69 protein-coding genes, 5 tRNA genes and 2 pseudogenes (1 of these 76 only partly in view) are annotated in these 56,340 nt (G+C 40.0%); 68 read left to right on the top strand and 8 right to left on the bottom strand.

The annotated features are described in order from the left end of the window. Positions 1-925, top strand: partial view of a magnesium-translocating P-type ATPase gene (gene mgtA / locus WCW66_03625; GenBank protein ID MFA6391812.1) — the 3' portion only. Its footprint begins 1,580 nt before the window's first position; 925 of the gene's 2,505 nt are visible here — the last part of the coding sequence; its start codon lies off the left edge, out of view; it ends in the stop codon at positions 923-925. A gap of 65 nt (positions 926-990) precedes the next feature. Here the strand turns inward: mgtA and WCW66_03620 are convergent, their stop codons facing one another. Further along, positions 991-2,286, bottom strand: coding sequence for a TrpB-like pyridoxal phosphate-dependent enzyme (locus tag WCW66_03620; GenBank protein MFA6391811.1), 1,296 nt, complete (start codon positions 2,284-2,286; stop codon positions 991-993). A 371-nt stretch (positions 2,287-2,657) separates the two neighbouring features. On the opposite strand from WCW66_03620, the gene WCW66_03615 reads away from it, so the two are divergent. The 5 genes from WCW66_03615 (at position 2,658) to WCW66_03595 (ending at position 8,242) form a co-directional block, all read left to right on the top strand. Continuing rightward, positions 2,658-4,172 carry a PAS domain-containing sensor histidine kinase gene (locus tag WCW66_03615; GenBank protein MFA6391810.1) on the top strand — a complete coding sequence of 505 codons (1,515 nt, stop codon included), beginning with the start codon at positions 2,658-2,660 and terminating at the stop codon, positions 4,170-4,172. 124 nt (positions 4,173-4,296) lie between these two features. After that, positions 4,297-4,701, top strand: coding sequence for a response regulator (locus tag WCW66_03610; GenBank protein ID MFA6391809.1), 405 nt, complete (start codon positions 4,297-4,299; stop codon positions 4,699-4,701). 3 nt (positions 4,702-4,704) lie between these two features. Then, a complete protein-coding gene (locus WCW66_03605; GenBank protein MFA6391808.1) occupies positions 4,705-5,085 on the top strand; it encodes a response regulator in 381 nt (126 codons plus the stop codon). Between the two features lie 4 nt (positions 5,086-5,089). Beyond that, complete coding sequence (locus WCW66_03600) at positions 5,090-5,464, top strand: response regulator (GenBank protein ID MFA6391807.1); 375 nt, start codon at positions 5,090-5,092, stop codon at positions 5,462-5,464. A gap of 66 nt (positions 5,465-5,530) precedes the next feature. Continuing rightward, positions 5,531-8,242, top strand: a complete 2,712-nt coding sequence (locus WCW66_03595; protein MFA6391806.1) for an HAD-IC family P-type ATPase — start codon at positions 5,531-5,533, stop codon at positions 8,240-8,242. Positions 8,243-8,298: 56 nt separating this feature from the next. Here WCW66_03595 and WCW66_03590 read toward each other — a convergent pair whose 3' ends face one another. Then, complete coding sequence (locus WCW66_03590; protein ID MFA6391805.1) at positions 8,299-8,475, bottom strand: L28 family ribosomal protein; 177 nt, start codon at positions 8,473-8,475, stop codon at positions 8,299-8,301. 77 nt (positions 8,476-8,552) lie between these two features. Here WCW66_03590 and WCW66_03585 point away from each other — a divergent pair, with 77 nt between their 5' ends. The 32 genes and pseudogenes from WCW66_03585 to rplU all read left to right on the top strand — a co-directional run bounded on the left by WCW66_03585 (position 8,553) and on the right by rplU (position 28,784). Beyond that, a complete protein-coding gene (locus WCW66_03585) occupies positions 8,553-9,194 on the top strand; it encodes a site-2 protease family protein (GenBank protein ID MFA6391804.1) in 642 nt (213 codons plus the stop codon). Positions 9,195-9,337: 143 nt separating this feature from the next. After that, on the top strand, positions 9,338-9,763 hold the full coding sequence (gene rpsL / locus WCW66_03580) for a 30S ribosomal protein S12 (protein ID MFA6391803.1): 426 nt from the start codon (positions 9,338-9,340) through the stop codon (positions 9,761-9,763). A 28-nt stretch (positions 9,764-9,791) separates the two neighbouring features. Beyond that, on the top strand, positions 9,792-10,256 hold the full coding sequence (gene rpsG, locus WCW66_03575) for a 30S ribosomal protein S7 (GenBank protein ID MFA6391802.1): 465 nt from the start codon (positions 9,792-9,794) through the stop codon (positions 10,254-10,256). 91 nt (positions 10,257-10,347) lie between these two features. Beyond that, positions 10,348-12,429, top strand: a complete 2,082-nt coding sequence (gene fusA, locus WCW66_03570) for an elongation factor G (GenBank protein ID MFA6391801.1) — start codon at positions 10,348-10,350, stop codon at positions 12,427-12,429. 36 nt (positions 12,430-12,465) lie between these two features. Continuing rightward, positions 12,466-12,816, top strand: coding sequence for a PEGA domain-containing protein (locus tag WCW66_03565; GenBank protein MFA6391800.1), 351 nt, complete (start codon positions 12,466-12,468; stop codon positions 12,814-12,816). 153 nt (positions 12,817-12,969) lie between these two features. Beyond that, complete coding sequence (gene tuf / locus WCW66_03560) at positions 12,970-14,160, top strand: elongation factor Tu (GenBank protein MFA6391799.1); 1,191 nt, start codon at positions 12,970-12,972, stop codon at positions 14,158-14,160. A gap of 74 nt (positions 14,161-14,234) precedes the next feature. Further along, positions 14,235-14,609, top strand: a complete 375-nt coding sequence (rpsJ, locus tag WCW66_03555; protein ID MFA6391798.1) for a 30S ribosomal protein S10 — start codon at positions 14,235-14,237, stop codon at positions 14,607-14,609. A gap of 219 nt (positions 14,610-14,828) precedes the next feature. Further along, positions 14,829-15,419 (top strand): annotated as a pseudogene (rplC, locus tag WCW66_03550) (50S ribosomal protein L3). A 191-nt stretch (positions 15,420-15,610) separates the two neighbouring features. After that, positions 15,611-16,261: a 50S ribosomal protein L4 gene (gene rplD, locus WCW66_03545; protein MFA6391797.1), complete on the top strand. Its 651-nt coding sequence runs from the start codon at positions 15,611-15,613 to the stop codon at positions 16,259-16,261. Positions 16,262-16,265: 4 nt separating this feature from the next. Next, positions 16,266-16,793: a 50S ribosomal protein L23 gene (gene rplW / locus WCW66_03540; GenBank protein ID MFA6391796.1), complete on the top strand. Its 528-nt coding sequence runs from the start codon at positions 16,266-16,268 to the stop codon at positions 16,791-16,793. A 9-nt stretch (positions 16,794-16,802) separates the two neighbouring features. Then, complete coding sequence (gene rplB / locus WCW66_03535; protein ID MFA6391795.1) at positions 16,803-17,636, top strand: 50S ribosomal protein L2; 834 nt, start codon at positions 16,803-16,805, stop codon at positions 17,634-17,636. Further along, on the top strand, positions 17,637-17,972 hold the full coding sequence (rpsS, locus tag WCW66_03530) for a 30S ribosomal protein S19 (GenBank protein ID MFA6391794.1): 336 nt from the start codon (positions 17,637-17,639) through the stop codon (positions 17,970-17,972). It begins immediately after the preceding gene. Between the two features lie 24 nt (positions 17,973-17,996). After that, positions 17,997-18,329, top strand: a pseudogene (rplV, locus tag WCW66_03525) (50S ribosomal protein L22). Positions 18,330-18,535: 206 nt separating this feature from the next. Next, a complete protein-coding gene (rpsC, locus tag WCW66_03520) occupies positions 18,536-19,204 on the top strand; it encodes a 30S ribosomal protein S3 (GenBank protein ID MFA6391793.1) in 669 nt (222 codons plus the stop codon). Between the two features lie 15 nt (positions 19,205-19,219). Next, entirely contained in the window at positions 19,220-19,633 is a 414-nt protein-coding gene (gene rplP / locus WCW66_03515) for a 50S ribosomal protein L16 (protein MFA6391792.1), read from the top strand. Positions 19,634-19,635: 2 nt separating this feature from the next. Further along, complete coding sequence (gene rpmC / locus WCW66_03510; protein ID MFA6391791.1) at positions 19,636-19,845, top strand: 50S ribosomal protein L29; 210 nt, start codon at positions 19,636-19,638, stop codon at positions 19,843-19,845. An 8-nt stretch (positions 19,846-19,853) separates the two neighbouring features. Beyond that, positions 19,854-20,141 (top strand): 30S ribosomal protein S17, encoded by a 288-nt coding sequence (rpsQ, locus tag WCW66_03505; protein MFA6391790.1) that lies wholly within the window; start codon positions 19,854-19,856, stop codon positions 20,139-20,141. A 73-nt stretch (positions 20,142-20,214) separates the two neighbouring features. After that, positions 20,215-20,586: a 50S ribosomal protein L14 gene (rplN, locus tag WCW66_03500; GenBank protein MFA6391789.1), complete on the top strand. Its 372-nt coding sequence runs from the start codon at positions 20,215-20,217 to the stop codon at positions 20,584-20,586. A 9-nt stretch (positions 20,587-20,595) separates the two neighbouring features. Then, a complete protein-coding gene (gene rplX / locus WCW66_03495) occupies positions 20,596-20,901 on the top strand; it encodes a 50S ribosomal protein L24 (protein MFA6391788.1) in 306 nt (101 codons plus the stop codon). Positions 20,902-20,908: 7 nt separating this feature from the next. After that, positions 20,909-21,451, top strand: coding sequence for a 50S ribosomal protein L5 (gene rplE, locus WCW66_03490; protein MFA6391787.1), 543 nt, complete (start codon positions 20,909-20,911; stop codon positions 21,449-21,451). Between the two features lie 2 nt (positions 21,452-21,453). Then, a complete protein-coding gene (locus WCW66_03485) occupies positions 21,454-21,648 on the top strand; it encodes a type Z 30S ribosomal protein S14 (GenBank protein MFA6391786.1) in 195 nt (64 codons plus the stop codon). 36 nt (positions 21,649-21,684) lie between these two features. Then, a complete protein-coding gene (gene rpsH, locus WCW66_03480) occupies positions 21,685-22,080 on the top strand; it encodes a 30S ribosomal protein S8 (GenBank protein MFA6391785.1) in 396 nt (131 codons plus the stop codon). A gap of 8 nt (positions 22,081-22,088) precedes the next feature. Continuing rightward, the gene (gene rplF, locus WCW66_03475; GenBank protein MFA6391784.1) at positions 22,089-22,637 is read left to right on the top strand and encodes a 50S ribosomal protein L6; all 549 of its coding nucleotides are present in this window, start codon (positions 22,089-22,091) and stop codon (positions 22,635-22,637) included. Between the two features lie 39 nt (positions 22,638-22,676). Beyond that, a complete protein-coding gene (gene rplR / locus WCW66_03470; protein ID MFA6391783.1) occupies positions 22,677-23,033 on the top strand; it encodes a 50S ribosomal protein L18 in 357 nt (118 codons plus the stop codon). Between the two features lie 14 nt (positions 23,034-23,047). Then, the gene (gene rpsE / locus WCW66_03465; protein MFA6391782.1) at positions 23,048-23,554 is read left to right on the top strand and encodes a 30S ribosomal protein S5; all 507 of its coding nucleotides are present in this window, start codon (positions 23,048-23,050) and stop codon (positions 23,552-23,554) included. Between the two features lie 6 nt (positions 23,555-23,560). Beyond that, positions 23,561-24,073 carry a 50S ribosomal protein L15 gene (gene rplO, locus WCW66_03460; protein MFA6391781.1) on the top strand — a complete coding sequence of 171 codons (513 nt, stop codon included), beginning with the start codon at positions 23,561-23,563 and terminating at the stop codon, positions 24,071-24,073. A gap of 3 nt (positions 24,074-24,076) precedes the next feature. Continuing rightward, positions 24,077-25,381: a preprotein translocase subunit SecY gene (gene secY / locus WCW66_03455; GenBank protein ID MFA6391780.1), complete on the top strand. Its 1,305-nt coding sequence runs from the start codon at positions 24,077-24,079 to the stop codon at positions 25,379-25,381. An 82-nt stretch (positions 25,382-25,463) separates the two neighbouring features. Then, entirely contained in the window at positions 25,464-26,132 is a 669-nt protein-coding gene (locus tag WCW66_03450) for a nucleoside monophosphate kinase (protein ID MFA6391779.1), read from the top strand. Further along, positions 26,129-26,899: a type I methionyl aminopeptidase gene (map, locus tag WCW66_03445; GenBank protein ID MFA6391778.1), complete on the top strand. Its 771-nt coding sequence runs from the start codon at positions 26,129-26,131 to the stop codon at positions 26,897-26,899. The genes WCW66_03450 and map overlap by 4 nt, the downstream gene beginning before the upstream one ends. Positions 26,900-26,901: 2 nt before the next feature. Beyond that, positions 26,902-27,309: a Holliday junction resolvase RuvX gene (gene ruvX / locus WCW66_03440; protein MFA6391777.1), complete on the top strand. Its 408-nt coding sequence runs from the start codon at positions 26,902-26,904 to the stop codon at positions 27,307-27,309. Beyond that, positions 27,306-28,412 carry an MraY family glycosyltransferase gene (locus WCW66_03435; protein ID MFA6391776.1) on the top strand — a complete coding sequence of 369 codons (1,107 nt, stop codon included), beginning with the start codon at positions 27,306-27,308 and terminating at the stop codon, positions 28,410-28,412. The genes ruvX and WCW66_03435 overlap by 4 nt, the downstream gene beginning before the upstream one ends. A 54-nt stretch (positions 28,413-28,466) precedes the next feature. After that, positions 28,467-28,784, top strand: a complete 318-nt coding sequence (gene rplU, locus WCW66_03430; GenBank protein MFA6391775.1) for a 50S ribosomal protein L21 — start codon at positions 28,467-28,469, stop codon at positions 28,782-28,784. A 52-nt stretch (positions 28,785-28,836) separates the two neighbouring features. Here rplU and recR read toward each other — a convergent pair whose 3' ends face one another. The 3 genes from recR to dnaB are packed head-to-tail and all read right to left on the bottom strand — an operon-like array spanning position 28,837 to position 31,179. Beyond that, positions 28,837-29,439 carry a recombination mediator RecR gene (gene recR / locus WCW66_03425; protein ID MFA6391774.1) on the bottom strand — a complete coding sequence of 201 codons (603 nt, stop codon included), beginning with the start codon at positions 29,437-29,439 and terminating at the stop codon, positions 28,837-28,839. A gap of 3 nt (positions 29,440-29,442) precedes the next feature. Further along, positions 29,443-29,739, bottom strand: coding sequence for a YbaB/EbfC family nucleoid-associated protein (locus WCW66_03420; protein ID MFA6391773.1), 297 nt, complete (start codon positions 29,737-29,739; stop codon positions 29,443-29,445). A gap of 24 nt (positions 29,740-29,763) precedes the next feature. Further along, entirely contained in the window at positions 29,764-31,179 is a 1,416-nt protein-coding gene (gene dnaB / locus WCW66_03415) for a replicative DNA helicase (protein ID MFA6391772.1), read from the bottom strand. A gap of 253 nt (positions 31,180-31,432) precedes the next feature. Between dnaB and WCW66_03410 the strand changes: the two genes are divergently transcribed. From WCW66_03410 to WCW66_03295, 24 genes are all read left to right on the top strand, one after another. Next, positions 31,433-31,508, top strand: a tRNA-Lys gene (locus WCW66_03410). A 61-nt stretch (positions 31,509-31,569) separates the two neighbouring features. Further along, entirely contained in the window at positions 31,570-31,869 is a 300-nt protein-coding gene (locus WCW66_03405) for a hypothetical protein (GenBank protein MFA6391771.1), read from the top strand. A 133-nt stretch (positions 31,870-32,002) separates the two neighbouring features. Continuing rightward, the gene (locus WCW66_03400; protein MFA6391770.1) at positions 32,003-34,015 is read left to right on the top strand and encodes a hypothetical protein; all 2,013 of its coding nucleotides are present in this window, start codon (positions 32,003-32,005) and stop codon (positions 34,013-34,015) included. A gap of 97 nt (positions 34,016-34,112) precedes the next feature. Beyond that, on the top strand, positions 34,113-34,751 hold the full coding sequence (locus WCW66_03395) for a DUF5667 domain-containing protein (GenBank protein ID MFA6391769.1): 639 nt from the start codon (positions 34,113-34,115) through the stop codon (positions 34,749-34,751). 17 nt (positions 34,752-34,768) lie between these two features. Beyond that, a complete protein-coding gene (locus WCW66_03390; GenBank protein ID MFA6391768.1) occupies positions 34,769-35,350 on the top strand; it encodes a hypothetical protein in 582 nt (193 codons plus the stop codon). Between the two features lie 98 nt (positions 35,351-35,448). After that, positions 35,449-36,741 carry an asparagine--tRNA ligase gene (gene asnS / locus WCW66_03385; protein MFA6391767.1) on the top strand — a complete coding sequence of 431 codons (1,293 nt, stop codon included), beginning with the start codon at positions 35,449-35,451 and terminating at the stop codon, positions 36,739-36,741. A 3-nt stretch (positions 36,742-36,744) separates the two neighbouring features. After that, the gene (gene aspS, locus WCW66_03380; protein MFA6391766.1) at positions 36,745-38,145 is read left to right on the top strand and encodes an aspartate--tRNA ligase; all 1,401 of its coding nucleotides are present in this window, start codon (positions 36,745-36,747) and stop codon (positions 38,143-38,145) included. A 3-nt stretch (positions 38,146-38,148) separates the two neighbouring features. Next, a complete protein-coding gene (locus WCW66_03375) occupies positions 38,149-38,454 on the top strand; it encodes a hypothetical protein (protein ID MFA6391765.1) in 306 nt (101 codons plus the stop codon). A gap of 77 nt (positions 38,455-38,531) precedes the next feature. Continuing rightward, positions 38,532-40,214, top strand: coding sequence for a DUF2330 domain-containing protein (locus WCW66_03370; GenBank protein MFA6391764.1), 1,683 nt, complete (start codon positions 38,532-38,534; stop codon positions 40,212-40,214). Positions 40,215-40,235: 21 nt separating this feature from the next. Next, complete coding sequence (locus tag WCW66_03365; GenBank protein ID MFA6391763.1) at positions 40,236-40,829, top strand: hypothetical protein; 594 nt, start codon at positions 40,236-40,238, stop codon at positions 40,827-40,829. An 11-nt stretch (positions 40,830-40,840) separates the two neighbouring features. Beyond that, on the top strand, positions 40,841-41,152 hold the full coding sequence (locus WCW66_03360) for a hypothetical protein (protein MFA6391762.1): 312 nt from the start codon (positions 40,841-40,843) through the stop codon (positions 41,150-41,152). A gap of 15 nt (positions 41,153-41,167) precedes the next feature. Further along, entirely contained in the window at positions 41,168-41,740 is a 573-nt protein-coding gene (locus WCW66_03355; protein MFA6391761.1) for a YbaK/EbsC family protein, read from the top strand. 51 nt (positions 41,741-41,791) lie between these two features. Beyond that, positions 41,792-42,508: a ScpA family protein gene (locus tag WCW66_03350; protein ID MFA6391760.1), complete on the top strand. Its 717-nt coding sequence runs from the start codon at positions 41,792-41,794 to the stop codon at positions 42,506-42,508. A gap of 18 nt (positions 42,509-42,526) precedes the next feature. After that, positions 42,527-43,105, top strand: coding sequence for an SMC-Scp complex subunit ScpB (scpB, locus tag WCW66_03345; protein ID MFA6391759.1), 579 nt, complete (start codon positions 42,527-42,529; stop codon positions 43,103-43,105). A 2-nt stretch (positions 43,106-43,107) separates the two neighbouring features. Next, positions 43,108-44,037, top strand: a complete 930-nt coding sequence (locus WCW66_03340) for a serine hydrolase (GenBank protein MFA6391758.1) — start codon at positions 43,108-43,110, stop codon at positions 44,035-44,037. Positions 44,038-44,061: 24 nt separating this feature from the next. Next, positions 44,062-44,556 carry a small multi-drug export protein gene (locus WCW66_03335; GenBank protein MFA6391757.1) on the top strand — a complete coding sequence of 165 codons (495 nt, stop codon included), beginning with the start codon at positions 44,062-44,064 and terminating at the stop codon, positions 44,554-44,556. 10 nt (positions 44,557-44,566) lie between these two features. After that, positions 44,567-45,361: a triose-phosphate isomerase gene (tpiA, locus tag WCW66_03330; protein MFA6391756.1), complete on the top strand. Its 795-nt coding sequence runs from the start codon at positions 44,567-44,569 to the stop codon at positions 45,359-45,361. An 11-nt stretch (positions 45,362-45,372) separates the two neighbouring features. Further along, a complete protein-coding gene (gene gap, locus WCW66_03325; protein MFA6391755.1) occupies positions 45,373-46,380 on the top strand; it encodes a type I glyceraldehyde-3-phosphate dehydrogenase in 1,008 nt (335 codons plus the stop codon). Between the two features lie 307 nt (positions 46,381-46,687). After that, positions 46,688-46,762 (top strand) — tRNA-Glu (locus tag WCW66_03320). A gap of 83 nt (positions 46,763-46,845) precedes the next feature. Beyond that, positions 46,846-47,196 carry a hypothetical protein gene (locus tag WCW66_03315; protein ID MFA6391754.1) on the top strand — a complete coding sequence of 117 codons (351 nt, stop codon included), beginning with the start codon at positions 46,846-46,848 and terminating at the stop codon, positions 47,194-47,196. 30 nt (positions 47,197-47,226) lie between these two features. Further along, a complete protein-coding gene (locus tag WCW66_03310) occupies positions 47,227-47,928 on the top strand; it encodes a 50S ribosomal protein L25 (protein ID MFA6391753.1) in 702 nt (233 codons plus the stop codon). Beyond that, complete coding sequence (locus WCW66_03305; GenBank protein MFA6391752.1) at positions 47,876-49,021, top strand: DUF3048 domain-containing protein; 1,146 nt, start codon at positions 47,876-47,878, stop codon at positions 49,019-49,021. The genes WCW66_03310 and WCW66_03305 overlap by 53 nt, the downstream gene beginning before the upstream one ends. A gap of 15 nt (positions 49,022-49,036) precedes the next feature. Next, positions 49,037-49,579, top strand: a complete 543-nt coding sequence (locus WCW66_03300) for a type II secretion system protein (GenBank protein ID MFA6391751.1) — start codon at positions 49,037-49,039, stop codon at positions 49,577-49,579. A 105-nt stretch (positions 49,580-49,684) separates the two neighbouring features. Beyond that, on the top strand, positions 49,685-50,956 hold the full coding sequence (locus WCW66_03295; protein MFA6391750.1) for a DUF3048 domain-containing protein: 1,272 nt from the start codon (positions 49,685-49,687) through the stop codon (positions 50,954-50,956). 28 nt (positions 50,957-50,984) lie between these two features. Here the strand turns inward: WCW66_03295 and prmC are convergent, their stop codons facing one another. From prmC to rpmE, 3 genes are read right to left on the bottom strand one after another with little or no spacing between them, the layout of a single operon-like run. After that, positions 50,985-51,815, bottom strand: a complete 831-nt coding sequence (gene prmC / locus WCW66_03290) for a peptide chain release factor N(5)-glutamine methyltransferase (protein MFA6391749.1) — start codon at positions 51,813-51,815, stop codon at positions 50,985-50,987. Continuing rightward, positions 51,802-52,872 carry a peptide chain release factor 1 gene (gene prfA / locus WCW66_03285; GenBank protein ID MFA6391748.1) on the bottom strand — a complete coding sequence of 357 codons (1,071 nt, stop codon included), beginning with the start codon at positions 52,870-52,872 and terminating at the stop codon, positions 51,802-51,804. The genes prmC and prfA overlap by 14 nt, the downstream gene beginning before the upstream one ends. 56 nt (positions 52,873-52,928) lie before the next feature. Next, on the bottom strand, positions 52,929-53,210 hold the full coding sequence (gene rpmE / locus WCW66_03280; protein MFA6391747.1) for a 50S ribosomal protein L31: 282 nt from the start codon (positions 53,208-53,210) through the stop codon (positions 52,929-52,931). A 291-nt stretch (positions 53,211-53,501) separates the two neighbouring features. Here rpmE and rpsB point away from each other — a divergent pair, with 291 nt between their 5' ends. From rpsB to WCW66_03250, 6 genes are all read left to right on the top strand, one after another. Beyond that, positions 53,502-54,242, top strand: coding sequence for a 30S ribosomal protein S2 (gene rpsB / locus WCW66_03275; protein ID MFA6391746.1), 741 nt, complete (start codon positions 53,502-53,504; stop codon positions 54,240-54,242). 29 nt (positions 54,243-54,271) lie between these two features. Then, the gene (gene tsf / locus WCW66_03270) at positions 54,272-55,072 is read left to right on the top strand and encodes a translation elongation factor Ts (GenBank protein ID MFA6391745.1); all 801 of its coding nucleotides are present in this window, start codon (positions 54,272-54,274) and stop codon (positions 55,070-55,072) included. A gap of 18 nt (positions 55,073-55,090) precedes the next feature. Continuing rightward, complete coding sequence (locus WCW66_03265) at positions 55,091-55,879, top strand: tetratricopeptide repeat protein (protein ID MFA6391744.1); 789 nt, start codon at positions 55,091-55,093, stop codon at positions 55,877-55,879. Positions 55,880-55,888: 9 nt separating this feature from the next. Beyond that, positions 55,889-55,964 (top strand) — tRNA-Thr (locus WCW66_03260). 191 nt (positions 55,965-56,155) lie between these two features. Continuing rightward, positions 56,156-56,241: transfer RNA gene (locus WCW66_03255), tRNA-Tyr, on the top strand. Position 56,242: 1 nt separating this feature from the next. Beyond that, a tRNA-Thr gene (locus WCW66_03250) sits at positions 56,243-56,317 on the top strand. Positions 56,318-56,340: the final 23 nt, after the last annotated feature.

Below are 56,340 nucleotides of genomic sequence, written 5' to 3'. Positions count from 1 at the left end.
CACACTGATTGGCAGTCAGATCGCCGGGATGTCCGACGGTCAGTTGCGGGCTGTAGTAAAGCAAACGACAATTTTTGGGCGCATAACTCCGGAGCAGAAAGAGAGGATAATTTCTTCATTAAGAAAATCTGGTAACGCAGTCGGATATTTAGGTGACGGTATTAATGACGCTCCGGCACTGAAGGCGGCGGATGTCGGTATTTCCGTAAATAATGCGGTTGAGGTCGCTAAAGATACGGCTGATATTATTCTGATGGATAAAAAACTGGAAGTGCTTCATGATGGTGTAATTGAAGGGAGAAAAACATTTCAAAATACCTTAAAATATGTGACCATGGGTCTTTCTTCAAATTTTGGTAACATGTTTTCTATGATGGGCGCATCCGCCTTTTTACCTTTTCTGCCGATGCTACCCAAACAGATACTATTGAACAACTTTATCTATGATATGTCGCAGATTTCTTTACCAACAGATAATGTTGATGCTGAGGATGTAAAAAAACCACCACGCTGGAATATCAAACTATTGAGAAAATATATATTAATTTTTGGTCCGATCAGTTCTATTTTTGATTTTGCTACTTTTGGTATTTTATATTTTGGCTTTAGTTTAACTGAGCATCAGTTCCAGACCGGCTGGTTTCTGGAATCATTGGCAACGCAAATTTTGGTGATATATTTAATCCGGACAAAGAAAACCCCATTTTTCAAAAGCAAGCCATCGAAAATTCTTATTATTAATACGCTTTTGTTACTTACTGTTGCCTGGATTATTCCATTTTCTCCAATTGGCAAATTCTTTGATTTTGTTCCGATCAGTTTCCCAATATTTACATCTATTTTTGCAATTTTGCTTGGCTATCTCTTGGTAGTTGAAACAGCAAAAAGATTTTTATATAAAAAAATAGCAGCTAAGTTGATTTAATCGTTTTATACCAAATTTTATCAATAATAAAGAGAAGGCGAGTCCGCCTTCTCTTTTTGCTGAAATTACCTAACCTCCAGCTTGCCATCCAGGAATTCCTCATATCCTCCTAGATCTAGGAATCCGTGTCCGCTGATATTGATCAGAATTGTTTCTTTAATCCCTTCTTTCTTACATCGAATTGCTTCATCAATCGCTCCTTTAATCGCGTGCGCGGATTCAGGGGCGGGAAGGATGCCTTCGGTTTGGGTGAACAGTTTAGCTGCTTCCATTACATCAGTTTGATTTGCGGATATCGTTTCGATATACCCCTTGTCGACTAGATGACTGACCAGCGGTGAGGCACCGTGGTATCGCAGACCGCCCGCCTGTATTTTCGGCGGTATGAAGTCCGCCCCCAAGGAATACATTTTAAACAGAGGAGTAGTTTTTGCAGTATCGCCGAAGTCATACTTGTATTCTCCTTTGGTCAGTGAAGGGCAGGTATCCGGTTCTACGGCAACGACCCTGACTTTTTTCTTTCCGGTTAGCACATCTTCTAGAAAAGGAAAACTGATTCCGGCCAAGTTACTTCCTCCGCCGAAACAGCTGTAGATCACATCGGGGTATGCATCGTCTTTTTCCAGCTGTAGTTTTGCCTCCTGTCCGATGATTGTCTGATGGAGGAGTACATGATTCAATACACTACCCAGAGAATATTTGATTGATCCGTCCGTAACCTTTTCCATAGCCTCACTGATCGCAATGCCGAGACTGCCGGGGTGATTTGGGTCTTCTGCCAGGAATTTTCTGCCGACCATAGTTTGATTACTGGGAGAGGGTAATACTTCCGCGTCAAACATTCTCATAAAACTGACTCGGTAAGGTTTTTGCTGGTAATGCAGGCGGACATAGAAGATTAGGCATTTCAGGTCAAAGAACTTTGCAGCCAGCGAGAGCGCCATTCCCCATTGACCGGCTCCGGTTTCTGTTGTGAGTGTTTTGATGCCCTCCTGCTTATTGTAATAAGCCTGCGGCAGCGCGGTATTCAACTTATGACTACCGGTCAGGGAAGCACCCTCGTATTTATAATAGATTTTAGCGGGTGTTCCCAGTATTTTTTCCAGCCTGCTTGCCCGATAAAGCGGTGTGGCGCGGTATTTTTTGTATATCTCCATTACTTCATCAGGAATCTCGATTCTTTTTTCCCGGCTTACCTCCTGTTCTATCAGCGCTTTGGGAAATAATGGTTCCAGCATTTCCGGACCGATCGGTTCATTAGTCTCCGGGTTCAGAGGAGGGGAAGGTGGTTCAGGAAGATCCGCCAGGATATTATAGTAGTGGGTTGGTATTTCCTTTTCCAACAATGATATTTTTTCCATAGTAATTTTATTAATATTAATTAATCTCCGTGGCAAATTGATTTACGCCAGAATAATGTTCCTAAATTTTTGAAATAATGAAGCATATTTATATAATTAAAAAACCGCCTGTGAAAGCGGATAATAAACAGAAATATATCAGCTTTCTAGAGGCGATTCAAATTCCACCAATTAATTGTTGAATAGGTAGATTTCATTTGATGGTAAGTTATCATATGTTAAATTTTATGTCAATTATTAGGTTGACATTTATTGAAAAATAGTGTACAATAAGAATACTAAAACAAAAATACATACATTGATGAAACAAGAAAAGTTAAGGATTTATTATTATCCAACGAGTCGGACTCGCTGGTTTTTAATTTAGTAGTATGAAGAACAAAAACAAAAAAATAGAGCAAGAAATAAAGCAACAAATTGATAATATGTATCGGACAATTTTTGAATTATCACCTGTGGCAACAATCATTATTGATAAAAGCGGAATAATAATTGATGTTAACAACAGGCTTTATGACTGGCTAGGCTACAAACCGAAGGAAATAATCGGAAGTAATGTCAGGAAAATACCTTTTTTGACCCGCGGCAGTAAGATCGAGATGATGAAAAAATTTGTTCAAAGAATGCATGGAAAAGGAATAAAACCATACGACCTTTATTTTTTGGATAAAAAAGGCAATATGCATATTGGACAAGTATCTTCCGCAGTAATCCGGAGTAATGAAGGAAAAATTATTGCGGATTTAATCATGGTCTCAGAAGTTACGAAACAGCGCCAGGTGGAGAGAGATTTACATAAATTCCAACTTGCAGTAGATGGTGCTTCAGACCACATTGTAATTACTGATCCCGATGGAACAATTGTCTATGTCAACAAAGCCGCGGAGCATATTACTGGTTTTCATTCAAAAGAAATTATCGGAAAAAAAGCTGGTGCAAAGGATCTGTGGGGTGGATTAATGCCAGTGGAGTATTATAAAAAACTTTGGAATACCATTAAAATTAGAAAGAAAGTATTTTATGGTGAAATAAAAAATAGGAGAAAGGACGGCAAGCAATATACAGCTTTGGCGAGTATTTCGCCGATTTTTGATAGCAAGCGAAACATAATTTTTTATGTTGGTATTGAGCATGATATCAGCAAAGAAAAAGAAATTGACCTGGCAAAAACAGAATTTGTTTCTTTAGCATCACACCAACTGCGTACGCCGCTTTCTGCTATCAATTGGTATTCCGAAATGCTATTGGATGGTGATGTGGGTGAACTCAATAAAGGGCAGAGAGAGTATCAAATGGAAGTATATAAAGGCAGTCAGAGGATGGTGGAACTGGTTAATGCGCTGCTAAATGTCTCCAGACTGGAATTAGGTACTTTTGCTGTTGATCCGGAGAAAACAAGGATTATTAATATTGCTAAAAGTGTGACAAATGAAATGAAACCGCAAATTGAAGCAAAAAAAATAAAATTCACACAGAAATATGATGAAACAATTCCGGAAATGATGTTGGATAAAAAACTGATTCGTATGGTGATTCAGAATATTTTATCGAATGCTGTAAAATATACAAAGAAGAACGGAACAGTCGGTATTAGTATAAGTCAAAAAAGGAAGAAAAAAGAAATACTAATTTCTATTTTGGATAATGGAATGGGAATTCCAAAACACCAGCAGGATAAGATATTCACCAAATTATTCAGAGCAGATAATGTGAAAGAGAAAGATACGGAGGGCACAGGTCTCGGCTTATATATTGTTAAATCAATTGTTGATCATTCCGGCGGCAAAACCTGGTTTGAGTCAGAGGAGAAAAAAGGAACCAAGTTTTATGTCACGCTACCATTTGAAGGAATGAAGAAAAAAAAGGGAACCAAAGAAATAAGTTAATACTTTAATATTAAATTCATGTTAATCGGCAAGAAAACGGTGTATTACTTTAAAGATAGTTACCTGTTTTTGAGAAAATAGTAATCAAAGCTATAATGGTAATATAATTATTAAATTGAATAAAATGACGCAAAAAACTATGAGAATTGAGGACGATCCAAAAGAAAGCATTCTGATTGTAGAAGATGATACTTCCCTGCGTTTTGCCCTAGGTAATAAGCTAATCGCCGAGGGTTATCAGGTTTTCCAGGCTCAGGACGGTAAAGAAGGTTTAGAGATTGCGCTTAAGGAACATCCGAACCTGATGCTTGTCGATATTGTTATGCCGATAATGGATGGGATGACTATGATCAAGAAGTTAAGGAAAGACGAATGGGGAAGTGGTGCTAAGGCAATAATACTCACAAATTTAAGTGATGCAGAAAAGACGGCAGAAGCAATTGATCGAGGCGTGTATGATATTTTAGTCAAATCTGACTGGAAGTTAGAGGATGTTGTGAATAAAATTAAAGATGAATTAAATTCATAAATAATGCCAAATAATTTTAAAAAAATACTCGTCATTGAAGATGAAGAGTCAGTTAGAAAAGTAATTGTAAACGCGGTACATGATTTAAAATGCGAAGTAATGGAAGCCAAAGACGGAAAGCAAGGGCTGGATTTGGCACTCAGTAGACACCCGGATCTGATAATACTTGATTTGATAATGCCAAAGATGGCCGGACAACAAGTATGTAAGGAATTGCGCGCAGATGCATGGGGGAAAAATGCCCATATTATTGTCTTGACTAATCTTGACAGTAAAACTGAAAAAGATGAATTAGTAAATTTAAAAGTTGACGAATATCTGGTCAAATCTAATCATAAGCTAGAAGATGTAGTTCAAATAGTTAAAACCATTATTAATATTTAAATCTATGAACGAAAATAAAAAAGTGCTTGTGGTTGAAGATGAAGAAAATTTGCGGAATATTTTATGCAGAGAAATGATCAAGGCCGGCTATATTGCAATTCCGGCAAAAGACGGTCAGGAGGGGATTGATCTGGCATTTAAAGAACGCCCGGATATCATACTGCTTGATTTATTAATGCCAAAAGTAATGGGTCTGAAAGTATTGGATAAAATACGTAAAGATGAATGGGGAAAAAATGTTCCTGTCATAATTTTAACTAACCTGGATTATGAAGAGAAAAAGCGCGAGCTGCAAGATGATCCGAACTGTGAATATTTAGTCAAAGCAAGTTGGCGTTTGAATGATGTAGTAAAGAAAGTTAAAGAAAAAATTGATTAATAACAGAAAAGTTTCTTAAGTATAATACGAGAAGAACCCCAGTTGATTTAAAGATATAAGAACATTATGGCTGATCAAAAGATTTACAATTTGTCCGTCGAAGATGCTTTAGTATCACTGACGACAACCAAAAATGGTTTATCAAATACTGATGCTCAAGATCGATTACGTGATAATGGTTTAAATAAACTACCCGAAGAGAAAAAAGCTTCTCGGATATTTTTATTTTTGTCCCAGTTTAGAAATTCACTGGTCTATGTCCTGTTAGGCGCAGCCCTGATTAGTTTTTTCCTGAAAGATTTTGTAGACATGTATGTAATTCTGGCGGCAGTGCTGGTAAATGTTGTTGTCGGGTATGTACAGGAATACAAAGCAAATAAGGCGATGGAAAAACTGAAAAAGGTGATTACATTCTATGCCAGGGTAAGAAGGGGAAACCAGGAAAAGGAGGTTAAAGCGGAAGAGCTGGTGCCCGGTGATATTGTTTTACTTAAATCCGGAGATAAAATCCCCGCAGACGGAAGGATAATATTTGAAAAAGATTTTTATACCAATGAGGCGAGTCTGACCGGCGAATCGGTTTCGGTGAAAAAGGAGACAGAAGCAATAGAAAAAGAGGCAGTGCTGGGTGAGCAGAAAAATATGGTTTTTCTGGGTACGATAGCAGCCCAGGGAACGGCGGAAATAGTAGTCAAGCATACGGGAATAAAAACAGAAATTGGTAAGATTGCATCGCTGATTAAGGATACGGTGGAAGAGCGTACCCCGTTTCAAAAGAAAATGGATAAATTCAGCCGACTGGTCGGTTCGGTTGTACCTGTAATTGCCGTTATCATTATAATTATTGGATACTTTGAAGGCATACCGTTTATTCAGATCTTTACTACAGCGGTAGCAATCGCTGTATCAGCTATCCCTGAGGGTCTGGTGATTGCCGTTACCGCAATACTGGCAATTGGCATGCAGAGAATATTAAAAGAAAAAGCTTTAGTAAAAAAACTGGTGGCCGCCGAAACGCTCGGCTCAACCACAGTTATCTGTACGGATAAAACCGGCACGCTGACCATGGGGGATATGAGGGTTTCCAAATTAGTGACGCTCAATCATGACCTCGAAGCGGAACATCAGAATATCAGTCACTGGAATATTAAAGAACAGGCCGAACTTTCATATTTATTTCAAATTGGAACATTGTGCAACGATGCGGTGATACAAAATCCGGAAGATGAGTTTTCAATGTGGAAGATGATCGGTAATCCGACCGAACAAGCTCTGCTATCGATAGGAGCACGGCTAGATTTTTATCGCGAATATCTGGAAAAGGATGAACCACGCCTGGATGAAATACCTTTTGATTCTGACAAGAAATATATGATGACGTTGCATAAGAACAAGAATAAAAATAAAAACATTATTTATCTTAAAGGCGCTCCGGAAAAAATTATCAAAATGTGCGCTAAAGTCCAGAGTGGTCCGTTAATTAAACCAATGACGGAAGAGTTGCAACAGCAGTTTGAAGAGAAATTTGAGGAGATGAGCAGCAAGGGATTGCGTATCTTAGCGTTTGGTTATCTTATAGTCCCGGATGATATCAAGGACTTGGACAATGACCGGCAGGTTAAAAAATATCTGGACCAGTTTGTGTTTGTGGGCTTTGTCGGAATTAAAGATCCGTTGCGTCCCGAAGCCAAAGAAACGATTAAACTCTGCAAAAAGGCAGGAATTAAAATTGTTATGATCACGGGTGATCATAAACTTACCGCGCAGGCCATTGCGAAAGAGCTGGGTCTGAGAAGCAATCCGGAAAATATTATGGAAGGATCGGAACTGGCAAAAATAAGTCCCGAGCAGCTGGCGAAAAGAGTTCAGTATATTTCGGTATATGCCAGAGTGACACCAAAAGACAAATTGCAGATTGTCGATGCGTGGCAGGAGCGGGGAGAAGTGGTGGCGATGACCGGTGATGGCGTAAACGATGCTCCGGCGCTTAAAGCAGCGGATATTGGAATCGCACTGGGTTCCGGATCTGATGTTTCAAAAGAAACTGCTGATTTGGTAATCCTGGATGATAACTTTAAGACAATTGTTTCAGCCGTAGAGCAGGGGAGAATAATTTTTGATAATATCAAAAAAGTTATTCTCTATCTTATTTCAGATAGTTTTTCGGGGATCTTACTGATTTTAGGATCAATTGCGGTCAGCTCTTTCTTTGTTGATAATTTTCCTCTGCCATTAGTTGCTTCACAGATTCTTTGGATAAATTTAGTGACTGACAGTTTTCCTAGTATTGCTTTAACTATGGAGCCGGGAGGAAAAGAAGTAATGGAGGATCTGCCGGCTGGTAAGAAGCAAAACCTGTTTACTTTTGAGATGAAGATTCTTACGACAATCATCAGTGTCATTACCGGTATCGGCAATCTGATTTTTTTCTGGTACTTGCTGGATCATAACTGGGATGTAATGCATGCGCGCACATTAATATTCACCATATTTGCAATCAGTACATTGCTGTATGTGTTCAGTATCCGATCTACTCGCCGTTCGATATTCAGTGTGAATATTTTTTCGAATAAGTCATTATTGCTTGCCGTGGGAGTCGGGTTTATTTTACAGTTAATCGCCGTTTACTTTGGACCTTTCCAAAAAATTATGCAAACTGTACCGCTAAACTGGTCCGACTGGGGTGTGGTTGCCATTGCCAGTATTGTAATAATCATTCTGATTGAAGCGACAAAAGCTTATTTTAACCGGAAAAACCGGAATCAGACATCGGTTTAGAGCAAATCAAAAATCCCCAGTTTACTTGGGGATACTTGATTCGATAATGACGCAGTCTATCTTTTTACTTTAGATTGAGTTTTTATACAGCGCGTGCAGGCTCTCACTTTTTTACCTTTATATACAGCATTCTGTAAATTTAAAAACCTTGTTTGTTTCGTTGAGATATTGGAATGACTTCTTGATGCAGCGGTGAGCGCGCCTCTTCCACAGATTTCACAGATTTTCGCCATACGGTTATAATGTTATAATTAGTAATATAAAATTTCCGTTCAAGATTAGCATAATTGTTATATAAACGCAAATACAAATGATTTTAAACCTCCTTTTCAGCAATCCCGCCCTCTTTTTAGCTTGGATTTTGGCGATAATCTTCGGCATCACAATTCATGAGTTTTCACATGCTCTTGCGGCAACCCTGCAAGGTGATCGGACCCCTAAATATGATGGTCGATTAACCCTTAATCCTTTGTCGCACCTGGATTTTATCGGGTTTATTGTGTTGCTGGTTGCCGGGTTTGGATGGGGAAAACCGGTAGGATTTAACCCGAATAATCTTAAATACAAGAAATATGGCCCGGCTTTAATTTCACTGGCAGGACCTTTTGTTAACTTTATCGCAGTTATCTTTTTTGGTATCGCATTGAGGGTAATAATAATTAACGGATTCCTGAGTGAAGATAATCTATTGGTAATATTTTTAGCCGCTTTAGTGCAAATCAACCTGATTTTAGGGCTTTTTAACCTGATCCCAATCCCGCCGTTGGATGGCTCTCATTTGCTATTCGCGATGCTGAAACCTTCCGCAGACAATTTTAAACAATCGCTTGAGCGCTATGGGCCAATGATTCTTTTGGGATTAATAATATTTGATAATTTCTTCGGTTTTTCAATATTTTCCTCTCTTTTTGGGGGAATTTCTGATTGGGTTTTCAATATCATCGGATCATAATCGCTAATATTGGGCTTATTATTTAAGGGGTTGACCATGCCCGGTTATTAATATACTCTAACGGAGTTGACTTACATATATATATTTGTTACACTCAGCCGTGTGGCATAGCATATAGTTAGATTATTTTTTTTTATTCAACAATGCCGACAATAAACCAGTTAATTAGAAAACCTAGAAAATCACATACCAAGAAGTCAAAAACCCCTGCGTTAGGGACTACTTTGAATCCGATTAAAAGGAAAAAAACAGAATTGCGTAAAGGTTCTCCCTTTAAACAGGGAATATGTATCAAAGTTACTACGATGACGCCAAAGAAACCAAACTCGGCATTACGTAAAATTGCCAGGGTAAGGCTTTCCAACGGAATGGAAGTGACAGCATATATACCGGGAATTGGCCATAATCTTCAGGAACACTCCATCGTCATGATCAGGGGTGGTAGAGTAAAAGACCTTTCCGGTGTCCGGTATCACGTAGTCAGAGGAGTATATGACACTCAGGGTGTAGACGGACGCAAACAGGGACGCAGTATGTATGGAGCAAAAAAAGAGAAGAAAACCAAGTAAATTTTAAAATATTTAAAATAAATTTGAAATGAGAGGCAAGCAAGCACCAAAACGCGTAATCCAACCAGATCTCAAGTATAATAGTATTGTTATTGCTAAATTTATTAATTTGATAATGACCCGCGGTAAAAAATCAGTTGCTGAACGTGTTTTATATGATTGTTTTGATATAATTGCCGAGAAAACAAAAAAAGACCCGCTGGAAATATTTAATCTGGCAATGAAAAATGTTTCTCCGGTAGTTGAGGTCAAATCCCGCAGAATCGGCGGTGCTAATTATCAAATCCCGATCGAAGTAAAAGGGGACAGGCGACAAGCACTGGCATTCCGCTGGATAATCGGTGCAGCACAGTCCCGCAAAGGCAAACCGATGCGAGAAAAACTGGCTCAGGAATTGATGGAAGCATCGGAAAATCAGGGCACTGCCATTAAGAAGAAAGAAGATGTGCACAGAATGGCTGATGCCAATCGAGCTTTTGCCCATTTTGCCTAATGATTTATTAACTCGTAATTTGTAAATTGTAATAAGTAAACGAGTATGAATTACCATTTACCAGTTACCAATAACTAATTACTAACAAAACATGCCGAGAGAATATAGTCTGGAGAAAACAAGAAATATTGGGATTATCGCTCATATCGATGCCGGAAAAACTACCGTATCTGAGCGAATTCTTTATTATACGGGTAAAAAACATAAAATTGGTGAGGTCCATGAAGGTGAAGCTGAGATGGATTGGATGGAACAGGAAAAGGAAAGAGGAATCACGATCACGGCAGCAGCAACAACCTGTTTTTGGAAGGAAAATCAAATTAACATTATTGATACCCCAGGTCATATTGATTTTACCGTTGAAGTACAAAGATCGCTGCGCGTACTGGACGGGGGAGTAGTAGTATTCGACGGTGTAGCGGGAGTAGAACCGCAGTCAGAAACAGTTTGGCACCAGGCAGATAAATATAATGTGCCAAGAATTGCTTTTATTAATAAAATGGATCGAACCGGCGCTGACTTTTATTCGGATCTGGCATCAATCCACGAACGTTTGACTAAAAATGCCTATCCGGCCCAATTACCCATTGGCGCCGAATCAAATTTTAAGGGAATCATCGATCTGCTGACAATGAAGGCGATCATTTACAAAGATGATATGGGCAAAGAGTGGGAAGAAACTGAGATTTCTGATGATATGAAAGAAAAGTCTTTGGAGTTCCGAAATAAATTAGTGGAAGCAATAGTTGAAAATGATGATGTATTGATGGGTTTATATCTTGAAGGTAAGGAGATTCCAGTAGATGATTTGAAAAAAGCTTTAAGGAAAGGAACAATTGCCAACGCAATCGTGCCTATTTTTGTCGGATCGGCTTTGAAAAATAAAGGCGTCCAGTTCTTGCTGGATGCGGTTGTAGATTATCTGCCGTCGCCTTTGGATGTGCCACCGGTAATGGGAGAAGATCCGGTTACAGAAGAACAAATACCAAGAGGAGCAAATGATGACGGTCCTTTTGCCGCCCTGGCTTTCAAGGTTGCATCTGATCCGTTTGTCGGCAAGCTGACCTTTTTCCGTGTATATTCCGGTAAAATAGAGTCGGGATCATATGTAATGAATCAAACAACAGGCAGAAAAGAACGTATCAGCCGTATTATCAGACTGCACGCAAATAACAGAGAAGAAGTAAAAGATGTCTATAGCGGTGATATTGCCGCTGCGGTTGGATTAAAAGATACTACAACCGGAGATACATTATGCGATATTGATAACCCTGTGATATTGGAGAGAATTGTATTCCCGGAACCGGTTATTGCTGTAGCGATTGAACCGAAAACCAAAGCTGACCAGGATAAATTGGGTCATGCCTTAGCCAGTCTGTCAGAAGAAGATCCAACATTCCGCGTTAAAACGGAAGAAGAAACCGGCCAGACATTAATATCCGGAATGGGTGAGTTGCATCTGGAGGTTATTGTGGATCGTATGCGCAGAGAGTTTAAAGTGGAAGCAAATGTTGGTAAGCCTTTGGTTGCATACAAGGAAACTATTAAAAGCACTGCTAATGGTGAAGGAAAATTTGTTCGTCAGTCCGGCGGTCGTGGTCAATATGGACATTGCGTACTGACAGTCGAGCCATTAGAAACTGGAAAAGGATTTGAATTTGTTGATAAGGTAAAAGGCGGAAACATCCCTTCTGAATATATCCCAGCGATTGAAAAAGGAATGAAAGAGGCGATGGATAACGGCGTTTTAGCCGGTTACCCGCTTGTTGATATCCGTGCAACTGTTACAGACGGGAGTTATCATGAGGTTGACTCTTCGGAAGCGGCATTTAAAATAGCCGGTTCTATGGGTCTTCGGGATGCGATAAAAAAAGCCAACCCTGTATTGCTGGAGCCGATCATGAAAGTAGAAGTAATTACACCGGAAGATTTTATGGGTGATGTGATCGGAGATTTAAATTCGAAACGGGCCAGTATCAAGGAAATGCGTGATCGGAAGAATATCAAAATTATTGATGCAGACGTGCCTTTAGCTGAAATGTTTGGTTATGCAACTACCTTAAGATCCGCGACACAGGGAAGAGCCAGTTATTCAATGGAATTATCCCATTTTTCCGAAGTACCAAAGAATGTTGCCAACACAATCATTGAAGATTCTTTAGAAAGGAAGTAGAATAAGGGTATAGTTAATTATTTTGGCACATATTTCATGTCCAATGCCTTCAAATGGTTCTTAGTGGTAGCTTCCTCGGTGCTTTGTGTAATGATTATCTGGATCTATAAGGTAAATACGGTTGAGGAATCATCATTTTATGAAGTAATTGTGCGCGGGAGAATAGTTGTTGCGATTTCGGTAGAGCCAGATGATGTTGACGCGGTTATCTATTTGGACGGCGAAGAAGTCGGTAATACTACGCCATTAATGCTGAAAGTAGCCCCAGATATTTATACAATCAGTGTAATTGCAGAAGGGTATAAGCCGGCTGAACAGGAGATAATTGTTAAGACTTTGAGAACTACTGAGGTAAATTTCAAGTTAGAACCGATTGTGCTGGAATAATGGCTAAGATAAGCAAAAATATTTTATAAGTCGTATCAGGACTTGCCAAAATATTTTTTGCCTGATATAATCATGACTACTTTGATTAGAGTTTAAAAGCACTAATTTTAGCTAAATAATAAATAAATAAGAATTAACTAAATTACGAAGAACATGGCAGAAAAATTTGATAGATCAAAACCGCATGTCAATATTGGTACAATAGGACATGTCGATCACGGAAAAACAACACTTACAGCAGCAATTTTGAAATATCTGATTTCGCAGGGAAAAACTGCTCAAAATAAGTCTGTAGATCAAATTGATAACGCACCTGAAGAAAAGGCGCGTGGTATTACCATTGCAACATCACACGTTGAGTATGAAACTGACAAACGTCACTATGCGCACGTAGATTGTCCGGGACATGCTGATTATATTAAAAATATGATTACTGGTGCAGCTCAGATGGATGGTGCAATTTTGGTTGTTTCTGCCGCTGATGGACCGATGCCTCAGACACGTGAGCATATTCTACTTGCCAGGCAGGTAGGTGTGCCTTATATTGTTGTATTTTTAAATAAAACTGACCAAGTTGATGACAAAGAACTCATCGATTTAGTTGAAGAAGAAATCAAGGATTTGCTCAAGAAATATGATTTTCCTGGTGATGCAACCCCGATTATCAAGGGTTCAGCACTGAAAGCACTGGAAAATCCGGATGATGCGGAAGCAAACAAACCAATCCAGGAATTGCTGGATGCCGTTGATAGCTATATTCCAAATCCAGAACGCGCAATCGATCAGGATTTCATTATGCCTATTGAAGACATTTTCTCAATCGAAGGAAGAGGAACAGTAGTTACAGGTAGAATTGAAAAAGGAAAGGTTAATCTGAACGATGAAGTAGAAATTGTCGGAATTCATGATACAGCAAAGACGGTGGTTACTGGGATTGAAATGTTCAATAAGCAACTTGATGAGGGTCAGGCTGGTGATAATGCAGGAATTTTACTCCGTGGAACCAAGAAAGATGATGTTGAAAGAGGTCAGGTACTGGCTAAACCAGGTACGATTACTCCTCATACTGAATTTGATGCAGAGATTTATGTTCTAAGCAAAGAAGAAGGTGGTCGTCATACTCCATTTGCAAAAGGATACAAACCGCAATTCTACATTAGAACCACAGATGTTACTGGTGAATTACTATTCCCAGAAGGAACTGAAATGGTTATGCCGGGCGATACAGTATCTTTGGGAGTCAAACTGATTGTTCCTATCGCACTGCAGGAAAAACAACGCTTTGCAGTACGAGAAGGCGGTCATACTGTAGCTTCTGGAGTAGTAACTAAAATAAATAAATAGGTAACGGGGCCCTTGTAAAAGGAGGGCCTCTTTATCTGTCTTAAAAAGCAAATTTAAAATATACAATATTTCACATGGTAACTGAACGGAAGACATCAGAAAACAACGATCCAATAGATGCAAGCGAGGATACCGAAACCAAGGTTGTCCAGCGGATTCGAATCAAGATCAAAGCGTATGACAGCAAAATTATTGACCAGTCTACGCGAACGATAATTGAAACCGCTGAAAGATCTGGGGCAAAAATATCCGGACCTGTACCTTTACCGACCGAAAAGAGTAAATATACGGTAAATCGATCGTCATTTGTTCACAAAACATCACGTGAACAATATGAAATGAGAGTCCACAAGCGGTTGATCGATATTATTGATCCGACCGCAAAGACAATCGATACGTTGATGAGTTTGAATCTTCCTGCCGGTGTCGATGTAGAAATAAAAATGTAAAACAAAAATTCTTTAAAATAAACAAATCATAACTTGTTTGGGTGTCAGTAATGATCCTGGGCACAGATCCATGGATATCGATTGAAGATTCAAAAAAGTTATTACGGAGTCATAATTCATCACAAAAAAACTAGAATATAGAATATCAGGGCACATTGCGTAGCCTTGGATGCTAGTGATCGAATTGTGGCTAATAAGTCGCGATTTTTTATTAAAAATATGAAATTTATACTTGGAAGAAAAATAGGAATGTCGAGAAAATTCCATGAGGATGGAACGGTTATTCCTGTTACCATAGTTGAAGCTGGCCCTTGCACAGTTGTTCAGGTCAAAACGGAAAAGAAAGACGGTTATAATGCAGTCCAGGTTGGTTTTGGTAAGAAAAAAAATGTAATAAAGCCGGAAATCGGGCACTGTAAGGATCTGGATATGTTTCGTCATTTGCGTGAATTCAGAGTGGATAATACTGAAAATTTTAAAAGAGGTAATCAGATTTTAGCGGATGTATTTGTGGAAGGGGATGTAATAAAAGTTACAGGAATCTCAATCGGTAAGGGATTCCAGGGTGGAGTTAAACGGCATGGTTTTCATGGCAGTCAGGCAACACACGGTCATAAAGATCAATTGCGCATGCCTGGATCAATCGGCGGCTCCTATCCTGAACACGTTTTGAAGGGAAAAAGAATGGCCGGTCAGATGGGTAACCAAAGAGCAACAATGAGCAATTTGGAGATTGTTTCAGTGGATTTAGAAAAAAACCAGTTGGCGATAAAGGGCGGAATTCCTGGAGCAACCAATAATCTGGTTTTGATCTATGGCAATGGTGATATGGTTTTGAAACAGCCGGAAATAAAAGAAGTGAATAAAAAAGAAGTTGTTGAAAATGTGGAAGCAAAAGATGTGGTCAAAGGCCCGGAAACTGTAGAGGCTGTGGTTGATAAGGCGGAACCGATCCAGAATATGGATAACGAGAACCAAAATAATACAGAAGAAGAAAAGAAATGAAAAAAGTAACTGTTTATAATCAAGAAGGAAATAGTGTCGGGGAGATTGAATTACCAGCCCAAATTTTTGGTGTTAAGATTAGTCCTGAACTGGTCCAGCAAGCAGTAATCAGACAGCAAGCAAATAAAAGACAGGTTCTGGCCCATACAAAGGGACGTAGTGATGTCCGCGGTGGAGGTCGTAAACCATGGGCTCAAAAAGGTACCGGCAGAGCAAGACATGGTTCGATCCGTTCACCGTTATGGATTGGTGGAGGGGTTACCTTCGGTCCTACTAATGATCGGAATTTTTCAAAACTAATGAATCGCAAGGCAAAGAAGAAAGCTCTGCTCATGGTGCTATCTGACCGAGCGCAGGATGAAAAAGTGGTTGTGATTGATACGCTTAAGCTTTCTGAGATAAAGACAAAGGTTTTAGTTGGAATTATGAATAAACTTCCGGTGAAGAACAACAAGACGCTTGTAATTGTACCGGAAACTGATAAGGTAATCACAAAATCTGCAAATAATCTGCCAATGGTTGAAACCTGTCAGGCGGATAATCTAAACATAATGCAGGTTTTGAATGCCGAGTATTTATTGATTGCCAAAGATAGTATTGCAAAGATGCAAAAGACATATTTCAAAAAAGATGAGGTAAAGAAATAATATTATGGGATTACTTGATCGATTCAAAAAGCAGGGTGAAGAAAATAAACCCGAAAAGAAACTGGAGAAAAAGCCTGAAACGAAAGGTAAGGTTGCTAATGTAAAGAATAAAAAACCGGAAACAAGGTCATTTGACCCTTCGTTAGTGCCGTCAGTTGGAAAAGAATCTGAACAAAAAAAAGAAACTTCAGCAAAAGAAAAAGAAGCAGTAAAGGGTACTCCAAAGAAACTAAAAAGTAATGATACCAAAGATGCATATCGGGTATTAGTAAGACCAATTATAACTGAAAAAGCAAATAGTCTAGGTGTACTCGGTCAGTATGTATTTGAAGTTTATCCAAGTGCCAATAAAGTAGAAATTAGAAAAGCGATCAAAGCACTGTACGGAGTTAACGCAATTAATGTACGAATAATCAATATACGAGGCAGACAGGTTCAATATGGTCGTCATTCCGGAACAACAAAATATTGGAAAAAAGCAGTTGTCAGTTTAAAAGCAGGCGAGAAAATAGAAATATTCGAAGGAGTTTAATAAAAAAATATGGGAATTACTAAATACAAAGCTAATAGTGCTGGAAGAAGGGGATCGTCTGTTGATTCGTTTTCTGATATTACCAAATATAAACCAGAAAAAAAGCTGACAATTATAAAAAAGAAGTCCGGCGGACGTAATGCGCACGGCAGAATTACCGTCAGACACATTGGTGGCGGCAATAAAAGATTTATTCGGATAGTTGATTTTAAAAGACAAAAGTTTGATGTTTATGCAGAAGTTTTGGCAATTGAATATGATCCAAATCGAAATGCCAGAATTGCGCTGGTACAATACGAAGACGGTGAAAAATGTTATTTTCTTGCACCAGCAGGTTTAAAACCAGGAGCAAAAATAATTTCGTCAAAAAATAAAGTTGAAGTGAAAGTAGGTAACCGCTCCACAATTGAAAATATTCCTCCGGGAGTCATGGTATGTAATGTTGAACTTGCCCCTGGTAAGGGAGGGGAGTTAGCAAGATCCGCTGGTAATGGTATTATGGTACAGTCGATTGAAGGTGATAAAGCACAGCTAAAAATGCCATCTGGCGAAATAAGGCTGGTTTCAATCAAATGTATGGCTACTATTGGGCAGGTTTCCAACCCTGATCACAGACATATTCGATGGGGTAAGGCGGGCAGAACCAGAAGAAGAGGAATCCGGCCAACTGTGAGAGGAAAAGTAATGAATCCGGTAGATCATCCACACGGTGGTGGTGAGGGTCGTAATCCGATCGGTCTGAAACGGCCAAAGACCCCATGGGGTAAGCCGGCACTCGGGAAGAAAACAAGAAGAAAAGGAAAGAAATCTGATAAGCATATTATCAAACGGAGAACCAAATAAATGACAAGATCACTAAAAAAAGGACCATTTACCGACCCGAAGCTGTTAAAAAAGCTTTCAAACTTAAGGCAGGGCGATAAAACAATTATTAAAACATGGTCCCGTTCATCAACAATCACTCCTGAAATGGTTGGTTTCACGATCGGTGTGCATAATGGCAGAGAACACAAATCAGTCTATGTTGTTGAAAATATGGTCGGTCATAAGCTGGGTGAATTTTCCCCAACCAGGACTTTCCACAGACATGGCGGTAGAATGCAGAAAGAACAAGAAGCGGCAGCTGCAGCAAGCAAGAAGATGGAGTCACAGCCTGCAGACAAAGGTTCAGAGAAATAAAATATATAAGTAAATTTGAAGAAAATGGAAGTAAGAGCAAAATTAAGCAGATTAAGAATAGCACCAAGAAAAGTGCGTCTTGTTGTTGATGTCCTAAGAGGTATGGATGTGGAAAAAGCGGAGCACCAGCTTCAATTTATGCAAAAGGGATCCGCATTGCCAGTGCTTAAACTGCTGAAATCTGCTGTGGCAAATGCTGTAAACAACTTCAAATTAGACAAAAGCAATTTGTTTATTAAAGAGATTACAGTAAACGACGGACCGGTACTTAAACGCTGGAAACCAAGAGCATTTGGCAGGGCAACAGAAGTATTAAAAAGATCTTCTCATATATTAATCGTTTTAGAAGAAGTAAAGAAAACTAAACAGGCTTCTGCTGATCTTAAGAAGAAAGATAAGAAATCTCCAAAAGAGGATTTGAAAATTGTGGATGCAAAAGAACTGAGGAAAGAAACGCAGGATACTAAAGACAAGGATGAAAAAGGAGACGGGAAAGATAAAAGGTTCAGCGGCCGTTTTAAGGGCAAAAAGAGTATGCTTATTCATTCAGGAGATAAATAACCATGGGACGAAAAGTTAATCCAAGAATATTTCGAATCGGTATAATTAATGAGTCTTGCTCAAAATGGTTTGCGCAGAAGAATTATAGCGTTTATTTGAAGGAAGATGTCCAGATTCGGGATTTTATAAGAAAAAAATTGCGTGAAGCGGGTGTTGCTCGAATTGAGATAGAGCGCTCATCTGGCACATTAACTATTATTATTCAGACCAGCAGGCCGGGTGTTGTAATCGGCAGAGGCGGAGCAGGAATAGAGGATTTGAAAAAAATTATCAAACAAAAATTTTTAGGCAGTCAAAAAATATCTTTGAACATAAATATTGTGGAAGTTAACAAGCCGGATATTGTAGCTGAACTGATATTGCAGGGTTTAATAACACAAATTGAAAAACGACTTCCGTTTAGAAGAGTTATGAAGAGAGGAATAGAGCAGGTTATGCGTGCCGGAGCGGAAGGTGTAAAGATTGTAATGGCCGGAAGATTAAATGGTGCAGAAATAGCCAGAACTGAGACTCTTTCAGAAGGAAAGGTACCGCTGCATACTTTACGCGCGGATGTTGACTACTCCAGAGGAACTGCCAGAACTACATACGGAGCAATCGGAATCAAAGTATGGATCTACAGAGGCGAAATTTTTGAAAAAGATAAAAATAGTAATAAAGAATCTAAATAGAAGAACAGTAAAATTATGCTGACTCCAAAGAAATTAAAATACAGAAAACCATATAAACCAAATCCAAAAGGAAAGGCTTCCAGAAAAATTGAATTAGCCTTTGGGAGTTACGGTTTAAAATCTCTTGAGAATTCCTGGATTTCTGACAGACAAATTGAATCGGCAAGAAGAGCCATGACCCGTTCAGTAAAACGCGGTGGAAAAATATGGACCAGAGTATTTCCACACAACCCTATAACCGGGAAAGGCGGGGAAGTCGGTATGGGCGGTGGCAAGGGAGCAGTGCAGAGATATGTTTCATCCGTCAGAAGCGGTACTATATTGTTTGAAATGGATGGTGTAACAGAAGAAATCGCTCGTGAAGCATTCAGACTGGCTTCGCATAAACTCCCGGTAAAAACCAAGATACTTGTTAAGGAAGGAATATAGCCATGAAATGGAAAGAATTACAGGAAAAGAACGACAGCGAACTTCAAAAGCTTTTATCAGATTCAAGAGAGCATTTGAGGGAATTGCGATTTAAAACGAATAATGATCAATTGAAAAATGTTCGTGAAATCAGAACTGAAAGAAAGAATATTTCAAATATCATGACCTTGATCAAACAAAAACAAATGAAAGCTAAGACTTCTGATAAATAAACACACGTATGAACGAAGAAATTACAACAAAAGAACTGGTTGAAACAAACAAATCTCTTCCGAGCAAAAGAAATTTTGTCGGGGTTGTTGTTAGCGATGCCATGGATAAAACAGTCGTTGTTCGTGTTGACCGGGTTAAAACGCATGAAAAATATCAGAAACAATACACTGTATCCAGAAAATATAAAGTTCATGACGAAAAAAACGAATACAAGAAGGGTGATACTGTGGAATTTATTGAATGCCGTCCCATTTCAAAGGACAAAAGATGGAGAGTGGTTAATAAGAATAAGTAATTAGTAACTCGTAATTGGTAATTAATAAAATAAATAATTACGAACTACCAATTACCGATTACAAAATAAGAATATGATTCAAGTTGGAACAAGATTAAAAGTAGCAGACAATACCGGAGCAAAAGTTTTGCAGTGTATTCGTGTACTTGGCGGTAATCAGAGGCGGTATGCATATATTGGTGATATAATTACTGTCGCTGTAAAAGTTGCTACCCCATACGGTATGGTGAAAAAAGGAGAAGTACTGCAGGCAGTAATCGTCCGTCAGGCCAAAGAACTGAGAAGAAAAGACGGATCATACATAAGATTTGATGAAAATGCTGCGGTAATTGTAGATAAAGCCAATAAAGAGCCGAAGGGGACCAGAATTTTTGGACCGGTGGCCAGAGAGTTAAAAACAAGAGGTTTTGATAAAATAGTATCATTGGCACCGGAAACAATTTAAACTAAATATATGAAAGTAAAAAAAGGCGATCAAGTAAAAATTGTAAAAGGTAAAGACCGGGCAAAAAAGGGCAAGGTTATGCAGGTTTTTCCTAAAGAAGGTTTTGTTGTAGTGGAAGGTTTGAATCTGCGCATTAAACATGCTAGGCCAAAGAAAGAAGGTCAAAAAGGTGAAAAGGTACAGTTCAGTGCTCCTATGCGGGAAGAAAATGTAATGTTAATATGTCCGAAATGCAGCAAACTGACAAGAATAGGTCATAAATTTATTGAAAAGAAAAAAAATAGAATCTGCAAAAAGTGTAACGAAGTAATATAGTAGAAATATGAACAGCTTAAAGGAAAAATATAAGAAAGAAATAGTTCCAGTTTTGATGGAAGAGTTAGGATACAAAAATGCAATGGCAGTTCCGAGAATTGACAAAGTGACACTCAATGTCGGAGTTGGTAGGGCAATCAATGACGCCAAATTTTTAGATGTTGTTAAAAATACACTGGAGCGTATAACAGGGCAAAAGCCTGTGTTAACAAAATCAAAAAAATCAATTTCCAATTTTAAAATCAGAGCAGGAATGACAGTCGGTGTTATGGTGACATTGAGAGGGGATAGAATGTATGATTTTCTGACCAAATTAATCAGCATTAGTCTGCCTCGTGTCAGAGATTTCAGGGGAATATCAAAGAAGTCAGTAAGTGATAAAGGAAATTTAAGTATCGGCTTTGTAGAACACACAGTTTTTCCAGAGATTCATCCAGATGAAATAGAAGCCATTCATGGTCTGGAAGTAAATATTTCAACAACAGCAAAAACAAAAGAAGAAGGATTGGCTCTATTTACCTTATTAGGTTTACCTTTTCAAGAGGAATAAGTATGGCAAAAAAATCACAAATTGCAAAATCCAAAAGGTCTCTAGTAAATCCAAAGTATTCAACTAGAAAAGTAAGCAGATGTTGGCGTTGTGGAAGACAGCATGGTTACATGCGAAAATTCGACCTTTGCAGAATTTGTTTTCGGGAACTAGCGAATAAAGGCGAGATCCCTGGTATAACAAAATCAAGCTGGTAATATTTGATTTAAACAGTAATTATTATTTAGTATTCTATGACAACCACAGATCCAATTGCAGATATGTTAACACGGATCCGGAATACAGTTCCGTTAAAGAAAGAAAAAGTCGTAATTCCTTTTTCTAAGATTAAGTTTGAGATAGCAAAAATTCTGGAAAAAGAAGGTTATGTAAAAAAGGTTGAGAAATCTGACGATAATTTTGCTAATATCAATATTGAGCTGAAATATACGCCAGACCAGGAATCAATCATTAAAAGCCTGATTAGGGTAAGTAAGCCCGGCCGACGTGTTTATGTTGAATATCAGCAGATACCAAATGTTCTGAACGGTTTAGGAATTGCTATCCTGTCTACATCTGCAGGGTTAATGACGAATATAGACGCAAAAAAGAAAAAAATCGGCGGAGAGGTAATTTGTGAAATTTATTAAACAAGATTATGTCAAGAATAGGTAAACAACCAATCAATCTCCCGGAAAATGTTACTTTCAGTTTTGAAGACAAGTTAGTAACTATCAAAGGACCGAAGGGGGAGTTAACACAGGATGTTGATTCCAGAGTCAGAATTGAAAAAGTGGAGAATAATATTTTAGTTACAGTAAAAAATCCTGATAATAAAACTGACAGAGCATATTGGGGATTATACAGAATGTTGATTGCAAACATGGTAAAGGGTGTAACTGATGGATTTGAGAAGCAGCTTGAGTTAAACGGAGTAGGATTTAAAATGGAACTAGCCGGGAATAAGTTACTTTTAAATGTTGGTTTTTCTCACCCGGTTAATTATGATCTGCCGGAAGGTATTGAAGGAAAAATTGTTAAAAATGTAATCACTATCTCTGGAATTGATAAGCAAAAAGTTGGCCAGACTGCGGCAGAAATCAGAGACATAAAAAAACCGGAACCCTATAAAGGTAAAGGTATGAAGTATGTTGATGAGAAAATCCGCCGTAAAGCGGGCAAAGTGGTTAAAAGTTCAGAGAAATAATAATTAGGAATATTAATTGTTTAGAGAATCATGAAAAAAATATTGATCCAAAAGAGAATAACGCGAAAAAGAAGAAAAGCCCGAACCAGAGCTAAAATTCATGGTAGTGCAACACGGCCTCGTTTAGCTGTGCACAGAAGTCTTAAACATATTTATGTTCAGATAATAAATGATGATGCCGGAGTAACAATCGTCAGCATTGATGATCAAAAACTTGCGAAAGATAAACAAACTGGGACCAAGGTTGAGGTAGCCCGCGAAGTCGGTAAATCGATTGCTGAACTTGCAAAAGCAAAGAAGGTCACAGAGATTGTATTCGATAGAGCTGGAGTCAGATATCATGGTAGGATAAAAGCAGTGGCGGAAGGTGCCCGAGAAGGCGGACTTAAATTCTAATAAAATACATGTAAATGGCACAAAATACATCAAAGAGATTTCCAAAAAAAGACGATCGCGAAAAAGATGAATTTGACCAAAAGGTCATCGAAATCACTCGCGTAACAAGGGTACAAGCCGGCGGAAAAAGAATGCGCTTTCGGGCATGTGTTGTTATTGGTGATCGCAAAGGAAAAGTCGGTATGGGTGTCAGTAAGGGGGCGGATGTCGCGTCTGCTGTAAATAAAGCGATTGCCTCGGCAAAGAAAGAAATATTTACTGTAAAAATAGTGAAAGATTCCATTCCGCATATGATGTTAGAAAAAAACTGCGGAGCGCAGGTATTATTAAAGCCTGCGACACAAGGTAGGGGAATTATTGCCGGCGGACCGGTAAGAGCGGTATTAGAGCTGTCCGGAATTAAAAACGTTGTCAGTAAAATGCTTGCTTCTAAGAATAAGATCAGTAATGTTCGTGCGACTATTCAGGCATTGAAGAAAATGAGAACAAAAGAGGAAATTGAACAACTAAAAAGATCTTAATATATTATGACATTAAAATTATCAAATTTAAAAACATCCAACAGAAAGAAACGCAACAGAATAGCGCGTGGTGATTCTGGTAAAGGTGGAACATACGGCGGTAGAGGATTGAAGGGGCAACGATCACGCTCAGGCGGGAGACGCAAAGCGGTTCATCATGGTAAAAAAGCACCTTCATTTATCAGACAAGTTGCTAAAACCAGAGGATTCAAGAGTTTTAAACTGCAAATGCATATTGTGAATTTGAATCAGTTAAATGCCGCATTTGAAGAAGGTGCAAATATTACTCCAGCGAAGATATTGAAAGCAAAACTGGTACCGGAAATATATCCCGGCATTAAAATACTGAGTAACGGATCAATCAAAAAGAAAATTACAGTTTCCGCACATCGCTTTTCAAAATCTGCTGAAGATGCTATAAAAAAAGCAGGAGGTAATGTAATCGTGATTGAACGACAACCTTCTCGTCAACAAAAAATAGAGCAAGAAAGAAAAGAAAAAAAAGAAAAAGGAAAATAAGGCATGTCCGCATTTTCAAAAGTGCTCCAATTATGGAAGGTAAAAGACATTCGGAATAAAATCCTATATGTTTTAGGCCTTCTTTTAGTTTTCAGGATTGCTGCACATGTACCGGTACCAGGAGTGGATGTAGAGAATCTGAAAAACTTTTTTAACTCCAATCAGGTGTTGGGACTATTGAACATGTTTTCCGGCGGAGCGCTGGAGAATTTTTCTGTAGTAATGCTTGGGCTAGGGCCTTATATCACTGCCTCAATTATTTTCCAATTGCTGGTAATGATCGTCCCTCGTCTGCAGGAAATGCAGAAAGACGGAGAAGCTGGAAGGGCAAAAATAAACCAGTATCAAAGGTTGCTTGCCGTGCCACTCGCTGCTTTACAGGCTTACAGCACGATTACGATACTACAGAGAACAGGCGGATCAGCGGCTGGCGCTACGGCACAGGGTATAATCGGTAATTTAACCTCATTCCAATGGGCTTCAGCGATTATTATGATTACCGCTGGCAGTATGCTGTTAATGTGGCTGGGAGAATTAATCACTGAAAAGGGGATTGGAAACGGAATTTCCGTATTGATTTTTGCCGGTATTATTGCCGCTTTGCCGAGGTCAATTCAACAGACTTTTGCCGTGTTTGACCCGAGTCAGATATTTACATATTTAGCATTTATAATCATTGGTATAATAACTATAACCGGTGTAGTTATCATTACCGAGGGGCAGAGAAACATCCCGGTATCATACGCTAGGCGAATCAGGGGTAATAAAGTATATGGTGGAGTTAATACTCATCTGCCGTTGCGTGTAAATCAGGCCGGGGTTATTCCGATCATTTTTGCAATTTCCATTGTATTAATTCCGCCAATAATCGCGCAGTATTTTATCGGGTCTGATACCGCGTGGATTGCGAATTTTGCGCAGTGGGTTGTAAATATATTTAACAATCAGCTTTTCTACGGGATTACCTATTTTACATTTGTAGTGGCATTTACTTATTTTTATACTGCGGTAATTTTCCATCCGGATCAAATATCGGAAAATCTGCAGAAGCAGGGCGGCTTTGTTCCAGGTATTCGTCCAGGAAGACCGACGACCGAATACTTAGGGTATGTTTCAAATCGAATACTCTTGACCGGTGCATTATTTCTCGGCGCGATCGCAGTCTTACCGTTTGTTGTCCAGGCTGCAACCGGCATACAGTCATTAGTGCTTGGCGGAACCAGTCTCTTAATCGTTGTGAGTGTTGTTCTGGAGACTGTTAAACAGATAGAATCGAAACTCGTAATGCGTGATTATGAAGGATTTTAATAAAGATTCGCATTGATACAAGAAAAGTACCGAGGAATAGCCTCGGGTTTTCTTTTTTGTGCAGAGAATCTATAATAAGTACATGATACTGTCGAATAATACAATAAAAAGAATCGTCGTATTTGGACCTCAGGGTTCAGGCAAAGGCACGCAGGCTGAAATAATCGCCGAGGGTCTTCGCTTACCATGGATTTCCACCGGCAATATTTATCGCCAGCATATTCAGAGAAGAACAGACTTGGGTAAAATAGTAGAGCAATTTATTAAGGAAGGAAAGCTGGTGCCGGATGATATTACCAATAAACTGGTGGCAGAACGCCTGATGGAGCTTGATGCTCGATCTGGATTTGTTTTTGACGGTTATCCCCGTAATATCGTGCAGGCAGAATTTCTAAATGAGATTGTTAGTATTGATGTTGCGTTGGAAATTACTATATCTGATGCGGAAGCGGTCAGAAGAATAAGCGGGCGCTGGATTTGCGCATGCGGAATGACCTATCATGTAGAATACAATCCGCCAAAAAAAGAAGGAATCTGTGATAAATGCGGAAAACAGCTGATTCACCGTGAAGATGATACTGAGCGGGTAATAAAAGAAAGGCTAGCAATATATCATCATGATACGGAGCCGGTGCTGAATATGTATCTGAATCAAGGAGTGCTGATCAGGATTAACGGTGAACAACGAATTAAGGATGTAGCAGATGAAATAGTATCTAAATTAAATAACAGCGAATTTACAAAACAATGATTATTATCAAAACCCCGGAAGAAATAGTAATAATGAAAGAATGCGGTAAGATACTGGCTGGTATATTAAATAAAGTTGCCACTGCCACAAAACCCGGAATTTCAACTTTAGAACTGGACAGTCTGGCGGAAAAGCTTATCCGTGATGCCGGCGGTGAACCGGCCTTTTTGAATTATGCAGTAGAAGGGGATGAAGATAATCCGTTTCCCGCAACACTCTGCACCTCAATCAATAATGAAGTAGTGCACGGCATTCCCAGTAAGAATACAATACTAAAAGAAGGGGATATTATCGGACTGGATATTGGGATGTTTTATAAAGGAATGTGTACTGATACGGCTGTTACGGTAGGAGTGGGTAAAATCTCCGAAGATAAGCAAAGATTATTGGATGTCACCGCAAAAGCATTACGGAAAGGAATTGCGCAGGTAAAAAGCGGAGCTAAAGTTGGTGATATCGGATCAGCTATCCAGCAGTATGTAGAGGGTGAGGGATTTTCAGTTGTGAAACAGCTGGTCGGCCATGGAGTGGGCAAAGAAATACATGAGGATCCAAGAATCCCGAATTATGGTAAGGCAAAAACGGGCATTGTACTGGAAGAAGGAATGACAATTGCTATTGAGCCGATGGTGAATGTCGGAGAAGAGCTAGTACAGACGGATGAGGATCGCTGGACGATTTCAACTGTTGATAAAAGTCTTTCCGCACATTTTGAACATACAGTAGAGGTGACTAGAAAAGGTTGCACGATCATAACCGAGGAATAAATATGGGAAAACTGTTGGGAATTGATTATGGCGATAAAAGAATAGGTATTGCTACTTCTGATGAGCAGCAGGATTACATATTCCCGGGCGATACGATGGAAAATTCCCCCGGAGTCCTCCAAGGTATTTGCGATTTGATTGAAAAAGAAAATATTGAAACTGTGGTTATTGGTTTTCCGGTTAATATGAGCGGAGTAGAAAATGCGCAATCTGATAAGATAAAAAGATTTGCAGACGCACTCATGACAAAAATTAGCATACCTGTTGTTTTGGAAGATGAACGTTTAACCAGTCAATTCGCAGAGCGTTTATTGAAAGATATACCGGGTAGAAGGAAACAGAAAGGTAATATTGACCGTCAGGCGGCTATTTTGATATTAGAAAGTTACATGGGAAAAAATAAAAAATGAATTATACTTCATATATAATTCCGTTTATATTATCATTTCTGGCTGTGGTGTTATTCACACCGCTCGTCAGAAATTTTGCTGTCAAAAAAAATATTTTAGATAATCCTGAAGCGGATCCCGAAAGAAAGATTCAAAAATCTCCCGTGCCACTTTTAGGGGGCATAGCTGTATTCATCGGATTTGCGGTTGTTTTGCTGTATTATACTTTTTTTACGGATCAGATACTTGGCGGTTATATGTTGCAGAAACACATCATCGGAATTCTGACAGCCGGAACATTATTAATGATCGGGGGATATTTAGACGACAAATACAGACTGAAACCCTACCAGCAATTGATTTGGCCGGTACTGGCTGGATTGGTAGTGATCGCGGTGGGAATCGGTATTCCGTATATTTCCAGTCCATTCGGCGGAACTCTACAGCTTGATACGATTAGACTGGAAGTTTTTAGAATCGGCGATACTCCTTATTCAATTACACTTTGGGCGGATCTGATCGCATTTATTTGGTTGATGGTAATGGTCTATACCACAAAATTTTTAGACGGACTGGACGGACTGGTACCAGGGATCGGCACAATCGGTGCAGTTGTAATATTTGCACTCAGTCTAACTAGCGATGTTGCCCAGCCGGAGACCGCTTTGCTTTCAATAATCTTTGCCGGGGCGTTAGCCGGTTTTCTGGTTTACAGTTTCCATCCCGCGCGCATATTTTTGGGGGAGGGTGGTTCTACTTTTATCGGGTTTGTATTGGGTGTTTTAGCAATCATCAGCGGAGCAAAAATTGCCACCGCACTTTTGATCATGGGTCTTCCACTATTGGATGTTGCCTGGGTAATTTTTAGAAGAATATTCAAAGAAAAACATTCACCGTTTTGGGGGGACAAAAAACACCTACATTTCCGGCTTTTAGACATCGGTCTTTCACACAGACAGGCCGTCATCTTTTTATACATAGTGACCGGTGTTTTCGGGGCTACATCCCTGTTTTTATCAACAAAAGGGAAGCTGATTTCACTGATTGTACTGGTTATTGCAATGGTTATTTTGGGCTTAACTTTGGTAGTTTTCTATAAAAAGAAGAGCCGTCGGGTGTCTTGACAGAAGCTATCGAAAAGCTTACACTTATGAGGATTTTTAATTAAAGAAAAAAATATGATCGCAGTAATCAAAACCGGGGGAAAACAGTACAAAGTTAAGGAAAAAGACATTCTTAAAGTCGAAAAGCTCGGCAAAAAAGAAGGTGACGAAGTGACGCTTAAAGATGTGTTGCTTGTTTCTGATGACGAAGGAAAGAAAATATCATTAGGAACCCCAAACGTAAAAGGAGCGCAAGTTGTATGCAAAGTTCTGGAAGAGAAGCAGGCGAAGAAAGTGATGGTAGTAAAGTATAAATCCAAGACCCGTTATCACAGAACTAAGGGTCATCGTCAGTGGTATACTAAATTACAGATTCAGAAAATCACCGCATAGTATAATAAGAAATTAAAAAAAGCGCTCACGGGCGCTTTTTTGTTTTATGATATTATTTTACTTCGCCTCTTCCTTCCATTGCATTGGCCAGGGTTACTTCATCGGCGTATTCAATATTGCTGCCCATCGGCAGACCCTTACCAATTCTGGTTATTTTGATTCCCAAAGGTTTTAAAACTCGAATCAGAAATAGCGCTGTTGATTCACCTTCCATATCCGGATTTGTCGCTAAAATTATTTCTTTGATGCCGTTCTTTTTGATTCTTTCCTGCAGTTCAGATATTTTCAGCTGATCCGGCCCAATCCCTTCTATTTGATTGATCACACCACCCAAAACATGGTAGATGCCTTTGTAAGTAGCGGACTTTTCAATTGCCATCAGATCGGGACTTTCCGCAACGACACAAATAGTGGTTTTATCTCTTTGCGGGTTGGAGCAAATATTGCAGGGTGATGTTTCCGTATAATCATAACAGCTGGAGCACACGGCAATTTTATCTTTCAAATCCCTCAGACCATTTGCCATTTGTTCTAGATCGCTCTTTGGTCTTTTCAGCAGATGAAAAATAAACCGTTCCGATGTTTTCGGTCCGATACCCGGCAGTTTGTTAAACTCACTGATCAGATTTTGGATTGATGGTGGAAGGGTTCCCATGTTTTATCCTAAATTGGGCATTTTGAAATTTCCTGACTGCATTTTCTGGGCAACTATTCTCTGTATCTTTTTTATCGCATCATTAAAAGCATTACGTAGTCCTTTTTCCAAATCTCCTTTTTTATCCGGTGACAGCAGATCAGGGCTGATATCAAGTGACACAACAGTCTGATTGCCGTCCATGACCAAATTTATTTTTCCGTTTTCCGCGGATGCCATTACTGATTCCTGGGATAGCTGGTTTTGCAGTTGTTTAGCCTGATCACGAAGGTCTTTGACTTCTTTTAATTTATTAAACATTGACATATATTTTCTTGTTACTGATTAAAATGGTGTTGTTTCTTTTTCTATTGGCGCATCGGTCTTGTCGTATGATTTGTCCAAATTTCTGAAACTTGCTTTTTCTTCCTCAAAGTACAGTTCAATCACGCCGGTCGGACCGTTTCGATGTTTAGCGATGATTACTTGTGCAATATTTTTTCGATCATCTTCCATGTCGGCACCGGAGTTTTTATCCATCACTTCTCTGTAAATAAACATTACAACATCCGCGTCTTGTTCTATTGAACCGGATTCCCTGAGATGAGCCAGGCGGGGGATAGATGCGCCGGTCTGCATTTCTGTTGCCCGGGAAAGTTGGGACAGTGCGATAACCGGTATATTTAATTCGCGGGCGATTGCTTTTAGTGAACGTGTAATCTCAGATATTTCCTGGACCCTATTTTCCGAATGAGATGTTCCTTCCATAAGTTGGAGGTAATCGATAACTAGTAGACCGAGGTTATGTTCTGACTGCAGACGGCGTGCTTTGGTTCGGATTTCCATAACATTGGCGGTTGCCGAGTCATCTATAAATATCGGCGCCTCAGAAAGCACACCCATAGCATTACCGATCTTCGGAAAGTCGTCGTCTTCTTCACGGTCAGAAAGATTGCCGGTACGCATTTTCCACAAATCAACATTGGCTTCCGCGCACAACATACGGTCAACCAGCTGTTCCTTGCTCATTTCCAAACTGAATACGCCTACGGCGACTTTTGCTTTTGTTGCCACTTGTCTGGCAATATCAAGTGCTAAGGAAGTTTTTCCGACGCTCGGTCGGGCGGCAATGATTATCAGATCGGATTTCTGTAGTCCGGCCAGTTTATTATCCAATTGGGTGAAACCGGTCGGAATCCCTTTTAGTTTTCCGCCTTCTCTGTGTAATTCGTCAATTCGATCAAATGCTTCGGTTAAGGCGCTGCGGATCGGGACAAAATTTGTTCTTAGATGCTTTTGAGATACTTTGAAAAGAGACTGTTCCGCTTTATCCAGAACACTGCTTACATCTTCGGTCTCCTGATAGCCCATACTAGTGATATCTGACGCGGTTTGTATCAGTCTTCTTAAAGTCGCTTTTTTCTGGACAATATTTGCATAATTCACCACGTTACTGGCGGTCGGCACAGCATTTGCTAGGTTCATCAAACTTGCCCTGCCTCCGATTGATTCCAATTGCTTCTTTTCTTTCAATCTATTGGCAAGGTTTAAGATATCGATCGGCTCGCGCTGGTTGTACAGCTCCAGCATGGTATCAAAAATGAGACGATGACTGTCCTGGTAAAAATCATCAGGATTAATTATGTCAGCAATTTTAATAATGGCATCCTTATCAATCAGCATTGAACCCAAAACCGCCTTCTCCGCCTCAAGGTTTTGTGGGGGGATTTTTTCAGTTAATTCTGCGTTTTGTTTAGCCATATTTGTTTGATTTAGCCATATCATCTTATCACTATAATCCTGCGTAAACAAGCCTCTTTTTCTACATTTTTTCCACCTTTTATTAACCTAGTCTTAAAGCCTTGCTTTTTAAAGCGCTTTTTGCTAATATCAGGTAGTTATTCATGCGCCGTTAGCTTCCTCCTACGCATCGCTTCCAGCGATGCTATGGCGGACAGGCAGTTGGTGAATCCGCTGACAAATTGAATACATAGTATTATTTGTTTACCAATACGCGCCGTTAGCTCAGTTGGTAGAGCAGCAGCCTTTTAAGCTGATGGTCGGGGGTCCGAATCCCTCACGGCGCACCATAAAAAGTATATCGATAGAATTAAATATTGATTATACAATTCCATGATGGGTGATCCAACAATGCCAGATGTGTCAGGGCCAGATGATCAGTTCGGTGACGGACAGTTCGAAATCTCGGATGTTAACTATGAACTGGGCTTAGCAATTAGTGCTTTATCCGACGGTGATTATGCGGGGGCAATTAAATGCTTAGATAAATGTGATCAGCAGATCTCGGGAGAAAATGATTTTGATCTGGATAAATTTAGTGAATTTAAACTGCTATTTGAAGATATGAGAGATGATTTGGATGCTGAAACTCTCACGGCTTTAGACAAAGTATTAGCAAGTATTGAAGGAAGATTATCAGTCGGAGAGTAGAAATCAAAGCAAAATGGCCACCATAAATTGGTGGTTTTTTGTTTGACAATAAATCTCTGTTTGACATACTAAGGTTACTCAGATTTGAGTCACGGTCATTGACAAAACGCCCAAAATGAGGGGAAGTAGCGAAATGAAGCGCATTATTCTGATTCTCGTGGCATTCTTATTCTGGAGTGCCAATCTGCAGGCAATCGAACTGGTGGAGGTGAAGGAGTACACTCCTTTTGACTCGGGACTGAAACATCCCAACACATCCGGTAAGGACCAGGCGGGGGATATGCCCTGGATCGTTCGTGATCGCACCGCGATCAATAACATTATCCACACGGTCTACGTGTTCAAGGACCAGGGTGCCATCAACCGGCTGTGGCTGGAAGAGATGATCCTTTACGCCCGTAACAGTGCGGGTGTTTGGTTCGTCTATGACCAGACCCCGGTTTGGTCGTCGTGCGCGTTCGAAATCACCGATGATATTTATGAAGCGCATTCCTTGATCAACCTGAACGATCCGCGCTTTGCCGGATTTACAATCGGTGACCGGATGGAGTTCCGCTGGTACGTACGGTTCCGGGATGAACTCTGCTTGCATTTGGTTCAGAAGAACCAGTTCTTCCAGGTGATTCTGGGTGAACAGCTGCCGCTGTACTCGAACCAGTTCTCGTCGAATACCCACGCCCACTCTTTCTTCACGGATAGTGTCGGCGAGTGGGGTGGTTCCTGGGGTCTGATTCCCTCGGCTTCAAAGGCGGTGGATCTGGACATCTACTGGTGGACGGATCACGGCTATGAGTTCTCTGACTTTGAATGCGGATTCATGGCAGAACGTGCGGCGGACATGTCGGATAGTGAATTGCTGGTGATCGCCGGCAGTGAAGGGTCGACGGATGATAATACGGTCAACAATGCGGTGGACAACGAAATCCACCACATCACCAACCGGTGTTTGAGAACGCCTTCGCAGATTGCCAGCGAGAACCAGAGCTTCCAGCTTTGGACGCATCAGCAGTTCGCGGATAGTGTCTCAGCCCGAGGAGGAGTCCGTATTGCCTCTCATCCTTTCAGCCCGACTTTCGTTCCGCAGAATGACCAGGTGGTTCAGTGGAATTCCACCAACATTGATCTGGCTCTGTCGGATCAAGACTTCCTGGGTTTCCAGGTGCTCAACAAGCTGACAACCACAGGTGACCTGGTAGTGAATCAGGACAACATCAACCCGTATCCTTACTGGATTGCGGATCTGACCATCTTCGGCCGGCACGATTTAAACATGGCGAGGCTTGACCTGGTCCAACAGCAGAACCTGAACCCGTTCCGCAGGGTAAATGCTTATGCCGGGACGGACAACCACGGTGCGTATTCCTACACTCTGGAATACAACCAGGCTCTGCAGATCGTTGCCAACAACAACGCGCTCGGCAAGCTCTTCACCGTTGTGGAAATGCCGCATCTCACCGAGGAGGACTACTTGAACGCGTTGGGGTTCGGCCAGTGCTACATCAGCAATGGTCCGGGATGTCGGTTCGGCGTCGATCAGGACGGTAATGGAACGCTCGAAACCACTTTCGGCAGTACCAACTCCGTTTTGGACGGGGGAGTAATCCGTCTGTTTGGCCAGTCGAACGGGGAGTTTGGTGAATTCACCCAGGCAATGGTGTATCATCTCACCGAAACGAGCCGTGACAGTACGGTTTACACATTGAATGGTAATACCACAGCATTGACGATCCCGGTCAACAGCATCGGAGTGGCACCCTGTGTTATCAGAGTCAAACTCACGACAGCCGGTGGATACGGCGACTACACAGGACTGATTTACACTGGCAACCTTTACTTCAACGTCGGCAGCGCAGTTGCGGTGCCGGAAGACGATCTGGATAGCGGTGTCTGGTTCAGACTTTCGCCGAGCGTCACTAGTTCCGTGGTGCAAATGACTTGGGCTACGAGTCTCGCACTGAGCGAAATCAGTATCGTCGACGTGGCCGGGCGTACAATCTGGAACACCAGTCCTTCAGCAGGACAAACAACGGTTACCTGGTGCGGTACTGCTCCGGACGGCAGAAAGGTGCCCAGTGGAGTCTACTTCGCGGTGGCTAGGTCAACCAATGGCTCCTATCTGATCAGGAAACTGGTCGTAATCAAGTAGCTCTTTCGTTCCGCCCGCGGTTCCTCGGAATCAAACGGCGGTTTTTTTATTTTCACATATATCTGATATACTGAAGCTACTGACTAACGAGAAAATAATGAAAACAATAATCCTGGCAATCATATTACTGGTAATCCCTTATTCTACGCAGGCGGAGGCAATGCTGCGCCCAGTGTCTGAAAACACGAATGAGGAAGTGATTACAGTACCTGAAACCAATACAAATACCAACGGAAATAATGTAACGATTGTCAGTGTAGATGTTGATCTGCCGGATCTTAAATGGGTTCCATCGAGCCCGCTTTATTTTTTGAAAACATGGTGGGAGACTGCTCGGGGATGGTTTATGATTGATGTTGTAAAAAAAGCGGAATATAGGATACAATTGGCTAACCGCAGATTGGAAGAAATAGAAGTGCTGGCCCAAAAGCAAAAAACGGAAGTTATCGGCGAAACAACTATTCGGTTTAACGAACAGATGTCTAAAGCAAATTACTATATAGAAAAAGCAAAGATAAAGGGAAAAGATTTGGAGAATGTTTATCGTTTGCTGGAAGAGAACCGGGTAAAGCACCAAATTACATTTAGCCAGCTGAATAATATAATCCCGGATGATGCGAAAGCAATTATTGACCAGACGAAGAAATCATCGCAGAACAGTTACGAGTCAACGATGAATATTATTAAAGAAAAAGCGACGGAGGGTTTGGAACAGGGGATTGATTTACTGCAGTAGCCAAATCAAATAAATTTATGAATGAAAAAAATAAAATATTAGTAAATATTTTGTTACTTAGCTTCATCGTTCTGGTCGGCATTGAGCTGATTGTTAATTATGATGCTTTTGATCGAAGAATTGCCTTAGCGCTTACCGCGATATTCGCCGGAGGGGCATTCGTAGTTGCTGATAGTTATGTTAAGAAAAAATTTCAAGTCTCTCTGCCTTGGTTTGTGATATTTGTAATTGCATTAAGCGTATGGTTAGACGCTATCGGTAATTTTATGTATTTATATACTAAATATTCCTGGTGGGATGATTTGGCGCATTTTTCCGGGTCATTGTCGGTAGCGGTGATAGTCTATAATATTTTTCTTATTCTGAAAAAAAGGGGACACATCAATCTTTCAAATTTCCATTTTTCAGCTTATGTTTTATCGGTAGCAGTGTTGGTTACAGTATTATATGAATTAACAGAATTTTATGGTGATTTAATGTTTGAAATGCAGAGGGTTGGCGCGCGGTATGATACATCTTCAGATTTGGCCTATGATACATTGGGTCCATTATTGGTTGTTCTGGTCGGTAATTGGATGTTGAAAAGGAAAAAACAATAGATATTATGCTGTTTTATGGATACGGGGTTATATGCCCCGTATTTTATTACTATATGTTTGCAATTGTGCAATAAAAATGCTATAGTAGGGACTGAATTATGGAAAAAATCAGCATATCAGAAGTTTCAAAGAACTTGGGTCAGGATGTACAATTACAGTCCTGGGTTTTTAATTTCCGCTCTTCCGGCAAGATATTCTTCCTACAGCTGAGGGACGGAACGGGGAGAATCCAGGCGGTTATCAGCAAAAATGAGGTTTCGGAAGAAGTATGGGAAGTCTGCGAAAAAATAACCATGGAATCCAGCGTAACAGTAACCGGGGTGGTCAATGAAGATAAACGTTCACCATACGGGTACGAGATGCAGGTGAAAGACATTAAAATACTGCAAGTGGCTTTAGAATATCCAATTTCCAAGAAAGAACACGGGGTTGATTTTCTTCTGGATAACCGTCATTTGTGGCTGCGATCCGAAAGGCAAGTGGCAATCATGAAAGTACGTAATGAAATAATCTGGCTGATGCGGGAATTTTTCAGAAATGAAGGATTTACTCTGACCGACAGCCCGATACTGACTCCAACAGCATGTGAAGGAACCACTACACTTTTCTCAACCCAGTATTTTGAAGAGACGGCTTATCTTTCCCAATCCGGCCAGCTGTATTTGGAAGCGATGGCTATGTCGCTGGGCAAGGTTTATGATTTTGGTCCGACATTCCGCGCGGAAAAATCCAAAACCCGCAGGCATATGATGGAATTCTGGATGCTGGATGCCGAGGCTGCTTTCATGCAACACGAAGAAAATTTGAAAGTACAGGAAAAACTAGTTTCTTACGTGGTATCCAATATTCTTAAATCGATGAAAACTGAATTAGCACTTTTAGAAAGGGATATAAAATTTCTGGAAAAAGTTAAAGCGCCTTTCCCTCGGATGCGTTATTCGGACGTGGTGAAGAAACTTCATGAATTGGGTTCAGATATTAAAGCGGGGGAGGATCTGGGAGCGGATGATGAAACAATGCTGATGAAACAATTCGATACGCCGGTTTTTGTCACCCATTATCCGACCAAGATCAAAGCATTTTATATGCAACCGGATCCGGAAGATCCGGATGTTGTGCTATGTGACGACATGCTGGCTCCGGAAGGGTATGGTGAGATTATCGGCGGTTCGGAAAGAATCTGGGATCTTAAATTATTGGAACAAAGGATTAAAGAACATAAACTGTCTCAAAAAGATTTTGAATGGTATGTAGATCTGCGCCGCTATGGTTCTGTACCGCATGCCGGTTTTGGCATTGGTTTGGAGCGGACCGTTGCCTGGATCTGCGGGCTGGACCATGTCCGTGAGACCATTCCTTTCCCGAGGTTATTAAACAGACTTAAACCATAAAAAATGAAACGCATTTTAATTACTGAAACCGCCGGTCATATCAGCAAGAAAGTAAAACTTAACGGTTGGGTTCAGTCTGCGCGCCGAATGGGTAAAATGGTCTTTGTAGATTTGCGCGACGTATCGGGAATCGTGCAGGTGGTTTTTCTACCGGGCAATGAAGAATTGGTAAACAAAGCGAAGGAACTTCGACCGGAATTTGTGGTGGAAATTATCGGGCAGGTTAATGAACGCCCGGAGAAACTGGTCAACAAAAACATGGCGACCGGTAATGTTGAAATAGAAGCGCTGGAATTAAACATTCTTACCGAGTCTAAGACTCCTCCATTTGAAATAGTGGAAAATGATAAAGAAGAAGTGGCGGAAGAGATTCGTTATAAATACCGGTACTTGGATCTGCGCAGAGATTCAAATAAAAAGATGGTAATTATGCGCTCCAAATTTAATAAGTACATCAGGGATTTTTTACATACGGAAGGGTTTATTGAAATAGAGACACCGATTATGGGTAAATCTACTCCTGAAGGTGCAAGGGATTATCTGGTTCCTTCCCGAGTATACCCGGGTAAATTTTATGCCCTGCCACAATCACCACAGCAGTATAAACAGCTGTTAATGGTGGCTGGATTTGAAAAATATTTTCAGATTGCACCGTGTTTTAGAGATGAAGATTCCCGTTCTGACCGTGCACCGGACCAGTTCTATCAGTTGGATATGGAAATGTCATTTATGAGCCAGGATGAGATACTGAATCTGACGGAAAGAATGTTCACTAAGCTGGTTACGGAATTATTTCCGGAAAAAAAGATTACCTTTTCTCCATGGCCCCGTATCACGTATCAGGAAGCGATGGAAAAATATGGAAATGATAAACCGGATATCCGGATGAATAAAAATGATCCGAACGAGCTGGCATTTTGCTTTATCGTTGACTGGCCATATTTTGAACCGGAACTGAAAGACGGAAAGCATGTGCCGTTTCATCATATCTTTACCGCTCCGCGCACTGAGGATTTGCCGTTACTGGAATATGAACCGCTCAAGGCCCGTTCTTGGCAGCATGACTTAGTGTTAAACGGATATGAAGTCGGTGGGGGCAGTTTAAGGATTTATGATCATAAAATACAGGAAAAGATTTTGGAATTAGTTGGTATTTCCAAAGAAGAGGCACACGAACAATTCGGGCACTTGCTGGAAGCTTTTCAATACGGCGTTCCGCCACATGGCGGAATCGCGCCGGGAATTGACCGGCTGTTAATGATATTGCTTAACCGAACCAATGTCCGAGAGGTTGTGGCATTTCCGAAGACGGGCGACAACCGCGATCTGCTCATGAATTCGCCATCAGCGGTCAGCGAACAGCAGTTGGATGATCTGCATATTAAATTGAATTTAAAAAAGTGATCAATGAGAGTATCGCAGCTCCAAAAGTATATTCTGCTTAATCTTTTACAAAGTAAGGGAAGAAGTAAACGAAAGCAGCTCTTGAAGTTTTATGAAAAGAAAAAAAATGCTCCGAAGTCTGCTGATCAGCAGGGGATTATTACAAAAAGCATAGAGCGTCTGATAGATAAAGGTTTAATGATCGGGTATGGACGAAGGACGCCAAAGAAGTGGTTTATTGAAGAAGTGCAGTTGACCAGAAAAGGCCGGAAGGAAACAATGAAGCTTTTGGGTGAGCAACAATTGTTACCATTCAATAAAAGTAAATAATTTACTATAAAAAAATGTCACCAAAAAAAATAATATATACGATAGCTCTAATGTCTTTGCTCTTACCTCAAATAACAATGGCAGACGGAATGATCATGCCGCCGCCCGATTATTGGGTACAGGAAACTGCCCAGAAAGCGGTTATTTTTTATGACGGCGGGGTGGAGACAATGGTAGTTTCGATTACTTTTCAGGGTGACGCGGAAAAATTCGGCTGGGTGATACCGACTCCTGCAAAACCGACTATTGCCAAAGGGTCCGACGAATTGTTTACTTCTCTGGAGGAATTGACCAGAATCAACTACAGATTAGAAGACAATATGGTTTATGATGTTATGCCATTAAGCGGTACTGAACAGAATTCAGTTACGGTAATAGAAACAAAACAGATTGAATATTATGAAGTAACGACGCTTTCTGCAACTGATAAAGATGCGCTAACCACGTGGCTAAATGATAATGGTTATTCTTATCCGGAAGCTGCAAGCTTCATACTAAACAGCTATATTGAAAACGGATGGTTTTTTGTAGCGATGAAAATCAATACGGAGAGTTTAGCTTGGGACAGCGTTTCACAGCAATTAAAAACGGGTCATGCCGTACCAGTTGCTATTTCTTTTGAAACAGAGAACTTGGTTTATCCGATGAAGATATCTTCCGTAACCGGATCTTTAGAAAATAGCATCGGCAATAAATATCCTTCAGGAAAGGTTGATAAAGGAATCAGGATTGGTAATAATGATAAGCTAACTATACCGGCGGAAAATGCAATTAAGAGTGAGGCCGGCACTATTGAAACTTGGTTTAAGCCTAATTGGACGGCGGGAGAATATAAAATAGCCAATATTGCGACTGTCAGGAGTAATGATGATGGGGCCTTGCCTTTTCGTTTAGATTTAAATCCCGCAAATTCGGCAGATAATTATTCTTATACCCTAACAACACATAATGATGTTACGAATGAAACAAATTTATGGACATCTGCTGATTTTGAATTAGATCTAAACAACTGGCAACAGGTGGCATTATCTTGGGAAAAAGGTGCTACCCCTTCCTTTTACCTTAATGGAACTTATGTGCCACTTACTGCTGTAAGTCAGGACTTGATTGATAGCAGTCCATATGTAAATGACACTCTTTATATCGGTTCGGGTGCATATGACAGTCGTTCTATTAATGCTACAGTAGATGAATATGTAATTTATGATGCTGTCCGTTCTGCTGATGCAATAAAGGATGATTATAATAAGGTTAATCTAGGTGAAGCACTAGTGTTAAATAATGATATGGTTTTTCTCGCTCACTTTAACTCGTCATTATTAGAGGAGGTATCCGGGAATGAACTGGTATATGTCAGTTCAAATATTTCACAAATTAGACCGTATTATAGTAATACGGCATCTATTGTCCTGTATGTCTTTGATAAAAATAAGAAGGAGTTGTCTAACTTTACAACAGAGTATGCCGGCTGGATAAAAAAATCTGAAATTGAGCAGTTAGCAGTAAATGATCAGGGCAATCCTTGGATTAAACCGGCGGAAGGAAAATATTTTTTGACAAAGATGAGCAGGTCCATGGCTTATAGCGAAATGACTGAGGACCTATTTTTAAGGGATGCTGAAAACAATACTCCAGTCAACGCACCGGGCACAGAGGATGACGGCAATAAATTAATCTTTTATATTGTAATTTCATTTGGTGTAATCCTGACTTTTGCAATTTTATTTTTATTAAATCATCAGTCAAAAGATAAAAAATAACTAATAATTAGTTAGAAATATATGGCTCAAAAAGACATACTAAAAGAAACTGCCCAACCGAAGGCGGTAAATGGTAAGCAAAAAAAACAAAAATCAGTTTCAGCGTTAGGAGTGGTATTTACAATTATCATGGCAATAGTAATCATTTTGCTTGGCGAAAGGATAATATTTGATTTAAACAAAGCTGCTAACCCGATTGTTTCTGAATATTCCAATAGTTCCAGTGGATCAAATTACTACAGTGCTGGGCTATCTTATGAAAAATCCGGACTTTCTCAGGCGAGAATTTATTATCCGACAACTCAAAAAGCGGACTACATTATGTATAAGTTACTAATACACTCCGCATTCATCATACCAATATTTCTACTTACCTTCCTGATGTACTACATGTTCAACGTGAAAAAAAGACAACCAAACTGGTTCGTAGTGACATACGGATATATGGTATTTGCGTTCTGGATGCTGTTTCATTTATTAATCGAAATCATGGTTGTCATCAGCTACCAATTCCCGAATGGTGCCATCTATATTATTCTTGCAATTCTGGCCGTAATATTTACCGCCCTTACTGTATTTATGCAGAAGAAGGTAGTTAACAAGAATAATTTATAATCTGATTCCTTATGAAATACGAAGTATCAAAAATTAATCCCTGGTCGCTGGCCAGGATGACGAGCTTGATCACAGTCGCTCTTTCGATTGTAATCAGCCTGCCATATACCGGTATGATGATTCTTTTCTCCGGCGGATTCGGTTATATGGACGCAGGATCTTCATGGATACTTTTAGGAATTGGGGGGATCCTAGGACTAATCCTAATGTCCTATGTAATGGGAATGATTTCCGGATTTGTTATTGCTTTTATCTATAACTGGATTGCTGAACATCAAAAGGGGATTGTAATTGATATTAATCTGGTGGAAGATCAAAAATAATAATAACCAAAAAATATGCCAATTCCAAAAAAACTGCTGGGGTATCTCGATCAGGATAAAATAAATTACGAAATTGTAGAACATAAAAAAGTTTATACCGCTTTTGATTTGGCCAATACTCTGAAGCTGAAATTAAGTGAAATTGCCAAGACACTACTGGTTAAAACTGATAAAGAATATTACCTGGTTGTTCTGCCGGCGCATTACCGTCTGGATCTCGCCAAACTGAAAAAAATACTGAATGCCAAAAAGATTTCCATTGCCAAAGAGAATGTGATGCAGAAAATATTCAAGGTAAAACCGGGGGCAATCACTCCGTTTGGCTTTATCCATAAAACAAAAGTTGTAATGGATAAATCGCTGAACAAATCAATCAGGGTTCTGCTCGGCTCCGGTTCTTTTAAGGAGTCGATTGCAATGAAGGTAAAGGATTATATAAAAATTGTAGATCCGATTCAGGGCGTATTCGCCAAAAAGTTCATGTCCGATGTGATTGTAAAACCGAAACAGTCAAAAAATAAAAAGAAAGCCAAGAAGAGGGTAGCAAAGAAAAATTCAAAAAAAGGAAAAACCAAAAAGAAAAAATGATTCACAGAAAACAGAATCGCAAGCAGCGTTTTTTATTTAGTAAATTCATAAATGTATAAAATAGAGTTAGAACAATTCCAGGGTCCACTGCCATTATTATTGCAGTTGATTGAAAAAGAAGAGCTGGATATAACGGAAGTATCACTGGCTAATATTGCGGAACAATATCTGGCATATATTGAGCAAGTACAGGATCTGCCACCCGGTGATCTGGCTGATTTTTTAGTAGTGGCTGCTAAGTTATTACTGATCAAATCAAAATTATTATTGCCGTCACTGCAATTAGACGGTGAAGAAGAAGCCGGTGATCTGGAAAAACAACTGAAAATATATCGGATATATTATGATGCTTCAAAACATATCCAGAAAATGATCGGCAGAAAAAAATTCTCATATTTCAGAGAGTCTTCCCGTGTCCGTACGGTTGAGCCGATTTTTAATCCTCCCCAAGGAATTTGTGCAAAAGATCTGCGCGATTATTTCCAAGAAGTGCTGGAAAGAATTGAGCCGATTGTGAAACTGCCGCAGGAGATGATTAAAAGAACTGTTTCCATCCAGGAAAAAATATCTCAGATTAAAACAGCGATCTCAACGGAAGCCAGATTAAGTTTTAAAAATCTATTGACCCAATCGAAAAATAAAACAGAAGTAATCGTTACTTTCCTTGCCCTTTTAGAACTGGTGAAACAGCGTTCAGTGGTGGTTATGCAGGAAAGTGTGTTTGAAGAAATATATATTGAACAAAATAATAATTTAGAAGACATATAAATATTAATATTATATAGAATGTCATTATCTTCGGAAATTGAAAGCCTATTATTCATCGCAAACAAACCGCTTACTGCCAACAAGCTGGCGGAGATTGTAAAAAAAGAGAAAAAGGAGGTTGAGGATGCTCTGCAGGAACTGATGGAAAAGTATAACGGCGAGAAACTGGGGATTGCCCTGATGCGTGACGGCAGTAAATTTGAGTTGGTATCCAGTCCCGATAACGCCAATGTTGTACGGGAATACTTGAAAGACGAACAGACTGGCGAACTGACCAAACCGTCGCTTGAGACGCTAACCATTATTGCTTACCGGGCGCCGGTAACAAAGGGTGAGCTGGAAATGATTAGGGGGGTTAATTGCAGTCTTATCTTACGTAACCTGCTGATTAAGGGTTTGATTGAAGGTGAGGAAAATAATTTAAACAAATTAACCTATTATCGGATTACTTTTGATTTCATGAGATTTCTTGGGATAAATGATGTAAAGGAATTACCGGACTATGAAAAGTTAAATAGTGATAACAATCTGGAAGCCCTTTTACATGAAGACGGGGAAGAAGATAGTGTTGAAAAAGCGAAGGAAGAACAAATATAAGTATGGTTTACTATCTGATAATTGGAATTGTTTTTTTCGGCCAGCTGTTTCCACCGATTATTCAGGGTGCGAGCGGAGAGTTGTCATCTGTTATAGATGGAAACAATGTTGTTCAGATGAAAGTTCAGGAGTCGGTAGCGTCCGCGGATTCTGTGCCGGAAAAAGTTTCCGACAGTTCAGGAATTTTTTTAACTTCAAGTTCTGCGTTGGTAATGGATAAAGCAACCGGTAAAATATTATTTCAAAAGGAACCGGACCAGCAACACTCAATTGCTAGCGTTACCAAACTAATGACTACACTTGTTTTTCTGGAAAACAATCCCGGTTTTGATCAGATCGGCCAGATCGGTGTGGGCGAGAACAGTCTGGAAGGATCCCGGGTGCAGGTAAAAAGTAATGATCACATGACCCTGGAGGATCTTTTTTATGCTACTCTGGTCGGATCAGCGAATAACGCCACTCAAGCCTTGGTCCATGCAACAGGTTTAACAGGGGAGGAGTTTGTTGCAGAGATGAATAAAAAAGCCGAAAGTCTCGGTATGAATAACACGCTATATGTTGAGCCAACGGGTCTTGATTCAAAAAATATATCGACAGTAATTGATCTGGCTAAATTGGGTAAGGTGGCTTTTTCTCAAGCAAAAATCAGCGATGCAACGACCCGCAGGGAGCATTCTTTTATAACACTTGATAATAGAGAATTTCATAAGCAAATTTCTCAGAATGTTTTACTCGACAGTTATTTGAATATAACCGGTGCGAAAACCGGATTCACATATGATGCCGGATACTGCATGGTGGCACAGGCCGAAAATGAGAATGGAAATGAAGTGATTGTCGTGGTACTTGGTAGCAAATCCAGTGATACCAGATTTGAGGAAGTCAAAGCATTAACGACTTGGGCATTTGATAACTTTGAGTGGAAAAATTAATTTACAAAAGGTAACCATTATTGTATGCTGAACATAGATTACGCAGGATTATTCAACAATATTTCACCGGAATGGGCGACGGTTTTAATCGCTATGCTGCCGATTGCAGAACTGCGCGCATCAATCCCGATTGCACTCGGGGTATATGATCTGCCGGTATTAGAAAGTTATTTTTTAAGCGTTGCAGGTAATATTTTTCCAGTAATATTTATTCTGTGGCTATTGGAACCATTTTCCCGCTGGCTATCCGCACACTCCAAATTTTTCAAAAAGTTTTTCGACTGGTTATTTTTACGAACACGGAAAAAATTTGCTGCAAAGTACGAAAAATGGGGATTGTTGGCATTGGCAATATTCGTTGCAATTCCTTTACCGGCGACCGGCGCCTGGACCGGTGCAATTGCGGCATTCCTGTTCGGCATTCCTTTTAAAAAATCAATAGTTTCGATTACACTGGGTGTAATGATCGCCGGAGTAATAGTAACGCTTATTAGTTTGGGGGCTAAATCAATAATTTAAATACAATTATATGCCTGGACTAAACTTTCCTTTCGTAATCGGTAACTGGAAGATGAATCTGACTCCCTATGAGTCGGAAACAATTGCTAAAAAAGTTGTAGCCGGTCTGCCACCGGAAGGTCTTCCGGTTGAGATCGGGATTTGTCCGTCATTTCCGGCTATGGAACGAGTGCAGAGAGTGATTGCCAAAACCAGTATATCACTCGGATCACAAAATATGTTCTGGAAAGAGGATGGTTCTTATACCGGAGAGGTATCGGTGCGTATGTTGAAAGACATGGGATGTCATTATGTAATCTTAGGACATTCCGAAAGACGTATCCATTTATGCGAAACCGATGTTGAAATCAATAAGAAAGTGAAACTGGCCTTGCAATACGGTTTAGTTCCTATCATCTGTGTAGGTGAGAAATATGAGGAACGCCAGGACGGCAAAAGAGATATAGTAATTATGAATGAAATTGCCAACGCCTTAAAAGGCATTGATCGTTTTAACCAGCTGATCATTGCCTATGAACCAGTGTGGGTAATCGGCAGGGGAGAAGCGATAGATCCGAACGAAGCACATTCCGCGATTGGTTTGATCAAATACACTTTGAAAGATATGTATCCGCAAAAAACAATTGACGAGAAAATAAGAATTCTTTACGGCGGTAGTGTTGATGATAAAAATATTAATGACTTTGTGGATAACGAAAATATCCACGGTGTGCTAGTCGGTGGTTCCAGTCTCAAACCGGAAATATTCACCGGAATGATTTATAATCTGGCAAAAAAATATATAGATTCCAAACTTAATTCTTAATATTTATAACAATGATTAAAATAGCTATCAATGGTTTTGGCCGGATCGGCCGTGCAGCTTTTAAAATAGCATTGGAAAGGAAAGAGTTGGAGGTTGTGGCAATCAATGACCTCGCCGATAATGAAACATTGGCGCATCTTTTAAAACACGATACAGTTTATCGTACATATGATAAAAAAGTAAAAGGCGATGCGGAAGGTATTGAAGTCGATGGAAAACACTATAAAGTCTATGAAGAGAAAGATCCTTCCAAATTGCCGTGGAAAGAACTTGGCGTTGATATTGTTTTAGAATGTACAGGGAGATTTAGAAAAGAAGAAGAGGCCGAACTTCATATCAAGGCCGGCGCAAAGCAGGTGATTCTTTCCGCGCCGGGAAAAGGCGATGGGGTAAAAAGTTGTGTGGCTGGTGTTAATGATGGAGATTATGACCCGTCTAAAGATTGTGTAATAGATAACGCATCCTGTACCACAAACTCGGTGGCTCCGGTTATGGAAGTGTTACATAGAGTATTTGGGATTAAGAAAGCAATGCTGACGACTATCCATTCCTACACCGCTGATCAGAATTTAGTTGATGCTCCGCACAAAGATTTGCGCAGGGCACGTGCTGCCGCGGAAAATATTGTACCCACAACGACTGGAGCCGCAAAGGCAACTGGAAACACAATCCCGGATCTGAAAGGGATTTTTGACGGATACGCTGTCCGCGTCCCGACCATGGACGTTTCACTTTCTGATTTAACGATTCTGTTAAAAAAAGAGGTAACTGAAGAAGAGGTTAATAATGCATTGAAAGAAGCTTCGGAAACGGAGCAGTACAAAGGTATTTTAGGGGTGACTGAAGAACCGCTGGTTTCGACAGATTTTATTGGTGATACACATTCTACAATTGTCGATCTTAGCCTGACCAAAGTAGTGGCTGGTGATCTAGTGAAAGTTGTAACATGGTATGACAATGAATGGGGATACACCAGTCGGTTAGTGGATATGGCGGAAAGAGTAGGAAAGAAATTGTAAAACTTGAAATTATAAGGCAGGGTGTGTTAAGATATGCTCTGCCTTTTATGCCACTATTCCTTCGACTCATCCCGCTTTTGCGGGATTCGCTCAGGACAGGCATCAGGGAAAATCACTTTCCTATCGTCTAGTGGGTCTCGCGTGAGCGAGACGGGTGGCAGCGAGACAATCCCGATTCATCGGGGGAAGTCGAGCGCCGCTGGATGCGACTATAGGAGCATTCGGCGCCACCCCGGACTAGTACATTAGGTTCTCCCCCCTACGTTACTTTCAGTAACTTCGGAGGGCGGGCATCCTTACAAATAATGGCCCTATCGTCTAGTGGTTAGGACATTAGGTTCTCATCCTGAAAACAGGGGTTCAACTCCCCTTGGGGCTACCAAAACATATTCAACACCCCGTCTAAAACGGGGTTGACTTTATCACAAAATTTGTGATATAATCGTGGTACATAAAAAATACAGAATGATGAAATCACCCAATGATCCTTATCTCCAGGGAGAGGGGATTAAATTAATATCATATTGTCCTCTGTGTAACACTCAGTATAACCCGCTGTCGGCGAGAATACTGGATGAACGCGAGGATGCGCATTTGGTTCATATCAAATGCAAAAGCTGTAACAGTTCTATTGTTGCCCTTGTTTTGAATGGGGCAATCGGAATCAGTTCAGTAGGATTAATTACGGATCTAACCAGTGATGACGTTTTGAAATTTAAAGATGGTGAAACAGTTACATCCAACGATGTGCTTGATCTTCATTCGGAGCTTTCAAATGGTCAATTACTTGAACACATTCTGAAGCTGAATAAATAATAATGTAATCATAATTACGAAAGGAATAAGATGGACACTGTGATTTTAAATGCAAAAAAAAGAACAATAACGGGAAAAGACGTAAAAATACTGCGCGAGCAAAAAATTATTCCGGCGGTTGTATACGGCCCGAGCATCGAAACTCAATCCTTAGAAATTGATTTTTTGACGTTTAAAAAAGTATTTGAAGAAGCCGGAAGAAGCACGTTGATTGATCTTAAAATGGATGAGGGAAATGCTGTTAAGGTTCTGGTACAAGACATTCAGTATGATCCGGAAACGGACCTGCCGATTCATGTTGATTTCAGACAAATAAATATGAAAGAAAAAGTAACAGCTGAGGTGCAGATCAAGTTCATCGGTGAATCTCCGGCAGTTAAAGAAAAAGGTGGAATTCTGGTTAAAAGCGTTGATCATTTAGAGATACAGTGTCTACCAAGCGATCTTATTCATGAAATTGATGTTGATATATCAAAACTTGTAGATTTTGACACTGTGATTCATGTTAAAGATTTAATAATTCCGGAAAATATTACTATTCTCAACAACCCTGATGAAGCAATTGTTCTAGTTGATGAGCCAAGATCGGATGCGGAAATGGAAGCGCTGAATGAAGAGATAACGGTTAAGGTTCCAGAAGGTGCTGAAGAAGAGGTTAAAGAAGGTGCGGAAGTAACAGATGATAAATCTGAAAAAGGGAAAGAGAAGAAAGCAGAAGGTAAAGAGAAATAATAAATTTTATTCTCAAGATAAAAATATGGCTTCAGAAAAAATAAAAAAATTCCTCAACAAACGATCAACAAAAATTATTTTGATCGCAGTATTAACAATTGGATTGGTTGTAACAATCAGCTATTTTGTCTTTAAAGATGATTCAGTAGATCAGAATTCAGAAATTAATTCGAATGTTTCAGAATCACTTGAACCGCGCGTTTTAGACGGTGTAATGGTGGAGAAAGACAAAACAAATCGTTATCCATTTGCCGTAATGGTTGAAAATCTATCAACCGTGAGACCTCAGTCGGGTTTGGATAAGGCGGGGATTGTATATGAAGCATTAGCGGAAGGTGGTATCACCCGGTTCCTGGCAATCTATACAACTGCTGATGAGATCAAAGAAATAGGCCCGGTTAGGAGCGCCCGTCCGTATTATCTGGACTGGGTGGCAGAATACAGCCCGCTTTACGCGCATGCGGGGGGTAGTCCGGATGCAATCAGGTTATTACAGCAGATTGATAACATTATTAATCTGGACCAAATCGGCGGACAGCACGCATATTTTTGGCGTGATGCTTCCCGGTCAACAGCCAGTGAACACACCTTGTTTACGTCATCAGAGCTCTTAACATACGCTTTACGTGATAATGAAGCACCCGAAGAAGGAGATTATGAACCGTGGCTATTTAAGGCAGAAAAAACTGCGTCCCAGAGAGTAAATGAGGCTAAAAAAATATCTATTGATTATTCAACATTCAGTTATAAAGTTGATTATCAATATGACTTTGCAAATAACCGATATATGAGACTCAATGGCGATGTGCCACATACGGACTTTGTTACCGGCAATCAACTCTTTGCTAAAAATGTAATAGTCCAATATGTAAAAACAAGAATTGCCGATTCTCCACGCCTGGCTATGGATACTATTGGTGAAGGTGGCGCGCTATTGTTCCAAGACGGTGAAATGATTAACGCAACATGGGAAAAGGAGGATGTTTCCGGTAGAACCCGTTTTTATTCAGCTGATGGGCAGGAGATAGAATTAAATCCTGGTCCAACCTGGATACAGATCGTGCCGACTGATCGGACAGTTGAATATAATTAAGCTTTATTTAACTGTATGAAATTAAGGTGCAAAAAAGGCTTTACATTAATAGAGCTGTTAGTTGTTATTGCTATTATAGGCCTGCTGGCTTCGATCGCAGTAGTTGCTGTGAATAGTGCCCGAATGGATACAAGAAATACAAAACGTAAAGCTGATATTTCTCAAATAACTAAAGCATTGGAAATATATTTTAATCGATTTGGCAGATACCCGGATAATTCTACAGCAACAGGATATGATCAACAAAATTTTTATGGAATTGGTGGTTATTGGTGGGATTCTAGTTGTAATATAGATGGAAGTAATGATACTTTTATTACCCCACTAACAGATTTAGGAATAATGGTTAATATACCTAATGATCCATTGAGCAGAGGAAGTTTGTCAACTTGTTATAACTATACTAGTACACGTTTTGTATCTGGCGTGCCTGTTGACGGATATTATTTATATTCATTTCTAGAGAATAGTCAATCTAGTGAAAATAATAATTGTCCAGAACTAATCACTAGCCCAGCTTTGAATTGTTATCATCAAGGCGATATGCAGTCTTTGTAAAATCGAAAATGTTATGACAATTTGGAGTATAGTTAGCAGAATTGCCTTTAATCTTAAGTTCTATTATAATTATCTCGTGTTATGTAATATTTATTAAACAGATATATGAGTAAAACGAAAAATAAAAAGGATATGAAAAAAGATCAGGAAAAGCAAGCGGAGAAACTAGAAGAATCAGTTGAAAAAATAGACGTTAAGGTTGAAAAAGGTAAAGAATCGAAAATAAAACCAGAGGAACCAAAGGGAAAGTCAGATGCGGTAAAACATCAGGATTCAAATAAAGCAAAAAATCCGTTTCAAAATCTGTTTAAAGAAAAACCACTATTAGTTATTGGTTTGTTTCTTTTGGTCGGAGCAATTATTAGCTGGATTTTAATTAGCGCCATGGCGGGGGAAGTTAAGGATATTTTTTCTTCCGGCAACCCAATTGCTAAAATTGTAAATGTTAATAATAGTACTGAAGCTGTATCCTTAACTAGAGCCAGGCTTCTGGACGGAAGGATTGTCGCGAATGAAAATGCATCTTTACTGCCGGTGGGAGTGATGATTGAAAACCTGCCGTCAGTCCGTCCTCAGTCGGGCCTTTCACGGGCACAAATTGTATATGAAGCATTAGTGGAAGGGTTCTCAACCAGATTCTTAGTTATTTTTGATCCAAAAGAAATGCCGGATAAAATAGGACCGGTGCGCTCGGCACGGCCATATTACCTGGAGTGGATATCTGAATATGACGGACTGTATACCCATGCAGGTGGAAGTCCGGAAGCTTTAGGCGCGATTCAGGGTTTAGGACTGAAAGATTTGGATGCCTTGCGAAAAGGTCAGTATTTTTGGAGAGACAATACAGAATCCGCACCGCATAATTTATTTACTTCGGGTGAATTATTATCATTTGCCTTAAGGGATATGGAGCTGGAAAGTGAAACTGCTAAATTCGATTTGGGTACCTACAGTGATGACCCGGATTTAAATAACCGGCCGGAAGATGCAAAAAAAGTGATAATCCGTTTTTCTGGATTCAATTATGAAGTTGAATATCAATATGACCGGGACAGCGACGAATATCTACGTTTCAACGCGGGTGTTGAACATAAGGACAGGAATAACGATCAGCAAATCCGTGCAAAAAATGTGATTGTAGTTGAAATTCCTCCGGTCGTTTCAATCGGAGAAAAAGGAAGATTAACTTTTGATATCCAGGGCGAGGGGAGAGCACTGGTTGCCCGTCATGGGGAGGTAATCGAGGGTACTTGGAAAAAGCCGGATCGGACGACGAAAACCCGATATTATGATGCAACCGGAGAAGAAATTGATTTGGGCCGTGGCAGCACCTGGGTTCACATAATCCCGAGTACGCAGGAATATACTTACGAATAGAAATTTGTAATCAGTTTTGATAAGAATTCTACAATTGAATTGATAGAATTCTTTCTTTTCCGGCTAAATCCTTGATTATTTTAATATTTGCTTCGGGAAATATATTATGGACATATGATTCAATCTGCATTGATTGCGGCGGGTGAATCTCCAGTATCATTTTACCGCCTGCTTTAAGTTTGCCCGGCGACTGCTCTATAATTTTTTCAAGAAATTCTAAGCCACTATTCTTCCCGAATAATGCTTGTTTCGGTTCATATGAAATCTCCTTTTTCTGCTCGCTCATTGGCAGATAGGGGAGGTTAGCAATTATTATTTGAACTGGAGTATCTATGACATTTAGTAGGTCACCATGCACAAAGCGTATTTGATTTTCTACTCCCAGTCTCTTGGCATTAGTTTTTGCAACAGCCAGCGCTTTTTTTGAAATATCGGAAGCAATTACTGTAACCTTCGGCATGTTTTTTGCTATAGCGACAGCGATGCAACCGGATCCCGTACCTATGTCAGCGATAATTACTGAAGAATTATTTTTCAAATCATTCAGAACAGCATCTACCAGCAGTTCGGTCTCGGGGCGGGGGATTAATACATTTTTATCAACATAAAAATCCAAACCGTAAAATTCTTTATTGTGCGTTAAATAAGCTACAGGTTCAAACTGTGCTCTTTTTTTGATTAACCTATCCAGAATTGAAGTTTGTTTTTTTGTGAGAGTAATTTCAGGATGACTAAAGATATATTCTTTAGGTTTATTCAAAACATATGATAACAAAACTTCTGCATCAAGAGCGGCAGAAGGGATTGAGCTTGTCTTAAGTTTGAGAGTGGCGACTCGAAGCCAATTATTTATTTGCATTTTCCAGTAATCTTTTATGATCCTCGTTCCTCAGGCTTTCAATTATTTCCGTTATTTCACCGTCAAGAATTGCGTTTATCTCATGCCAGCTTTCTTTAATCCTGTGGTCGGTAATCCTGTCCTGTGGTATATTGTATGTTCTGATTTTTTCTGCCCGTTCACCGGTACCAATCTGAGAGCGTCTTGCGTCTCCGCGTTTCTTGCTTTCTTCATCCTGTTTCACTTTCAAAAGGCGGGCCCTTAATACTTTCATTGCTTTATCTTTGTTTTTGATTTGCGATTTTTCGTCCTGGCAAGTCACTACTGTATCAGTGGGCAGGTAAGTAATGCGAACGGCTGAGTCAGTTGTATTTACACTTTGCCCGCCGTTGCCGGATGATCGATAGACATCGATGCGCAAATCTTCCGGTTTGATTTCAATATCTACATCTTCCGCTTCCGGCAGAATGGCGACGGTGGCGGTTGATGTGTGTACGCGCCCGTTTTTTTCGGTATCAGGTATGCGCTGAACCCGGTGCACTCCGCTTTCATATTTCAGATCACTATAAACCCGGGATCCTATTATTTCAAATATTATTTCCTTAAACCCGCCAATTTCATTTCTGTTCGCATTTAACAACTGTGTTTTGAATCCTTTTCTTTCCGCGTAACGGGAATACATTCTGAATAAGTCGCTGGCGAATAATGCCGCTTCATCCCCGCCGGCACCTGCTCTAATCTCCACAATAATATCCTTTTCATCCATAGGGTCTTTCGGTAGAAGTGCGTGTGAAAGTGCCTTTTCGGCATCAGATAATTTTTGCTTCAAATCATTGAGCTCTTCTTCTGCTATCTGTTTAATCTCCGGCTCATCATCATTTTTAATCAATTCCTCTGTTTCCGCATAGGCCTTCTCCAAATGTTTGAGTTTTCTGGTTAATTCGATTGTTTCTTTAAGATCATTATATTCTTTTGAAACAGACTGCAGTTTACTATTATCATTAGCAAGATTCGGATCCTGCAGGGTCCGTTCCAGTTCATCAAAACGATCGGTAAGTTGTTTTATCTTTTCTTTCATTTAAATAAAATGCCCTCTATCCAAAATATCGCAAATAGAGAGCACCTTTAAATCAGTTATTTCTTAACTTGTTTTTTTGCTGTTTCTTTCGTTTTTGATTTCACCTTTTTTTTCGGAGTTTTTGCCTTCATTGCGTCAGATTTTTCCTGGATACGTTTAAAGCGATCGACTCTGCGTGCAGTATCGATAAACTTCTGTTTTCCGGTATAAAACGGATGGCAGGAAGCACAAATTTCCACCTTAATCTCCTTTACTGTTGAACCGGCGGTAAAAGTGTTACCACATGCACATGTAACAGTTGCATCGGGATAATATGTCGGATGACCTTCTTTTTTCATTGTTTTTTCATAGATATTTGCTTAAACACGGCTTTATCCTACCAGAAACCCTGATATTATGCAAATTCGGTGGTTTCGTGTCTGACAGGAGTATTGCGACTTGCTAAATTTGGGCTTTTAGGCTATTATTGTTACGCTTTATTAATAAGTAATCTCACATACTCTTTTTTGGCTCAAAACTGCCTAAATTGGCTGTTTTAGCCCTAAGCCTACCCTTGTCCCTCCGGCATACGCAGGATGGATTTATAGGCCTAGATATTGAGAAGAGTAGAGGAAAGAAAGGCAAACACAATGAAAGAGGTAGAAGTACTTGAATTACTCAAAAATGGTGTCCATTTTGGACATCAAAAATCACGTCGGCACCCCAAAATGGAACCGTATATTTTTACGGCTCGGAACGGGGTGCATATTATTAACCTGGAAAAAACAGTAGAACGACTCAACATCGCCCGTGAGTATGTTCGCAATACTGTTATGAAGGGTGGAAGCATATTATTTGTCGGGACAAAACGCCAGGCTAAAGATATTGTTAAGAAGCATGCCCAAGCGGTTGGCATGCCTTTTATTACTGAGCGTTGGTTGGGCGGTCTCTTCACCAATTTTGCAAATGTTTCTAAATTACAAAAACGGTTGATTAAATTAGAGGGTCAGGCAAAGTCAGGCGAGTTGGATAAATATACCAAGAAAGAGAAACTGGACTTCACCAAGGAAATAGAAAAACTGGAGAAGCTGGTCGGTGGGATGAAAAATATGAACGTTCTGCCTTCCGCGGTATATGTTGTTGACATCAAAGATGAAAAAACCGCGGTAAAGGAATCGATAAAGAAAAAAATTCCTTTAATCGCGATTACTGATACAAACACCAACCCTTCCATCATTAAATATCCGATACCGGGTAATGATGATGCGACAAAGTCAATTGAGTTGATTACCAGCCTGATTGCAGAAGCGGTTGCTGAAGGAAAAACACTGAAGGAAAAAGGTGCAGTCGCAGAAAAGGAAAAAAAATCTGAGACACTTCCTAAGAAATAGTACGGAGATTAATATTCAAAACTAAAATTATGGCAGAAGTAACATTAGAACTTATCAAAGAATTAAGAGAAAAAACCGGCGCCGGAATAATGGATGCGAAGGAAGTGTTGAAAGAGGCGGAAGGGGATATTGAAAAAGCGATTGAACTCTTAAGGAAAAAGGGAGATAAAATATCCATAAAAAAACAGGACCGGGAAGCCAAGGAAGGTGTGATTGCTTTCTCAATTGCAGGAAATAAAATAGCGGTAGTTGAATTATATTGCGAAACAGATTTTGTTGCTCGTAATTCAGATTTTATTTCCGCGACAAATGCACTGGCGAATAAACTTATAACATCGGGTGTAGATTCCTTTGAATCTTGGGCAAAAGAAGAAATAAAAAACAATCTGATAGTAAAAGTCGGTGAGAATCTACAGCTTGGTAAGTTCGAAGTGGTAGAGGGCAGTGTCCTGGGCAGTTATCTGCATATCAATAAAAAAGTGGCCAGCATTGTTGTTCTCTCCGCCGGTGATGAAGAATTGGCGCACAGTATTGCCATGCAGGTTGCAGCAATGAATCCACCCTATCTTTCTCCTGAAGATGTTCCTGAAGATGTAAAGCAAAAGGAAATGGAAATCTATAAAGAGCAACTCGCTTCCGAAAATAAACCCGAAAATGTAATGGAGAAGATTATAATTGGAAAAATGGCTAAATATTATTCAGAAGTGTGTCTGCTAAAACAACCCTTTTTCCAGGATGAAAAGAAAACGATTGAAGATTTGGTAAAAGAGAGTGCCGCTAAAATGGGCGGTGAGATAAGGATCGAGAAATTTATCAGGTATTCCATCTAAAAAAATCACTAGACTAAAATGATTGTAGATATTACAGCTCTAGTTCTGGTAATAGTAAGCTCAGTTATACTGCTTGTGATTATTTTCAGGAAGTTCTCTATTTTGGCTACTATTGACGTGGATACGGTACCTCAAGAAAGACTTGATCAGAAAAAAGAGGATATTATTGAAATGCGGTTGCGCAGGAAGTTTGAATGGTTGCGTGATAAGATATTGATTGTCGTAAGGCCACTGCTTAAAGGTATCGGAAACGCATTCCGATTCTCATATCGGAAAGCGCTTGAATTGGAGAAAGGTTATCAGGAAAAATCCCAGTTAAAAAGTGATAAGTCATTAACAAACCAACAAAAAGTATTGGCACTGATGTCTGAAGGTGAGGAATTGATCAAGAGGGGAGAATACGCCCAGGCGGAAAAGAAATTTATCCAGGTGATCAGCATGGATCACATGAACATATCGGCATATGATAATCTGGGTGAAACATATATGGGGCAAAAAGATTATGAGCATGCAATTGAAGCACTGCAACATGCTCTGAAACTGGATGAGAATAACAGTCTGACACATCAAGACCTGGGTATGGTGTATAAAGAAATTGGCGACCTGGAAAAAGCTGTAATGTATGTGAAAAAAGCGGTAAAATTGGATCCAAACAATCCTAAATACCTTGACTGTCTAATAGAAATCAGTATACTCCATAAAGATAAGTACACAGCGCAGGAAACTTTCAGAACATTGAAAAGAGTGAATCCGGAGAATCAGAAATTGGTGGAATTGGAAAAACAGATATCTGACATGCACATTTAAAAGCAACATGCCCACCTAGCTCAGCTGGTAGAGCACTCCCATGGTAAGGGAAAGGTCATCGGTTCGAATCCGATGGTGGGCTCCACGGGTCATCAAATGCTTCAGGTTACGTGTATGCAAGTTTTGCATCCACTCCACCTTCCGCATTTGTGCCCCTTTCCCCAAAAACCGCTGTGCGATTTTTGGGGGCCCCATTACTCTTCGCAAATCCGTGCTCGTCCCGCGTTCGCGGGACTGCGCTCCTGATTTGCTCGGTTTGGGTTCGTTTAAATACATGGGTCGGTACCGAAGCGGTCAAACGGGACAGACTGTAAATCTGTTGGCTTTAGCCTTCGGGGGTTCGAATCCCTCCCGGCCCACCATGCCGAGATAGCTCAGTGGTAGAGCAGCTGTTTTGTAAACAGCAGGTCGGAGGTTCGAATCCTCTTCTCGGCTCCACGGGTCATCAAATGCTTCAGGTT

The organism is Patescibacteria group bacterium, assembly GCA_041664365.1.
GTDB lineage: Bacteria > Patescibacteriota > Patescibacteriia > UM-FILTER-42-10 > UM-FILTER-42-10 > JAHJEX01.
Note: the sequence above shows the minus strand (reverse complement) of the source record. Positions and strands in the feature narration are given on the sequence as shown.

Coding starts and splice junctions, on each gene's coding strand:
- WCW66_03620 (MFA6391811.1), bottom strand. CDS start 2,286: ATGGAAAAAATATCATTGTTGGAAAAGGAAATACCAACCCACTACTAT.
- WCW66_03615 (MFA6391810.1), top strand. CDS start 2,658: ATGAAGAACAAAAACAAAAAAATAGAGCAAGAAATAAAGCAACAAATT.
- WCW66_03610 (MFA6391809.1), top strand. CDS start 4,297: ATGACGCAAAAAACTATGAGAATTGAGGACGATCCAAAAGAAAGCATT.
- WCW66_03605 (MFA6391808.1), top strand. CDS start 4,705: ATGCCAAATAATTTTAAAAAAATACTCGTCATTGAAGATGAAGAGTCA.
- WCW66_03600 (MFA6391807.1), top strand. CDS start 5,090: ATGAACGAAAATAAAAAAGTGCTTGTGGTTGAAGATGAAGAAAATTTG.
- WCW66_03595 (MFA6391806.1), top strand. CDS start 5,531: ATGGCTGATCAAAAGATTTACAATTTGTCCGTCGAAGATGCTTTAGTA.
- WCW66_03590 (MFA6391805.1), bottom strand. CDS start 8,475: ATGGCGAAAATCTGTGAAATCTGTGGAAGAGGCGCGCTCACCGCTGCA.
- WCW66_03585 (MFA6391804.1), top strand. CDS start 8,553: ATGATTTTAAACCTCCTTTTCAGCAATCCCGCCCTCTTTTTAGCTTGG.
- rpsL (MFA6391803.1), top strand. CDS start 9,338: ATGCCGACAATAAACCAGTTAATTAGAAAACCTAGAAAATCACATACC.
- rpsG (MFA6391802.1), top strand. CDS start 9,792: ATGAGAGGCAAGCAAGCACCAAAACGCGTAATCCAACCAGATCTCAAG.
- fusA (MFA6391801.1), top strand. CDS start 10,348: ATGCCGAGAGAATATAGTCTGGAGAAAACAAGAAATATTGGGATTATC.
- WCW66_03565 (MFA6391800.1), top strand. CDS start 12,466: ATGTCCAATGCCTTCAAATGGTTCTTAGTGGTAGCTTCCTCGGTGCTT.
- tuf (MFA6391799.1), top strand. CDS start 12,970: ATGGCAGAAAAATTTGATAGATCAAAACCGCATGTCAATATTGGTACA.
- rpsJ (MFA6391798.1), top strand. CDS start 14,235: ATGGTAACTGAACGGAAGACATCAGAAAACAACGATCCAATAGATGCA.
- rplD (MFA6391797.1), top strand. CDS start 15,611: ATGAAAAAAGTAACTGTTTATAATCAAGAAGGAAATAGTGTCGGGGAG.
- rplW (MFA6391796.1), top strand. CDS start 16,266: ATGGGATTACTTGATCGATTCAAAAAGCAGGGTGAAGAAAATAAACCC.
- rplB (MFA6391795.1), top strand. CDS start 16,803: ATGGGAATTACTAAATACAAAGCTAATAGTGCTGGAAGAAGGGGATCG.
- rpsS (MFA6391794.1), top strand. CDS start 17,637: ATGACAAGATCACTAAAAAAAGGACCATTTACCGACCCGAAGCTGTTA.
- rpsC (MFA6391793.1), top strand. CDS start 18,536: ATGGGACGAAAAGTTAATCCAAGAATATTTCGAATCGGTATAATTAAT.
- rplP (MFA6391792.1), top strand. CDS start 19,220: ATGCTGACTCCAAAGAAATTAAAATACAGAAAACCATATAAACCAAAT.
- rpmC (MFA6391791.1), top strand. CDS start 19,636: ATGAAATGGAAAGAATTACAGGAAAAGAACGACAGCGAACTTCAAAAG.
- rpsQ (MFA6391790.1), top strand. CDS start 19,854: ATGAACGAAGAAATTACAACAAAAGAACTGGTTGAAACAAACAAATCT.
- rplN (MFA6391789.1), top strand. CDS start 20,215: ATGATTCAAGTTGGAACAAGATTAAAAGTAGCAGACAATACCGGAGCA.
- rplX (MFA6391788.1), top strand. CDS start 20,596: ATGAAAGTAAAAAAAGGCGATCAAGTAAAAATTGTAAAAGGTAAAGAC.
- rplE (MFA6391787.1), top strand. CDS start 20,909: ATGAACAGCTTAAAGGAAAAATATAAGAAAGAAATAGTTCCAGTTTTG.
- WCW66_03485 (MFA6391786.1), top strand. CDS start 21,454: ATGGCAAAAAAATCACAAATTGCAAAATCCAAAAGGTCTCTAGTAAAT.
- rpsH (MFA6391785.1), top strand. CDS start 21,685: ATGACAACCACAGATCCAATTGCAGATATGTTAACACGGATCCGGAAT.
- rplF (MFA6391784.1), top strand. CDS start 22,089: ATGTCAAGAATAGGTAAACAACCAATCAATCTCCCGGAAAATGTTACT.
- rpsE (MFA6391782.1), top strand. CDS start 23,048: ATGGCACAAAATACATCAAAGAGATTTCCAAAAAAAGACGATCGCGAA.
- rplO (MFA6391781.1), top strand. CDS start 23,561: ATGACATTAAAATTATCAAATTTAAAAACATCCAACAGAAAGAAACGC.
- secY (MFA6391780.1), top strand. CDS start 24,077: ATGTCCGCATTTTCAAAAGTGCTCCAATTATGGAAGGTAAAAGACATT.
- WCW66_03450 (MFA6391779.1), top strand. CDS start 25,464: ATGATACTGTCGAATAATACAATAAAAAGAATCGTCGTATTTGGACCT.
- map (MFA6391778.1), top strand. CDS start 26,129: ATGATTATTATCAAAACCCCGGAAGAAATAGTAATAATGAAAGAATGC.
- ruvX (MFA6391777.1), top strand. CDS start 26,902: ATGGGAAAACTGTTGGGAATTGATTATGGCGATAAAAGAATAGGTATT.
- WCW66_03435 (MFA6391776.1), top strand. CDS start 27,306: ATGAATTATACTTCATATATAATTCCGTTTATATTATCATTTCTGGCT.
- rplU (MFA6391775.1), top strand. CDS start 28,467: ATGATCGCAGTAATCAAAACCGGGGGAAAACAGTACAAAGTTAAGGAA.
- recR (MFA6391774.1), bottom strand. CDS start 29,439: ATGGGAACCCTTCCACCATCAATCCAAAATCTGATCAGTGAGTTTAAC.
- WCW66_03420 (MFA6391773.1), bottom strand. CDS start 29,739: ATGTTTAATAAATTAAAAGAAGTCAAAGACCTTCGTGATCAGGCTAAA.
- dnaB (MFA6391772.1), bottom strand. CDS start 31,179: ATGGCTAAACAAAACGCAGAATTAACTGAAAAAATCCCCCCACAAAAC.
- WCW66_03405 (MFA6391771.1), top strand. CDS start 31,570: ATGCCAGATGTGTCAGGGCCAGATGATCAGTTCGGTGACGGACAGTTC.
- WCW66_03400 (MFA6391770.1), top strand. CDS start 32,003: ATGAAGCGCATTATTCTGATTCTCGTGGCATTCTTATTCTGGAGTGCC.
- WCW66_03395 (MFA6391769.1), top strand. CDS start 34,113: ATGAAAACAATAATCCTGGCAATCATATTACTGGTAATCCCTTATTCT.
- WCW66_03390 (MFA6391768.1), top strand. CDS start 34,769: ATGAATGAAAAAAATAAAATATTAGTAAATATTTTGTTACTTAGCTTC.
- asnS (MFA6391767.1), top strand. CDS start 35,449: ATGGAAAAAATCAGCATATCAGAAGTTTCAAAGAACTTGGGTCAGGAT.
- aspS (MFA6391766.1), top strand. CDS start 36,745: ATGAAACGCATTTTAATTACTGAAACCGCCGGTCATATCAGCAAGAAA.
- WCW66_03375 (MFA6391765.1), top strand. CDS start 38,149: ATGAGAGTATCGCAGCTCCAAAAGTATATTCTGCTTAATCTTTTACAA.
- WCW66_03370 (MFA6391764.1), top strand. CDS start 38,532: ATGGCAGACGGAATGATCATGCCGCCGCCCGATTATTGGGTACAGGAA.
- WCW66_03365 (MFA6391763.1), top strand. CDS start 40,236: ATGGCTCAAAAAGACATACTAAAAGAAACTGCCCAACCGAAGGCGGTA.
- WCW66_03360 (MFA6391762.1), top strand. CDS start 40,841: ATGAAATACGAAGTATCAAAAATTAATCCCTGGTCGCTGGCCAGGATG.
- WCW66_03355 (MFA6391761.1), top strand. CDS start 41,168: ATGCCAATTCCAAAAAAACTGCTGGGGTATCTCGATCAGGATAAAATA.
- WCW66_03350 (MFA6391760.1), top strand. CDS start 41,792: ATGTATAAAATAGAGTTAGAACAATTCCAGGGTCCACTGCCATTATTA.
- scpB (MFA6391759.1), top strand. CDS start 42,527: ATGTCATTATCTTCGGAAATTGAAAGCCTATTATTCATCGCAAACAAA.
- WCW66_03340 (MFA6391758.1), top strand. CDS start 43,108: ATGGTTTACTATCTGATAATTGGAATTGTTTTTTTCGGCCAGCTGTTT.
- WCW66_03335 (MFA6391757.1), top strand. CDS start 44,062: ATGCTGAACATAGATTACGCAGGATTATTCAACAATATTTCACCGGAA.
- tpiA (MFA6391756.1), top strand. CDS start 44,567: ATGCCTGGACTAAACTTTCCTTTCGTAATCGGTAACTGGAAGATGAAT.
- gap (MFA6391755.1), top strand. CDS start 45,373: ATGATTAAAATAGCTATCAATGGTTTTGGCCGGATCGGCCGTGCAGCT.
- WCW66_03315 (MFA6391754.1), top strand. CDS start 46,846: ATGATGAAATCACCCAATGATCCTTATCTCCAGGGAGAGGGGATTAAA.
- WCW66_03310 (MFA6391753.1), top strand. CDS start 47,227: ATGGACACTGTGATTTTAAATGCAAAAAAAAGAACAATAACGGGAAAA.
- WCW66_03305 (MFA6391752.1), top strand. CDS start 47,876: ATGATAAATCTGAAAAAGGGAAAGAGAAGAAAGCAGAAGGTAAAGAGA.
- WCW66_03300 (MFA6391751.1), top strand. CDS start 49,037: ATGAAATTAAGGTGCAAAAAAGGCTTTACATTAATAGAGCTGTTAGTT.
- WCW66_03295 (MFA6391750.1), top strand. CDS start 49,685: ATGAGTAAAACGAAAAATAAAAAGGATATGAAAAAAGATCAGGAAAAG.
- prmC (MFA6391749.1), bottom strand. CDS start 51,815: ATGCAAATAAATAATTGGCTTCGAGTCGCCACTCTCAAACTTAAGACA.
- prfA (MFA6391748.1), bottom strand. CDS start 52,872: ATGAAAGAAAAGATAAAACAACTTACCGATCGTTTTGATGAACTGGAA.
- rpmE (MFA6391747.1), bottom strand. CDS start 53,210: ATGAAAAAAGAAGGTCATCCGACATATTATCCCGATGCAACTGTTACA.
- rpsB (MFA6391746.1), top strand. CDS start 53,502: ATGAAAGAGGTAGAAGTACTTGAATTACTCAAAAATGGTGTCCATTTT.
- tsf (MFA6391745.1), top strand. CDS start 54,272: ATGGCAGAAGTAACATTAGAACTTATCAAAGAATTAAGAGAAAAAACC.
- WCW66_03265 (MFA6391744.1), top strand. CDS start 55,091: ATGATTGTAGATATTACAGCTCTAGTTCTGGTAATAGTAAGCTCAGTT.